Annotated in this window: 43 protein-coding genes (1 of these 43 running past the window's edge); 22 read left to right on the top strand and 21 right to left on the bottom strand. The window is 34.0% G+C overall.

Annotation, left to right across the window (positions count from 1 at the left end):
- The 4 genes in view from M2326_RS10050 to M2326_RS10035 are tightly spaced (at most 48 nt apart) and all read right to left on the bottom strand, a layout consistent with a single transcriptional unit that may run on beyond the window.
- Positions 1-620 carry the start of a lipopolysaccharide biosynthesis protein gene (locus tag M2326_RS10050; protein ID WP_264619434.1) on the bottom strand. Its footprint begins 844 nt before the window's first position, so the window shows 620 of its 1464 coding nt (coding positions 1-620); it begins with the start codon at positions 618-620; its stop codon lies off the left edge, out of view.
- A 37-nt stretch (positions 621-657) separates the two neighbouring features.
- Positions 658-1983 (bottom strand): glycosyltransferase family 4 protein, encoded by a 1326-nt coding sequence (locus M2326_RS10045; RefSeq protein ID WP_264619433.1) that lies wholly within the window; start codon positions 1981-1983, stop codon positions 658-660.
- Position 1984: 1 nt separating this feature from the next.
- On the bottom strand, positions 1985-4426 hold the full coding sequence (locus tag M2326_RS10040; RefSeq protein ID WP_264619432.1) for a YfhO family protein: 2442 nt from the start codon (positions 4424-4426) through the stop codon (positions 1985-1987).
- Positions 4427-4474: 48 nt separating this feature from the next.
- Positions 4475-4756, bottom strand: a complete 282-nt coding sequence (locus M2326_RS10035; protein ID WP_264619431.1) for a DUF4834 family protein — start codon at positions 4754-4756, stop codon at positions 4475-4477.
- 125 nt (positions 4757-4881) lie between these two features.
- Between M2326_RS10035 and M2326_RS10030 the strand changes: the two genes are divergently transcribed.
- Both M2326_RS10030 and M2326_RS10025 read left to right on the top strand, forming a co-directional pair.
- On the top strand, positions 4882-5841 hold the full coding sequence (locus tag M2326_RS10030) for a transporter (RefSeq protein ID WP_264619430.1): 960 nt from the start codon (positions 4882-4884) through the stop codon (positions 5839-5841).
- Between the two features lie 26 nt (positions 5842-5867).
- A complete protein-coding gene (locus M2326_RS10025; RefSeq protein WP_264619429.1) occupies positions 5868-6986 on the top strand; it encodes a GTP cyclohydrolase in 1119 nt (372 codons plus the stop codon).
- A gap of 83 nt (positions 6987-7069) precedes the next feature.
- On the opposite strand, the gene M2326_RS10020 is transcribed toward M2326_RS10025, so the two are convergent.
- Together M2326_RS10020 and M2326_RS10015 are read right to left on the bottom strand one after the other, a co-directional pair.
- Entirely contained in the window at positions 7070-7540 is a 471-nt protein-coding gene (locus tag M2326_RS10020; protein WP_264619428.1) for a hypothetical protein, read from the bottom strand.
- 115 nt (positions 7541-7655) lie between these two features.
- Complete coding sequence (locus tag M2326_RS10015) at positions 7656-8921, bottom strand: aminotransferase class I/II-fold pyridoxal phosphate-dependent enzyme (protein WP_264619427.1); 1266 nt, start codon at positions 8919-8921, stop codon at positions 7656-7658.
- Between the two features lie 605 nt (positions 8922-9526).
- Between M2326_RS10015 and M2326_RS10010 the strand changes: the two genes are divergently transcribed.
- From M2326_RS10010 to M2326_RS10000, 3 genes are all read left to right on the top strand, one after another.
- On the top strand, positions 9527-9886 hold the full coding sequence (locus tag M2326_RS10010) for a DUF1569 domain-containing protein (protein WP_264619426.1): 360 nt from the start codon (positions 9527-9529) through the stop codon (positions 9884-9886).
- A gap of 105 nt (positions 9887-9991) precedes the next feature.
- The gene (locus M2326_RS10005; RefSeq protein ID WP_264619425.1) at positions 9992-11086 is read left to right on the top strand and encodes a DUF695 domain-containing protein; all 1095 of its coding nucleotides are present in this window, start codon (positions 9992-9994) and stop codon (positions 11084-11086) included.
- A 244-nt stretch (positions 11087-11330) separates the two neighbouring features.
- Positions 11331-12071, top strand: coding sequence for a COG4705 family protein (locus M2326_RS10000; protein WP_264619424.1), 741 nt, complete (start codon positions 11331-11333; stop codon positions 12069-12071).
- Between the two features lie 17 nt (positions 12072-12088).
- Here the strand turns inward: M2326_RS10000 and M2326_RS09995 are convergent, their stop codons facing one another.
- Entirely contained in the window at positions 12089-12934 is an 846-nt protein-coding gene (locus tag M2326_RS09995) for an alpha/beta hydrolase family protein (protein WP_264619423.1), read from the bottom strand.
- A 704-nt stretch (positions 12935-13638) separates the two neighbouring features.
- On the opposite strand from M2326_RS09995, the gene M2326_RS09990 reads away from it, so the two are divergent.
- From M2326_RS09990 to M2326_RS09970, 5 genes are all read left to right on the top strand, one after another.
- The gene (locus M2326_RS09990; RefSeq protein WP_264619422.1) at positions 13639-15414 is read left to right on the top strand and encodes an AMP-dependent synthetase/ligase; all 1776 of its coding nucleotides are present in this window, start codon (positions 13639-13641) and stop codon (positions 15412-15414) included.
- Between the two features lie 504 nt (positions 15415-15918).
- Positions 15919-16386, top strand: coding sequence for a MarR family winged helix-turn-helix transcriptional regulator (locus M2326_RS09985; RefSeq protein ID WP_264619421.1), 468 nt, complete (start codon positions 15919-15921; stop codon positions 16384-16386).
- Positions 16370-18760, top strand: a complete 2391-nt coding sequence (locus tag M2326_RS09980; RefSeq protein ID WP_264619420.1) for a 3-hydroxyacyl-CoA dehydrogenase/enoyl-CoA hydratase family protein — start codon at positions 16370-16372, stop codon at positions 18758-18760. Before M2326_RS09985 ends, M2326_RS09980 begins: the two co-directional genes overlap by 17 nt.
- Positions 18761-18864: 104 nt before the next feature.
- Positions 18865-20046, top strand: a complete 1182-nt coding sequence (locus M2326_RS09975; RefSeq protein WP_264619419.1) for an acetyl-CoA C-acyltransferase — start codon at positions 18865-18867, stop codon at positions 20044-20046.
- 118 nt (positions 20047-20164) lie between these two features.
- Complete coding sequence (locus M2326_RS09970) at positions 20165-21955, top strand: acyl-CoA dehydrogenase family protein (protein WP_264619418.1); 1791 nt, start codon at positions 20165-20167, stop codon at positions 21953-21955.
- 148 nt (positions 21956-22103) lie between these two features.
- On the opposite strand, the gene M2326_RS09965 is transcribed toward M2326_RS09970, so the two are convergent.
- The 3 genes from M2326_RS09965 to M2326_RS09955 form a co-directional block, all read right to left on the bottom strand.
- The gene (locus M2326_RS09965; RefSeq protein ID WP_264619417.1) at positions 22104-22961 is read right to left on the bottom strand and encodes a universal stress protein; all 858 of its coding nucleotides are present in this window, start codon (positions 22959-22961) and stop codon (positions 22104-22106) included.
- 1 nt (position 22962) lies between these two features.
- Positions 22963-24594 (bottom strand): BCCT family transporter, encoded by a 1632-nt coding sequence (locus M2326_RS09960; protein WP_264619416.1) that lies wholly within the window; start codon positions 24592-24594, stop codon positions 22963-22965.
- A gap of 70 nt (positions 24595-24664) precedes the next feature.
- Positions 24665-25816 (bottom strand): hypothetical protein, encoded by a 1152-nt coding sequence (locus M2326_RS09955; RefSeq protein WP_264619415.1) that lies wholly within the window; start codon positions 25814-25816, stop codon positions 24665-24667.
- Positions 25817-26466: 650 nt separating this feature from the next.
- Between M2326_RS09955 and M2326_RS09950 the strand changes: the two genes are divergently transcribed.
- On the top strand, positions 26467-26994 hold the full coding sequence (locus M2326_RS09950) for a superoxide dismutase family protein (RefSeq protein ID WP_264619414.1): 528 nt from the start codon (positions 26467-26469) through the stop codon (positions 26992-26994).
- Between the two features lie 123 nt (positions 26995-27117).
- The gene (locus M2326_RS09945; RefSeq protein ID WP_264619413.1) at positions 27118-27684 is read left to right on the top strand and encodes a YdeI/OmpD-associated family protein; all 567 of its coding nucleotides are present in this window, start codon (positions 27118-27120) and stop codon (positions 27682-27684) included.
- Between the two features lie 343 nt (positions 27685-28027).
- Here M2326_RS09945 and ltrA read toward each other — a convergent pair whose 3' ends face one another.
- Positions 28028-29287 carry a group II intron reverse transcriptase/maturase gene (ltrA, locus tag M2326_RS09940; RefSeq protein ID WP_264619412.1) on the bottom strand — a complete coding sequence of 420 codons (1260 nt, stop codon included), beginning with the start codon at positions 29285-29287 and terminating at the stop codon, positions 28028-28030.
- Between the two features lie 992 nt (positions 29288-30279).
- Between ltrA and M2326_RS09935 the strand changes: the two genes are divergently transcribed.
- Entirely contained in the window at positions 30280-31164 is an 885-nt protein-coding gene (locus tag M2326_RS09935; protein ID WP_264619411.1) for a phospholipase A, read from the top strand.
- A 54-nt stretch (positions 31165-31218) separates the two neighbouring features.
- On the opposite strand, the gene M2326_RS09930 is transcribed toward M2326_RS09935, so the two are convergent.
- Together M2326_RS09930 and M2326_RS09925 are read right to left on the bottom strand one after the other, a co-directional pair.
- Positions 31219-32325 carry a Fic family protein gene (locus M2326_RS09930; RefSeq protein ID WP_264619410.1) on the bottom strand — a complete coding sequence of 369 codons (1107 nt, stop codon included), beginning with the start codon at positions 32323-32325 and terminating at the stop codon, positions 31219-31221.
- Positions 32326-32544: 219 nt separating this feature from the next.
- Positions 32545-36825: an NACHT domain-containing protein gene (locus tag M2326_RS09925; protein WP_264619409.1), complete on the bottom strand. Its 4281-nt coding sequence runs from the start codon at positions 36823-36825 to the stop codon at positions 32545-32547.
- Positions 36826-37238: 413 nt separating this feature from the next.
- Here M2326_RS09925 and M2326_RS09920 point away from each other — a divergent pair, with 413 nt between their 5' ends.
- The 4 genes from M2326_RS09920 (at position 37239) to M2326_RS09905 (ending at position 41439) form a co-directional block, all read left to right on the top strand.
- Entirely contained in the window at positions 37239-37805 is a 567-nt protein-coding gene (locus tag M2326_RS09920) for an L-threonylcarbamoyladenylate synthase (RefSeq protein ID WP_264619408.1), read from the top strand.
- A gap of 115 nt (positions 37806-37920) precedes the next feature.
- A complete protein-coding gene (locus M2326_RS09915; protein ID WP_264619407.1) occupies positions 37921-39342 on the top strand; it encodes a CCA tRNA nucleotidyltransferase in 1422 nt (473 codons plus the stop codon).
- A 116-nt stretch (positions 39343-39458) separates the two neighbouring features.
- The gene (locus tag M2326_RS09910; protein ID WP_264619406.1) at positions 39459-40481 is read left to right on the top strand and encodes a COX15/CtaA family protein; all 1023 of its coding nucleotides are present in this window, start codon (positions 39459-39461) and stop codon (positions 40479-40481) included.
- A gap of 187 nt (positions 40482-40668) precedes the next feature.
- Positions 40669-41439, top strand: coding sequence for a CDP-alcohol phosphatidyltransferase family protein (locus M2326_RS09905; RefSeq protein ID WP_264619405.1), 771 nt, complete (start codon positions 40669-40671; stop codon positions 41437-41439).
- Positions 41440-43644: 2205 nt separating this feature from the next.
- Here M2326_RS09905 and M2326_RS09900 read toward each other — a convergent pair.
- From M2326_RS09900 to M2326_RS09865, 8 genes are all read right to left on the bottom strand, one after another.
- A complete protein-coding gene (locus M2326_RS09900; RefSeq protein WP_264619404.1) occupies positions 43645-44247 on the bottom strand; it encodes a thioredoxin family protein in 603 nt (200 codons plus the stop codon).
- Between the two features lie 11 nt (positions 44248-44258).
- The gene (locus tag M2326_RS09895) at positions 44259-44735 is read right to left on the bottom strand and encodes a TlpA family protein disulfide reductase (protein ID WP_264619403.1); all 477 of its coding nucleotides are present in this window, start codon (positions 44733-44735) and stop codon (positions 44259-44261) included.
- Positions 44736-45929: 1194 nt separating this feature from the next.
- The gene (locus M2326_RS09890; RefSeq protein ID WP_264619402.1) at positions 45930-46685 is read right to left on the bottom strand and encodes a LytR/AlgR family response regulator transcription factor; all 756 of its coding nucleotides are present in this window, start codon (positions 46683-46685) and stop codon (positions 45930-45932) included.
- Between the two features lie 51 nt (positions 46686-46736).
- Complete coding sequence (locus M2326_RS09885; RefSeq protein WP_264619401.1) at positions 46737-47087, bottom strand: 2TM domain-containing protein; 351 nt, start codon at positions 47085-47087, stop codon at positions 46737-46739.
- Positions 47088-47106: 19 nt separating this feature from the next.
- A complete protein-coding gene (locus M2326_RS09880) occupies positions 47107-47418 on the bottom strand; it encodes a 2TM domain-containing protein (protein WP_264619400.1) in 312 nt (103 codons plus the stop codon).
- 2 nt (positions 47419-47420) lie between these two features.
- Positions 47421-48764 (bottom strand): histidine kinase, encoded by a 1344-nt coding sequence (locus M2326_RS09875; protein ID WP_264619399.1) that lies wholly within the window; start codon positions 48762-48764, stop codon positions 47421-47423.
- Between the two features lie 669 nt (positions 48765-49433).
- Positions 49434-50129: a YiaD family glycine zipper/OmpA-like lipoprotein gene (locus M2326_RS09870; RefSeq protein ID WP_264619398.1), complete on the bottom strand. Its 696-nt coding sequence runs from the start codon at positions 50127-50129 to the stop codon at positions 49434-49436.
- 18 nt (positions 50130-50147) lie between these two features.
- The gene (locus M2326_RS09865; RefSeq protein ID WP_264619397.1) at positions 50148-50624 is read right to left on the bottom strand and encodes a lipocalin family protein; all 477 of its coding nucleotides are present in this window, start codon (positions 50622-50624) and stop codon (positions 50148-50150) included.
- A gap of 180 nt (positions 50625-50804) precedes the next feature.
- Here M2326_RS09865 and htpG point away from each other — a divergent pair, with 180 nt between their 5' ends.
- From htpG to tnpA, 5 genes are all read left to right on the top strand, one after another.
- Positions 50805-52691 carry a molecular chaperone HtpG gene (gene htpG / locus M2326_RS09860; RefSeq protein ID WP_264619396.1) on the top strand — a complete coding sequence of 629 codons (1887 nt, stop codon included), beginning with the start codon at positions 50805-50807 and terminating at the stop codon, positions 52689-52691.
- Positions 52692-53061: 370 nt separating this feature from the next.
- On the top strand, positions 53062-54525 hold the full coding sequence (locus M2326_RS09855) for a class I SAM-dependent DNA methyltransferase (protein WP_264619395.1): 1464 nt from the start codon (positions 53062-53064) through the stop codon (positions 54523-54525).
- The gene (locus M2326_RS09850) at positions 54522-55430 is read left to right on the top strand and encodes an ORF6N domain-containing protein (RefSeq protein WP_264619394.1); all 909 of its coding nucleotides are present in this window, start codon (positions 54522-54524) and stop codon (positions 55428-55430) included. The genes M2326_RS09855 and M2326_RS09850 overlap by 4 nt, the downstream gene beginning before the upstream one ends.
- Entirely contained in the window at positions 55427-56662 is a 1236-nt protein-coding gene (locus tag M2326_RS09845; RefSeq protein ID WP_264619393.1) for a restriction endonuclease subunit S, read from the top strand. The genes M2326_RS09850 and M2326_RS09845 overlap by 4 nt, the downstream gene beginning before the upstream one ends.
- A gap of 498 nt (positions 56663-57160) precedes the next feature.
- The gene (gene tnpA, locus M2326_RS09840) at positions 57161-57583 is read left to right on the top strand and encodes an IS200/IS605 family transposase (RefSeq protein WP_264619392.1); all 423 of its coding nucleotides are present in this window, start codon (positions 57161-57163) and stop codon (positions 57581-57583) included.
- Positions 57584-57671 lie beyond the last annotated feature (88 nt).

Below are 57671 nucleotides of genomic sequence, written 5' to 3'. Positions count from 1 at the left end.
TGAAAATTAGGATGTTTGATTCGGAATGCATACCACATAGTTATGACCAAGGCAATGAAATAAATCCCTGCAGTCACATATACAAATTCAATTGCCGTAATATATTCATAATAAACGGCTATTGTGGCAAACAAAGAAAATACACGAAGTCCTACTTCTTTAATAAAATTCCCAAAAACAGAGTGCATATGTACTCTTGCCCATGCATAGAAAATCTCAAAATAAGCCATACATATAGCTACAAACGGAATCAACCATATAAACTCTTTGACCACTGTATTTTTCTTGGTTACAAAATAGACAATTGTATCAAAATAGAATAAACCTATTAAACCTATTGGAATACAGAGAAGTATAGGGAATATTACGGTAAAAGACAAGAAACGTTCTCGTTCTTCTTCCGTTTTATACTGAGAATAATATTTGACCAACGTATTTTGCATCCCGATGGCAAACAACGGCATGATGACATTGGCAGCTGATAATACATAATTGGTTACGGCATAGTAGGTGGCACCTAAAAAAATCGGATATAAATACAACGTATTGATAGCTCCTATCCCAAAACCCAAATACGTTATTATGGTATTCTTTAATGACTGATTTAATACTACTCCCATGCTTTATATATGCTTGCCAAGTGGCAATTACGTGCTATTATTGATTCAGAATTGCGACCAATTCTTTCGTTAAGTTTTTTCTTGAATATTTTTGCAAACCAATCCCTTGTGATTGCAGTTTGCCTTCCAAAAACTGATTATAAAAGTTCAAAATTAGTGTTTTTAATTTCTCTTTTTCAGTATATCTCAAAAATACTCCCGTATTGGTTCCTGTTATGATTTCAGCAAAATCAGAATCACGAGGACCTATTGCAATAATTGGGCGATTTGACACCATATATTCAAACAATTTTCCTGGAATGATACTTTTAGTATCTTCAGAATCAATTTCGATAAGTAACAAAACCTGCGACTTTTTTTGGTGGATGATCGCTTGTTCATGCGATACATACCCCAAATTATTCAAATAGTCATTCAATTTATAGTTCGAAATTGTCTCTAATACTTCTTGGCTTACAGCTCCAATTAATTTAATTTCAAGGTTTTTCTGGAAATCAGTAATTTCAGCAACCAACTCTACTAAGGCTTCCCAAAGAATAGCTGGATTTCTTTCCGATAAGAAAGAACCAATATGGGCTAAACTAAATTTTGTATCCAAATCTTGATTCCCAACTGGTTCTGTATCATAACCATTGGTAATGACATCAATAGGACGAGTCGTTATAGCTTGAAATTCGGTTTTGGTTGTCTTACTTGTAACAATAATTCGATCAGCAGAATTCAATACCTGTGATTCTAATTTCTTGTGCTTATTTGCCGCAAATGTAGACAAACGTAAAGATTTATGATAGCCAATAGTAGTCCAAGGATCACGGAAATCTGCAAACCATTTCACTTTTAATTTTTGCTTCAGTGCCATACCAATCAAGTGCAAACTGTGGGGTGGTCCAGAAGTAATTATGATATCAATATTATTATCCTGAATGTATTTTTCTAAATAAGAAATAGAAGGCTTCACCCAATATTTACGCGCATCTGGTATAAACAGATTGCCACGTATCCATAGAAAAACTTTATCCAATATCCCTTGTTTCTTCTTATTGGGAATAATACCCGAACTAATTTTCTTTGTTTTTGTTGTAGAAAAAAAAGCAGCCAATTGGTAGGGCTCAAAAATGGGTTGCTTTAAGATGGTTACCTTTTCTGATACTTCATTAACTAACTTTTGATCCACAATTGGATATGTTGGATTTTCTGGAATATAGACAATTGGTTGTATCCCAAAATCCGGTAAATATTTAACAAATTTTAACCAACGTTGCACACCAGGACCTCCTGCTGGCGGCCAGTAGTAGGTAATAATGAGTACTTTTTTGAAATCCTTATTTTCAGAAATTCCTTTTTCACAAACAGTGTTTTTCATTTTAATTATCCTCTTTGTTCGCAATGATAGAACGCTTTCTTTCAAAATAAACGCCACCCACCAACAATAAGAAAATCAAAGCATAACTGATTAAAGTAATAGTACTTCCGGTTTTGATTACTTGAGGCTCAAATTTGAATTCAATAGTATGCTTACCCGATGGAATCATCATCGCTCTTAGCACATAGTCCACAGGAAAATGATCTGTTAATACACCATCGACATAGGCATTCCAACCTTTTTCATAATAAATCTCAGAAAAAACAGCAAGTCCTTCTTTTGGCGTTTCAGCGGTATATTTTAAATAATTAGGTTTATAAACATTTAACTGAATTGTTCCTGTAGTATCTAAATTACGTTTTAAACGGGCATTTTTAAATTTTGAACCATACTTCTGCATATTGAAAACAGCAGCAGTTTTGGTGTTAAATCCTTCTAACGTTTTCATTTCATCATTGGCTTTATTCACCAATTTCAAGTCATGAACAAACCAAGCATTTCCATATGCATTAGGATTACTTGTTGGAAATTCTTTTCCTTCTTTATCCGTTTGAATCACGTATTTTACGTTCAACATATTCAAGACTTGCATGTTGTTTTTTGAAATTTGATAATCAAATAACTGTTGCATTCTTCTTGGCTTAGCAGCATGATACCCTCCAATTGAATTGTGAAAATAAGAAGTTCTTGCACTCGAAAAATTACCGCTCACCTCAAATACGCGGTAATGTGTTGTATCTTTCAAAATTTCGATATCCGAAGGTGTTTCATGAAAAGGAACGGCAACTTCTCTCCCACTTACAAAATCTTTAGCAGCTACATATCTTTTGTCAACAAAAAATAAGTCAAACACCATGAACAATCCTACTAGAATAATTGCTGTATTTTGAGCCAATTTATTTTTGATCACCAACCAAAATACGCTAGCTACTACTATTATAAAAAATGTAGAACGTAATAAATCTGCACTATATAAACTTCTACGATCAATTTTTAAGGCGTCTACAAAATCAGGCCCATACGATTCCATAAAATAGGCATCGCTACTTCCAGAAAACTGGAAAAACCCCTTACATAAAAATAGTAGTATAACAACGCCTAGTCCTACAGCTGTTGCTTTAACCAAACCTTTTTGTTGTTGTTTTTTATCTAATGTAAAAAAGGATTGTAATCCCATAATTGCTAAAACTGGGAAACACAATTCTAATACAACTTGTATCGAAGAAACGGCTCTAAACTTATTGTATAAAGGTACATAGTCAATACAGAAATCTGTCAACAATGGGAAATTTTTCCCCCACGAAAGAAATAGGGCTACTAAAGCTCCAGAAAAAAAAGCATATTTAATCTTTCTTTCATCAATAAACAAAGCTAAAGCAGCTAGAAAGAAAACCACTACTCCTATATATGCAGGCGCAGCAACGATAGGCTGATCTCCCCAATATGTTGGCATTCCTGAAACGAAATCAGCTGCTTGATTCTCTGGTACTCCTTTGGAAATCATGAACTGATACATATTACTGTCCGTTCCCACGTTTTCATTATTGGAACCACCAAAAAGTCTAGGAGCAATAAGATTAAAACTTTCTGCAATTCCGTAACTATATTCTGTGATGTATTCTCTAGAAAGTGCACTCGAACTGGTATTGGTCGTTCCATCAGGATTGTATGTTAATTCGCTCTTGCCTCTCGTACTAAAATCCGCATATTCTGCCGTAGCCATTAAATTGGTTGCATTGGCCCCAATGGCTAATATCCCAGCAATTAACAAGATACCAAAAGATTGAAACAATGTTTTAGTTTCTTTATTTTTTACAGCCAAATACGTATAATACGCTGAAATAACTAAAGCAAAAATCAGTAAATAATACGTCATCTGAAAGTGATTGGCATTGATTTCCAACGCTGCAGCAAACAAAGTAATCAATCCACCAACAATAAATCGTCGTTGATACACCATGATTAATCCTGCTACTACAAGTGGCATATAGCCAATTGCATGCGCTTTGGCATTGTGTCCAACTCCCAAAATAATAATAAGATAAGTCGAAAAACCAAAAGCAATTGATCCGAAGAAAGCTTTGAGAGGATCAATTTTTAAGACCAAAAGTAAACCGTAGAAACCAAGAAAGTATAAAAACAAATAATCGGCTGGACGAGGTAAAAACCGAATCGCATCATCCAACGCTCCTATATAATCATGTGGATATTTTGCTCCTAATTGGTACGTAGGCATTCCTCCAAAAGCAGAGTCTGTCCAATAGGGTTCGGTATGATCTGAAGCTCTAAAGTCATTTTGCTCTTTGGCCATACCAGTATATTGGGCAATATCCGATTGAAAAATCTGTTTTCCTTGTAGTACCGGGTAGAAGTACACTAAAGAAATAAGTATAAAACCAAAAATGGCAAGAGCGTGCGGATAAAACTTATGTAAAATTTTCAATTGTTGAGCGTATTTATAAGTGGTTAATTCGAAATATTTTAGGCAAATTTAATCTATTTCTTCATAATCAACATAATCACCTACTTTTTTAGTTTCTTTTGGATTTTTGGAGTTAGTAGGTTGGTAGTATATATCATTACTAGACTGCGTTTTATTCCAAGATGTATCTTGTGTTCTTTGTTGCTGTTGATCAAAGTTTGCACCTGCTTTCTCTACTACTTTTTTTAACACTAGAGGCAAAAATAATTTTACCAAAAATTTAAAAACATAGTAAAAAGCTAGTATATAAAATAAGGTTCTAATAAAACCCATAAAAGAAGCTGTTTCCATAATTGATTAATTTTATACAAAATTAGCAAATCCTACGCTCAAAATTAAACTATCAGCCTTAAATTAATGATAAAATATAGTACATTTGAACAGCGCAACACTTGTAAATACTTAAAAACAACCCTATGAACCAGTTGAAAATAGCTCTTTTATTGGCTTTTATAATGGCTCCTTTAACACATTATGGACAATATACAGACGAAATAAACTCCAACAGACCGGGGAAATCCATGTCGGCTTATGCTGTGGGCAAGACTATATTTCAGGTAGAATCTGGAATCTACGGTATTAAGGAAAATCATAGTTTACTTAATTATGAAGCAAAAGGCTTTGGAGTTGACTTAGCCATACGTTATGGTACACTATTGGAACAATTAGAGTTTATTGCCGAATTGCAATATCAAAATGAATCATTTTTACAGGAAACCATTACTACAAATAAATCAGCTCTTAAACAAACCATTTTTGGAGCTAAATATTTGATTTATGACCCCTACAAGGAGTACAAGAAAAAAATAAATATTCACAGCTGGAAAGCGAACCATTCCTTTAATTGGCATCAACTAGTCCCTGCTGTTTCAATCTATGCAGGAGCGAATGTTATTTTTTCTAACAATCCCTATTCTTTTTCACCTGATGGTAGTGTATCTCCTAAAATCATGTTGATCACCCAAAATCAATTTGGAGACGGAAGATGGGTTTTTGTAACCAATACCATTGCAGACTATTTGACAACAGCATATCCTAGTTACGGCTATGTACTTACCTTGACTCGAGGCTTCAATAAACAATGGTCTGGATTTGTTGAAAACCAAGGATACAAAAGCAATTTTTATAGTGATGCTATTGTACGTGGTGGTGCAGCCTATTTGATTAATAGGAACATGCAAGTTGATGCGTCGATAAGCACTAGTTTAAAAACTACTCCTTCCATCCTTTACGGAGGCATTGGTTTTTCCTGGAGATATGATGCCAACTATGAGGATGTCGTTATTAAAGTAGATCGCAAAAGCACAAAAAAATCAAACTACAAGTCAGATAAGAAAGCAACTAGGAAAGCTGCAAAACAAGCTAAAAAAAGATAATTCAAAATAATCTACACATATACTACATGATTACCATACAAGAAGCAAAAACGAAGAAAGAACTAACTGCCTATATTAAATTTCCATTTGAGTTATACAAAGACAATGAATTTTGGGTACCTCCTATCATCGTAGACGAACTAGATACCTTTGACAAAACTCAAAACCCCGCTTTCAATAATGCCGAAGCATACTTTTATGTAGCCCTCCGAGACAACAAAATAGTAGGTCGTATTGCAGCTATTATTAACTGGGAGGAAGTCAACAATCAACAAAAAAAGAAAGTCCGTTTTGGGTGGTTTGACGTCATCAACGATATAGAAGTAACCAAAGTACTGCTCGAAAAAGTATATGAACTAGGACGAAAAAACAATTTAGAGTATGTAGAAGGGCCAATGGGATTCTCGAACTTAGATAAAGTTGGTGTCCAAACTGAAGGTTTTGATCAACTAGGGACTATGATTACTTGGTACAATCACCCGTATTATGCGACTCATTTTGAAAAATTGGGCTACGTAATGGAAAAGGAATATATCGAAAGTAAATTCCCTTTTGAAAACGTAAAACTCGAATATTTTGACAAAGCACAAGAATTAGTCAAAAGAAGATATCAATTGAAGGAGCTAAACTTTACAAAAACCAAAGATGTTTTACCCTACGTTGATAAAATGTTTGATTTATTCAATACATCCTATGCTAGTTTATCGTCTTTTGTTGCTATTACAGATATCCAAAAAGAATATTTTAAGAAAAAATACATTAGTTTTATTAATCCAGAATACATCAAGTTTGTAGAAGACAAAGACCACAATCTCGTAGCTTTTGCTATTGTAATGCCAAGCTTTTCTAAGGCACTGCAAAAAGCAGATGGCAAACTGTTCCCCTTTGGATTTCTGCACTTAATGAATGCAAGAAACAACAGTAAAGACGTTACTTTTTACCTGATCGGGGTACATCCAGATTACCAAAGTAAAGGGGCACATGCCATTATATTCAAAGAATACCACACTACTTTTACAAAAAAAGGCATTAAAAACTGTATCCGTACGCCCGAATTGGCAGATAATCATGCGATACACGCCATATGGAAAAACTTCGATCCAAAAATCACTTGCCGAAGAAAAACATTTAAAAAAGATCTTTAAAAAAATGAATCCATTTTAGAACAAACATAAAAAATCCATTAGCTTAGCTAATGGATTTTCGATTTATAATTTACTTCAAAAAGTTATTCCATACAATCAATTTTATTGTACACTACATTTCCATCAAATTTTATTTTATTTTTATCTTTAAACGCTACCTTACCGTTCATCTCTACAGTATTCCCAAATCCTTCTACTAGCGTATTAGAATCTTTTTTAAGAAAGGCAACCTCCCTTATACTCGTTTTACCTTCGGACTGAAAAGTATAATCAGCAAAAATAGTATCCCCTTTTACATTCCCCAAAATTGTTCCAAAGTTTTTATCTTTTTGAGCGTAGGAATAATCCAACTCCCCCGTGAATTCGTTAATACTATTGATATCTACAGTCAGATTTATAGTATCTTTTTCAATTATCGCTTGGTAACATTCTTTACTAGTAGTTTCCATTGGAGCTGGTAATGGAGCAATCACAACATCCTCTTTTTTATTTTTCATACAAGAGGACAAAGCAGCTATAATTATAACGTTACAAAATAAGATTACAGTTTTCATGGTTATTTTTTTTATGGTTACTATCAATACAAAGTTATCTAGAAACCACAAAAGCCACTCATACAATGAGTGGCTTTTGTTATATAATTCCCATAATGAGAAAGTAAATCTTATATTATTCAGCGTCCAAATCAACTTTAGTTTTACTTGCAATTTCTTTGTAAGTACCGTTTACCAATTTCTCGCGAATCGCTTCAAAAGAAGTTAATGTAAGATCAATATCAGCCAAAGAGTGAGAAGCAGTAGGAATAACACGCAACAAAATAATTCCTTTTGGAATTACAGGATAAATCACAATCGAAAGAAAGATACCGTAGTTCTCTCTCAAATCATTCACCATCACCATTGCTTCAGGAACACTACCTTCTAGATAAACTGGTGTAACACAAGTGTTTGTGTCTCCGATATTAAATCCTTTAGACTTTAATCCATTTTGCAAAGCGTTTACGTTCTCCCAAAGTTTATCTTTCAATTCTGGGTGATTACGCAACAATTCCAAACGCTTCAAAGAACCGATTGTTTGAATCATTGGCAATGCTTTTGCAAACATTTGCGAACGTAAATTGTATTTCAAATAATCTATAATCTCTTTATCAGCAGCAACAAAAGCTCCAATATTTGCCATTGATTTTGCAAAAGTAGAGAAATACACATCGATTTCATCTTGAACTCCTTGCTCTTCACCTGCTCCAGCACCTGTCTTACCAAGAGTACCAAAACCATGTGCATCATCAACTAGTAAACGGAAATTGTATTTCTTTTTCATTTCTACAATTTCTTTCAACTTTCCTTGTTGACCACGCATTCCAAAAACACCTTCAGTAATAAAAAGGATACCTCCACCTGTTTCAGCAGCTATTTTGGTAGCACGTTGCAGGTTTTTCTCCATACTTTCAATGTCATTGTGTTTGTATGTAAAACGTTTACCAGCATGCAAACGAACTCCATCGATAATACAAGCATGACCATCAACATCATATACAATAACATCATTTCTTGTCACCAAAGCATCAATTATAGATACCATACCTTGATAACCAAAATTCAATAAATAAGCTGATTCTTTCATTACAAAAGCAGCTAATTCATTCTCCAATTGTTCATGGTATTTTGTGTGACCGCTCATCATACGAGCACCCATAGGAGCAGCTGCACCATATTCCATAGCTGCATCTGCATCTGCCTTACGCACTTCTGGATGATTCGCTAGCCCTAAATAGTCATTCAAACTCCAATTCAAAACCTCTTTTCCTTGAAACTTCATTCTCGGTCCCAAATCACCTTCTAACTTTGGAAATACAAAGTAACCCTCTGCTTGTGAAGCCCATTTTCCTAAGGGACCTTTATTGTTTTGAATTCTTTCGAATAAATCTTTTACCATAATATCTAGTAATAATTTTAATTTTAAGCGTTTGCAAAAATAATTATTTATATTTTATTAGCACCTTATAACGTCAATTATTTTTCAGGAGCTATTTCCAGCTCTCCGCTCTATCTTTTATTATGGCATTCCGCTACCGCTCCATTCCACAATAAAAGGATGCCGCTACTATCTGGGCTAGGGATTAAGGAGGTCTATAATGAGTGGCTGTAAAAAAATCAAGAGTAAGAATTACAAACCTTAGCAAAGCAAAAACTTGTTACATTTGAACAATAGCACCAATTTGCAACCAAAATAATTTACAAAAACTACAAAATGAACCTAGGAAATAAAAAAACATTGGAATTAAACAACAACAATGATAGCTTCAACTCCTATTTTACCCTTCAAAACAATTAATTTTAGAGAATTTTACAAAACAGCACTCTAATACTGTACCCTATCCAAATGGAATAGAATAATAAGTAAGATATAATGTTCTATTCTACAACACAACAAGTAATAAAATACACATTGAAAAAATCTACACAATGAATCTGCTGTTTTAAACATCCCATCTAGAATAAAAGAGTTAACTCATAGTTCTGAAACTTATTGAAAAAAAAATGAAGTTAGCTCAAATGCTATTGCATTTAAATACTTTTCTCGAAATAGCATTGGGTAGTAATTCTCCAAAAAGACTTTTTATTGGACTGCTCATTAGTAAATTCTTCAAAACGAAATATCTTGCTGACAAGTCTTTTTCTATAAATACTCCAACGCATAAATATTATATATCGACCAATTTATTTGATTTTGAGCAAGAAAAAGCCAAAGCAATTTCGTTAATCACTCTTTTTTTCGAGGGAGACTCAGCAAAATATACTTCCCTAGCTCACTCCTTTTTGGGTTACTTAACACTGGCTGAATGGTCTATAGCACAATGGAAGCATTTTGATCATCACCTAAGACAATTTGAAGTTTAAACAAAAAAACTTCAGCTAGATTTTGTAAGAACAAAAAAGTACTGTAAACTTGTGAATACTTTAAAAAAGTTAATTTTAGTACTGCTTAAAAAACAAAAACACCATATGAGTTTTTTTAAAAATATATTCAACAAAAAAGAAATTTCGATCATAACTGTCAATGATTTCTGGAATTGGTTTACTGCAAATGAAAAAACTTTTTATGCCATTGTAAAAAACGGACAACATACCGAAACCGATTTTTTTGATAAACTTTCACCCAAATTAGAGCAATTAAAAGCAGGTATATATTATGTAGCAGGTATTTCTAAAGAAAATATTGTTGAACTAGTATTTACACCAGACGGCGTGATTAAAAACATTCTATTCATCGAAGAACTTATCAAAGTGGCTCCAAAATTAAAGAACTGGAAGTTTACAGCTTTAAAATCTGAAATTGCGATTGAGAATTTAAGCATTCGTATGGCAGATTTCACTTTTAGCAGCAAAAATCTATCTTTCTACCCTATTGAGCACCAAAACCAACCCGATGAAGTTGATATAGTTATCGTTTATGATGACTACAATGAAGAAGAGCAATCTATTATTGTTAATGGATCTTTTGTCTTTCTTGACAATTATCTAGGCGAATTAAATTCTGTAACCACCATTGATAATGCTGCAGTAGTTGGAAAAGCGCAAGCCGAAAAAGAATTAATTCCTATTGAAAAATTAAAGAGCTACCTAGTTTGGAGAGAAAAAGAATTTATAGAGAAATACAATGGTCTGCGTTACAATACAGAAAACGATAGCTATTCTAGCTTGGAAGCTGAATTATCAAATGGTAATTATTTAATCGCTACTATCAATGCTACCCTATTGGAATGGGATAGTAAAGCATCACATCCATGGATTTTAAATGTGAGAATCAATTATGATGGCAACAGTAATAATGGTATGCCAGATACACCAACTTACGAATTACTTAACATCATGGAAGACGAAATAATGGAAGAGTTAAAAGATTTTGAAGGCTACCTCAACATAGGCCGACAAACAGCCGACAACAACCGTGAAATCTATTTTGCTTGTCAAGACTTTAGAAAACCATCTAAAGTACTGGACGAAATCATTAAAAAATATGACACAAAATTAGCAATTAGTTATGATTTATATAAAGATAAATATTGGCAATCCTTTGAGCGGTTTCGATCCAATTAAAAATTATTAAGTACAAAAAACAAGGAAAACTAGGATTTCCATAATACATTACCTAAATAAATATAGCTATTATTCTAATGTTCCTAAAATCTTTAAATGTTAAATAAAAAATAAAGTAGCTAGAATTTTAAATTATGAAATTTGATTTTCATTAGATTTGATAACCAATTAAGATCAACTCTTTACAGTCCTAAAAGTTGATCAAAACTACTTATTGATTATTAAACAGCAACCAAAACATACAATGGAAAAACTTAATAAAGTAGCTCAAGTAACACTCCTATTTTGGGTTATGAAAATTGTTTCCACTACCCTAGGCGAAACATTAGGTGACTTTATTTCGATGACATTAAATTTGGGTTACGCAGTAGGAATTGCAATTACATTATTCTTTTTTCTTATCCTACTTACTATTCAATTAGTATCCAAAAAATACACTCCTATTATCTATTGGTTCGTAATTATTGGAACAACAACACTAGGAACAGAAATTTCGGATTTCATTGACCGCAGTTTACATCTGGGTTATGCTTGGGGAAGTCTATTACTAGTAACTTGCTTAATCAGTACACTGTTTCTCTGGTATAAAAAATATTCTACTCTCGAAGTATTTCCCATAACAGAGCGAACAAAAGAAACCTATTATTGGATGGCTATTTTATTCTCAAATAGCCTAGGAACTGCCTTTGGTGACTACTTGAGTGACAATATGGGCCTAAGTTACTTGGTTGGAGCAATGATAACCGGTACAATTATCTTGATCGTTATTGCTTTTCATTATTATACAAAAATAAACCACGTTTTATTATTTTGGATAGCATTTGTATTCACAAGACCCTTTGGAGCTACATTCGGTGATTTCCTTACCAAACCACTTTCAAAAGGAGGATTAGACTTAGGTACATTGCCTGCATCATTGGTATCTTTAGCTATAATAGCAGTTCTTATTTACGTCTCCAACAATAAAATAAAGGCTACTTTATAAATAAGTAAAATTACCAATCAATTATAAAAAAAATCTTTAGTTATCTCAACCAACTCTTTGGTATGTATGGGCAATGTCAATCCCAAAAAGGGATGAGAACCACCAAAAACATGATTTGCATCGTTGATAATATGGTTTTCTGCTTTTGTAAAATGTTTTTTCAACGCATTAAATTCTTCCATTTTCACAGCAGGATCATTTGTACCTTGAATAATTAAATACGGTAGCTCTAATTTTGCAGCAGCATTAACCAAACTATAACTATCTTTATTTGTTTCCATATCCTCCAAGACTTCTAAATTTAATGGCATCATTTGGTTTGTTCTTGCATTTTTAATATATTGTACACCCTCCAATTTCCATTTGTCTATAAATTTTGAATTCCAACTGCGATAAAAATCAAATGGACTTGCCCAAGTACAAACTTTCTTTATTGTCGTTTTATGACTTGTTAAATATAATAAAGCAGAAACTCCTCCTTTACTATGACCGATAATGAATATTTTTTCGGTATTTACTATTGGTAAAACGATCGGTACATCATCGATTAAAAACCGTTCTACACTAGCGATATCTTCCTTTTCTTTTTGCAACGTATTGGCGGCAAATTTCTCCAAAGCATCAAAATCAAGAGATGATTCTAACCCCATTCCGTTATGTGAAAAATTAAACTTCACAAATGAAAATCCATTTTCAACAAAATAATCAGCAATAATTTGCCAACATCCCCAGTCCTTAAACCCTTTAAATCCATGGCAAAATATAATAGTCCCATTAGAATTACCCGTATCAGAATAGCTAATATCTAAGGCAAAATCCTGATTTAAAGCACCCTGTAATGTGAATTTTTTATTTAATATCATAACCTAATTTCTCTTTTAATCTGTTTATAAATCTAAAATTACAATAATTTTAATTGAACTACATTCCTTCTTGTTATAAAAATTTCTACAAAATTACTTTGTTTAGTTTCAACTTTAAATACTATAATTTTCAAAAAAAAGAATGAATTAGAAATTTATAAAACTATTATTTTTACTTATATTTTTTTAAGGTCTATTATTTAAGTCCTAAAAAAACACTACATTATTATATTGCCATGATCAACCTACTACTCAATTATATTTCAAAGAATAATATAACTTCAACAATACTGAACTATCAAGAAATATACTTTTCAACTACCACTGTTACATTGATTTGAAAACCTATCATATCTTAACGACGATACATCAAAAAAATTTTATAGTTAAATGCAAGTAGCACAAAGATTTTCAAATTTCATATTTTAAAAAATATTGTTAATTGAGGAATTGAATCGAATAAAGAAGAATATCCTATATTCGAAAAACAGTTTGAGATTGCCAGATATAAGGAGTGATATAAAAAAAATAAAGATGTCGATAACAATTGAACATCCGTACAGTTTTCTATTCTTTAAAATAAAAACAAGTTTTTATTGCAGTTGAAAGAAGTAAAAATCATACCAATGAAATTTACAAAATACTATAACATAATATCCGAAAAATCACTTTTTTTTTATAATTTGCAGTACAATATACTTACTATGATGACCATAACCAGATTATTCGATTTTCCATACTATCAACAAGATCAATTCAAAACTATTCCAGATGCTTTAACAAGCAAAAAAGATGGTAGCTGGATCAAAACATCAACTCAAGAGTACATAGCACAAGCCAATACAGTATCTCGGGCGCTATTGCGTATGGGAATTCAAAAAGACGATAAAATTGCATTAATTTCTTCTAGCAATAGAACAGAGTGGAATATTATGGATATTGGGATACTACAAACTGGTGCACAAAACGTACCTATATATCCAACTATTTCGGAAGAAGATTATGAATATATTCTTAATCATTGTGGTGCGACATATTGCTTTATTTCAGATGCTGGTATATTTGATAAAATTAGCAAAATCAGAAAGAACGTTCCTTTATTAAAAGAAGTGTACTCTTTTGATATATTTTTAAATTGTAAAAACTGGCAAGAAATATTAGATTTGGGAGCAGACAAAAGCAACCAAAAAGAAGTCGAAGCTCGAAAAAATGCAGTTAAGACAGATGATTTAGCAACAATAATTTATACCTCTGGAACAACAGGACGCCCAAAAGGAGTCATGTTATCACATAAAAACATAGTATCAAATGTACTTGACAGTGCTCTTAGAATACCTTTTGAAGCGGGTAAAAGTCGCGGATTAAGTTTCTTACCTATTTGCCATATTTTTGAACGAATGATATTGTACTTATACCAATACTATGGAGTATCAATCTACTTTGGTGAATCAATTGAAAAAATTAGCGATAATATTAAAGAAGTTCAACCTACAGTAATTACAGTAGTTCCAAGGCTTGTAGAAAAGGTCTATGACAAAATATATGCTAAAGGAAATGATCTTACAGGTATTAAACGAAAATTATTTTTCTGGGCAAATGATCTAGGATTGCGTTATGAACCTTATGGAGTAAACGGATGGTGGTATGAATTTCAACTCAAAATTGCTCAAAAACTCATCTTCAGCAAATGGAAAGAAGGCTTGGGTGGGAAAATAGAATTGATGGTATCTGGAAGTGCCGCTTTACAACCAAGGTTATCCCGTGTTTTTGCCGCTGCTCAAATACCCGTGATGGAGGGTTATGGTCTATCTGAGACGTCTCCAGTTATTTCGGTAAACGACTTGAGAAACAAAGGATTTAAAATAGGAACCGTAGGAAAACCAATTCGCAATGTAGAGGTGAAAATTGCTGCCGATGGTGAAATTATTTGTAAAGGTCCAAACATAATGTTGGGATATTATAAAGACGATACTAAAACTGCCGAAGTCATTCTAGACGGTTATTTCCATACAGGAGATATTGGCGAAATTGACTCAGAAGGATTCTTGAAAATAACCGATCGTAAGAAAGAAATGTTCAAAACATCTGGGGGAAAATACATTGCTCCTCAAATCCTTGAAAATGCAATGAAACAATCTCGTTTCATTGATCAGATAATGGTAATTGGAGATGGTCAAAAAATGCCAGCCGCTTTTATTCAACCCAACTTTGAATTCGTAAAAGAATGGGCAGTAATTCATTCTATAGATCTTGGACCTACAAATGAAACCTTGGTAAGCAACCCAAAAATAATTGGCCGTATTAAAGAAGAAATAGACCAAATCAACAGTAAATTTGGAAATTGGGAACAAATCAAACGCTTTGAGCTCACACCTGATGTTTGGTCTGCAGACAGCGGACACCTTACTCCCACTATGAAATTAAGACGTAAAATAATTTTGGAAAAATACAAAGTACTCTATAACAAAATATACAGCTAGGCAGTTTTAATCTTGGACTAATTTAACTATTAGTCCATTTTTTTTTATTTAAAAGTTGAGGATAATACAAAAGTATAATCTCTTACCTCTCGATATGATGTGGAATTCTTTAAATCAAGTAACCTCTAAATTTTTATTTTATAACTACTTTTTTTTACTTCAGACTTTCCTTAGTTATTTTACCTTTTTGCTTGCATACTACCTATTTTATAGAGAAGAAAATATTTGTTTTTCAACTCTCTACTATATCCTTTTTCAGGAATAGAAATACACATCACACTTGTTTAAAAAAACAATCGCAAAACTGACTGTTTTTGATAAAAATTCTTTAACTTAGTACTACTTACTATTCTATTTTGGTTTTCTCATAAAACCAATTTCTATGCTACCTGTACAGGAAGCAGCTTTATTTCAAACCTTTATCATTTTTAACAAAAAAATAATCTTATTTTATTATGCGTGCATAGTATTTTTTTCTTATATTTGAAAGAGTTACTACTGCTTATGAAAGACAAAACTATAGATTATATACTTAGAGCCACTTGGCAAGCTGTATCAAGAATGTACAATGAGGAAGCTTTGAAATACGGAGGTACGATGGCTACTGGTTTTGCTCTATTGAGTATGGATAAAGAAAAAGGCACACCCTCCACTGCACTAGGACCAAAAATGGGAATGGAAGCTACAAGTTTAACTCGTACGTTAAAATCAATGGAAAAAAAAGGGCTCATCGAACGGAAAAAAAACCCCAATGATGGCCGAGGTGTACTTATTTTTCTGACTCCGGAAGGGAAAGATAAAAGAGCTGTTTCTAGAGAAAATGTGATGCAATTTAATGATGCAATAAAGAAACATATACCCGAAGAAAAACTCCAAAATTTTATGGAAGTCGCAGAAATCATAAATGAATTAATTCAAAATAAATCTATTTTTAATCAAACCGAAAAAACTGAAAATGAAACGCACAATTAAAAAAGTTGCAGTAATAGGATCAGGAATAATGGGGTCTGGCATTGCTTGTCATTTTGCCAACATTGGTGTTGAAGTATTGCTTCTTGACATCCTGCCTAGAGAACTTACTGAAAGTGAAACAAAAAATGGACTTACAATAGAGTCACCAATAGTACGCAATCGTGTAGTCAATGAACATCTGGCTAACGCATTGAAATCAAAACCGTCTCCTATTTACAGTCAAAAATTTGCAAATCGAATTACTACTGGAAATACTACCGATGACATGGCCAAAATTGCCAATGTTGACTGGATTATTGAAGTGGTTGTAGAACGATTAGACATTAAGAAATTGGTTTTCGAACAAATTGAAAAATTCAGAAAACCAGGAACTTTGATAACTTCCAATACATCTGGAATTCCGATTCACTTTATGAGTGAAGGAAGGTCTGATGATTTTCAAAAGCATTTCTGTGGAACACATTTTTTTAATCCTGCCCGTTATTTAAAGTTATTCGAAATTATTCCTGGACCACTTACATCTCCTGAAGTTTTAGACTTCTTGACTGTATATGGTGAAAAATTTCTAGGAAAAACTTCTGTGGTAGCCAAAGATACTCCAGCTTTTATTGGAAACAGAATTGGAATCTTCGGAATTCAAAGTTTGTTTCATTTGGTAAAAGAAATGGATCTTACTGTGGAAGAAATTGACAAACTTACTGGTCCTGTAATTGGTCGTCCAAAATCGGCTACTTTTAGAACAGTTGATGTTGTAGGATTAGACACTTTGGTGCATGTTGCCAACGGAATTTACGGGAATTGCCCAGAAGATGAGCAACACGCCTTATTCCAACTGCCAGATTTCATCAATACTATGATGGAAAACAAATGGTTGGGTAGTAAAACTGGACAAGGATTTTATAAAAAAGAAGGAAGAGAGATTCTAACTTTAGACCTCAACACCTTAGAATATAGAGCAGCAAAAAAAGCTTCTTTTGCAACGCTTGAATTAACAAAAACTATTGACAAACCTATCAACCGTTTTAAAGTTCTTGTAAAAGGGAAAGACAAAGCGGGAGAATTTTACCGCAAGAGTTTTTCAGCCCTTTTTGCCTATGTTTCTAATCGTGTCCCTGAAATTTCAAACGAACTTTTCAAAATCGATGATGCTATGAAGGCAGGTTTCGGTTGGGAAAATGGTCCATTTGAGATTTGGGATGCTATTGGTATCACCAAAGGTATTGAAATGATGAAAGCTGAAGGCATTGAACCTGCTCATTGGGTAACAGATATGATTGCTTCAGGGCATACTAGTTTTTATTCTGTAAAAGAAGGAGCAACTTATTTCTACGATCTTCCAAGAAAATCACAAGAAAAAGTACCGGGACAAGATTCGTTTATTATCCTGAACAACATTCGTGAAAGTAAAAAAGTTTGGAGCAATAGTGGTGCAATCATTCAAGATTTGGGTGACGGTATCTTAAATATTGAATTCCAATCAAAGATGAATACTATTGGTGGCGATGTTTTACAAGCTATCAATAAAGGAATTGATCTTGCCGAAAAAGAATACCAAGGATTAGTAATCGGTAACCAAGCAGCTAATTTCTCTGTTGGAGCAAATATCGGAATGATATTTATGATGGCCGTTGAGCAAGAATATGACGAGCTTAATATGGCGATCAAAATGTTCCAAGATACGATGATGCGTGTACGTTACTCAGGTATTCCTGTTATCACAGCACCTCACGGAATGACATTTGGTGGTGGTTGCGAGATGAGTTTACATGCTGATAAAGTAGTTGCCGCAGCCGAAACCTATATGGGATTGGTTGAATTTGGTGTAGGTGTACTTCCTGGTGGAGGTGGATCGAAAGAAATGGCGCTACGTGCTTCGGACTTATTCCACAAAAATGATGTTGAGTTGAATGTATTACAAGAATATTTCTTGACTATTGCAATGGCAAAAGTATCTACTTCAGGTTACGAAGCCTTTGACACTGGCCTATTACAAAAAGGAAAAGATATCATTGTAGTAAACAAAGACCGTCAAATTGCGGAAGCTAAAAAACACGCATTAATAATGGCCGAAGCTGGATACACACAACCTATTCGCAGAACAGATGTTAAAGTTCTAGGAAAACAAGCCTTAGGAATGTTCTTAGTAGGAACAGATCAAATGGCAGCTGGAAGTTACATCTCAGAACACGATAAAAAAATTGCTAATAAGCTTGCCTATGTTATGGCGGGTGGTGACTTATCCGAAGCTACGATGGTAAGCGAACAATATCTTTTGGATTTAGAAAGAGAAGCATTTCTTTCCTTATGTACCGAAAGAAAAACACTAGAGCGCATTCAACATATGTTGAAAACAGGTAAACCATTGCGTAATTAGAATAAATAACAAAATAGAGAAGAGAAAATAGATATTAGAGTGCATTCTTAAATACAACAGTCACTTTTCTTTATTTTTTATTCTTTCATCAAAAAATAAAAAAAATGAAAACAGCATATATAGTAAAAGCATATCGAACTGCAGTTGGGAAAGCTCCAAAAGGTGTATTTCGATTCAAAAGACCAGATGAGTTGGCTGCAGAAACCATTCAATACATGATGAATGAGTTACCCGATTTCGATAAAACTCGTATCGATGATGTCATGGTTGGAAATGCTATGCCTGAGGCAGAGCAAGGATTAAATATTGCTCGTTTGATCTCATTAATGGGGTTAAAAATTGAAGATGTTCCTGGAGTAACCGTCAACAGATATTGTGCTTCTGGAATTGAAACTATCGGAATGGCAACAGCCAAAATACAATCTGGAATGGCCGACTGTATCATTGCTGGTGGAGCAGAAAGTATGAGTTTTATTCCAATGGGAGGTTACAAACCAACTCCAGATTATGCCGTTGCCAAAGCAGGGAACGAAGATTACTATTGGGGAATGGGGTTAACAGCCGAAGCGGTTGCCAAACAATTTAATGTGTCTCGAGAAGATCAAGATCTATTTGCTTTTCATTCACATCAGAAAGCTTTAAAAGCACAAGCCGAAGGGAAATTTGACAAGCAAATTGTTCCAATAACTGTGGAACAAACATTCATTAATACCAATGGTAAAAAAGAAACAAAGTCTTATACGGTAACCAAGGATGAAGGTCCTAGGGAGAATACTTCTGTTGAAGCTTTATCACGTTTAAGACCCGTTTTTGCTACAGATGGTACCGTTACTGCGGGAACCTCTTCACAAATGAGTGATGGTGCAGCCTTTGTTTTAATTATGAGTGAAGAAATGGTAAAAGAGTTAAATCTAGAACCGATCGCTAGAATGGTGAGTTATGCTTCTGCCGGTGTTGAACCAAGAATCATGGGGATTGCACCCGTAAAAGCAATTCCAAAAGCCTTGAAACAAGCAGGTTTACAACAAAAAGATATTGATTTAATTGAATTAAATGAGGCTTTTGCTTCACAATCTTTGGCAGTTATACGCGAATTAGAATTGAACCCTGATATTGTTAATGTCAACGGTGGTGCCATCGCATTGGGTCACCCATTAGGATGCACAGGAGCCAAACTTTCAGTGCAATTATTTGACGAAATGAAACGACGTGGAAGTAAATACGGTATTGTAACCATGTGTGTCGGTACTGGACAAGGATCTGCAGGGATTTATGAGTTGTTATAATTCCTTCACCCCAATTGGGGAATAACCATATGAAAATAGTTTAGCGAAAAAATAATTTTACACCCTACTGACCCCTAGTAGGAGTTTCCCCACCGCGGCGGGGTTAGGGGGATTAACCATGAGCGACGTAACTAGAGGAGGACAATTCCTTGTAAAAGAGACCAAGTGCGAATCAATATTCACACCAGAAGATTTTAATGAAGAACAAATCATGATGCGCGATAGTGTCAAAGAATTTGTTGATAAAGAATTATGGGCACACAAAGCCCGTTTTGAGCAAAAAGATTATGCATATACAGAAGCGTGTATGAAAAAAGCTGGAGACTTAGGTTTCTTGAGTATCGCTGTACCAGAAGCCTATGGTGGAATGGGAATGGGATTTGTAAATACAGTATTAGTTTGTGACCATATCTCCGGAGCAACTGGATCTTTTTCTACTGCTTTTGGAGCCCATACTGGAATAGGTACAATGCCAATCACCCTCTACGGAACCGAAGAACAAAAACAAAAATACGTACCCAAATTGGCTTCTGGAGAATGGTTTGGCGCGTATTGTTTGACGGAGCCTGGAGCTGGATCGGATGCGAATTCTGGAAAAACTAAAGCAGTTTTGTCTGAGGACGGAAAAACATACAAGATTACTGGACAAAAAATGTGGATCTCAAATGCAGGTTTCTGTAGTGTGTTCATCGTTTTTGCTCGTATTGGAGATGACAAAAATATTACTGGTTTTATTGTAGAAAATGATCCTGCAAACGGAATCACAATGAACGAGGAAGAGCACAAATTAGGAATCCGTTCTTCATCTACTCGTCAAGTTTTCTTTACTGATACTGTTGTACCGGTAGAAAATATGTTGTCTGAAAGAGGAAACGGTTTCAAAATCGCAATGAATGCCTTGAACGTAGGACGTATCAAATTGGCTGCCGCTTGTTTGGATGCACAACGTAGAGTAATTACTAGTTCAGTAGAATATGCTAATGAAAGAGTACAATTTAACACTCCAATTGCTAAGTTTGGTGCTATTCGTTACAAATTAGCCGAAATGGCAACTTCTTGCTACGCAGGAGAGAGTGCTACTTATAGAGCGTCAAAAGACATTGAAGACCGTATCGCAGCTCGTGAAGCTGAAGGTGCATCTCATCAAGATGCTGAGTTAAAAGGTGTTGAAGAGTATGCTATCGAATGTTCTATTTTGAAAGTAGCTGTTTCTGAAGATGTTCAGAATTGTGCTGATGAAGGAATTCAAATTTTTGGTGGAATGGGATTCTCTGAGGATACTCCAATGGAATCTGCTTGGCGTGATGCTCGTATTGCTCGTATCTATGAGGGTACAAACGAGATCAACCGTATGCTATCTGTAGGGATGTTAATCAAAAAAGCGATGAAAGGTCATGTTGATCTTTTAGGACCTGCTTCAAAAGTTGGTGAAGAATTAATGGGGATTCCATCTTTCGACACACCTGACTATTCTGAATTGTTTGCAGAAGAAAAAGAAATGGTTGCCAAATTGAAAAAAGTATTCTTAATGGTTGCTGGTAGCGCTGTTCAAAAATACGGACCAGATTTAGATTCTCATCAACAATTATTAATGGCTGCTTCAGATATTTTGATCGAAGTATACATGGCTGAAAGTACTATTTTGAGAACTGAGAAATTGGCTAAAAAAGAAGGTGCAGATAAAGTTGAACAACAAATCGCTATGGCGCAATTGTACTTGTACAAAGCAGTAGACATCATTACTCAAAAAGGAAAAGAAAGTATTATTTCTTTTGCAGAAGGAGACGAACAACGTATGATGTTAATGGGATTGAAACGTTTTACAAAATATACAAACATGCCAAATATTGTGGCATTGAGAAATACAATTGCTAGTAAACTTATTGACGAAAATCAATATTGTTTCTAAACAAGAAAGGTTCTGAATCAAAAAACCGCAATCATTAAGTTGATTGCGGTTTTTTTGTTTTTTATACTTACCAAATTAAAGTAAAATTGTAAACTCTAAAGTTCATCTATCAAGAGAACTTAAAAAACATTTCGTCTCTAAACCAATTTTATTTTACAATCCACAAAGGGATGTTCAAATCTTGATTAAAGAGTTCATCTGTGACGCTACCAACCAATAATGATGAGAAAGTATTCCTCCCCTTGTCACCAACAATAATAAGATCAACCTTTGCAGATTCCGCTTTGGTACGTAATTTTTCAGCAATCCCAGTATCTCTACCTGGAATTATCTCTGTAGTCAATTCTCCTTTGTATCCTATCTTTTTAATAAATTTCTCATGTTTTCCCTTTAAATGATTCTCAATTTTTGAATCAAGATGTTCCTTTGGAATATAAATTGAAAATTGTAATGGAACATTGTAAACGTGAACCGACTTTACGGTAGCTTTTGTAGTTTTCTGTAAATTTTCGGCTACTTCAAATACTTTATTAGAAGCGCTTGAAAAATCTGTACCCGCCCAAATAGCACTAATAACAGGTTTTGAATTCATAGGAATGGATAGAATATTACACTTAAGCATATGAAGTAGCTTTCCGCTAACAACCCCAGTTCCTTTAATTTTATTTTTATTACCTACTATAGCAAGTTGAATTTCATACTTATTAACAATATAATCTATAAGTGATTCCGAATAGGGATCTTCTGAAATAAGTACCTCCCAGTCTGTTGAAGAGGTAAATCTCTCTTCTACTTTTTCATTTAATTCATCTCCAATTATTTCATCTAGATTGATACCTTTTAATTGCTCTTCAAACAATTCTGATATTTCATATTTCTTGATATTATGTACAAAGTAAACTTTATTCACCTTTAAAGTTTCTGCTATAAAGGATGCATACTCAATTAAAGTAGTGTCAATATTTGAAAGGTCTAAGGCGACCAATATGTTTTTTATTTCAGCCATTTTATGATTGTTTATTTTTATTTAATTGACTTGTATGTTGTTTTTTAACGATCTCTGAAACTATTTCTTCGTAATTTTCAAGCTCTTTTTGAGAATGTCGTTTTTCTAATTTTCTAAGGTCTTCGCTTAAACCTTTATAAAGTGAAAAGCACATCACGATTAAAATAATAGCAAAAGGCAGGCCCGTGACTATCGTGGCCGTTTGAAGTGCCTGCAACCCTCCTCCTAATAATAGTACGGCAGCAACACCACCTTCAGAAAGGGCCCAAAAAATTCTTTGGCCCACAGGAGCATCTATTTTACCTCCAGAAGTTAAATTATCAACTACCAATGACCCAGAATCTGAGGAGGTAATAAAGAAACCTGCAATTAATATTATAGCAATAATATTCAGATAAAAAGAGAAAGGATAATCTTCTAAAAACACAAACAAAGCAGTAGCTACATTATCATTTACTGCTTTTACGATAGTCTCATCTCCAAGTAGTGCTTGATGTAATGCGGTACTTCCAAAAGCTGTTATCCAGAAAAAAGTAACAAGAGAAGGTACTAATAAAACACCTAAAATAAACTCACGTACGGTACGACCTTTGGAAATACGAGCAATAAACATCCCTACAAAAGGAGACCATGCAATCCACCATCCCCAGTAAAAAATGGTCCAAGCATTTTGCCAATTTGAACCCGTATAACTTTCTGTCCAAGTTGCTATTTCAAGAAAACCAGATAAATAATTCCCAGTATTTTGCACAAAAGATTTAAAAATAAAAATGGTTGGTCCTAGAATCAAAACAATCAATAGAAACAAAACGGCTATTATCATGTTCCATTCACTTAATACTCGTACCCCTTTGTCTACTCCCAAAACAACCGAAACGGTAGCAATTAATGTAACACCAATAATTAAGACAATTTGAGTTTGCACACCGCTATCGATTCCAAAAAGATGGTGTAAACCTGCTGCAATTTGTTGTACGCCCATACCTAATGAGGTTGCAAGACCAAATAATGTAGCCAACACTGCAAAAATATCAATTGCATCACCGATCCTCCCATAAATCCTATCTCCTAAATAAGGATAAAAAATGGATCTAATGGTTAACGGTAAGCCTCTAGAATACGTAAAATAGGCCAAAGACAAACCTACCAAAGCATAAACAGCCCAAGCGTGAAAACCCCAATGCAAGAAGGTGAATTTCATAGCTTCCTTGGCTGCTTCGGCGGTTCCGCCTTCTGCCATTGGTGGACTAAGAAAATGAAAAATAGGTTCTGATATACTCCAAAATAACAATCCGATTCCCATTCCCGCACTAAAAAGCATAGCAAACCAAGATAGAGTCTTGAATTCAGGTTTTGCATTTTGACCTCCGATTCGTAAGTGTCCAAATTTACTGAACGCTAAATAAATCATGAATATTAGAAAAATATTCACACTTAATATAAAGAACCAACCCGCCTTATTGGCTACTAATTCTTGGGTTGCTGTGAAAAATTTTTCTGCCCCATCTTTAAACATCAACGTTAGTGTAATGATTAGAATGATAGTAATCGCTGATGTAAAAAACACCGGGCCATTAACCTCCAACCCAAAAATGGATTTCCTCTCATCACTTCTTATAATTTTCTTAGCCATAGATCCTTTTATTTATTATTATAATTTAAATTTCTTATTCTTCTAAATCCTTCTACTTTGTGTTCAAAGTCTAAAAATAGTAACCAATATTAATGTTAAACCTAGCTTCCCATTTGGCATCAGGATTCCCTTTTGCAAAATCATCTACAAAATTCCCACCAAGCCAGGAATGATTGTACCCCGCGGCATAATCAACATAGGTATACACATTTCCTGCTGAGATTAAAACTCCAGTAACATTCATATACGAATCGGTAAATCCAGCTGTTTTTTTCTGCATAAAACCAAAATCATTATAAAATTGCAAGTTGGTTATAGGTCCATATTCTACGGGAACATTCCTAGAAATCCCCAAGGTGTACATATTAAAATCGGCAGCAACTTCATAAGGTGCTCCATATGCAGACATGGTTACAACATCGTCGGATTCTCCAATAGCATTTTCAGGATTATTTGTTGCAGCGATAAATTGTGCTTTTACATTCCATTTTCCTTTGGTTAGTTCATAGTGAGCAGCAAAAGCAGCATGATTTCCAACTTCTTCTGTGTCTAGATTGTAAAGCCCACCATATTCTACTGAAACACCCAATCTACTTGCTGACTTTTCGCCAAATTTGTAGATGACTTTTCCGTTAAATTGATTCACTTCTTTATTTCTCCCCGTGACATCGTAAGAATAGCGACTTGTCGAATTTTCTGAATTGTTTCCAAATCTTAATTCCTCTGCATTTTTGAAAAAAGCCAATTGATATTCAAATTTCTCACTATTGTGCATGTACTTTATTCCCATATCATGATCGTCTTCCAGACCTACATAATACGTTAAGTTAAAAAACCAATTGTGAGAGTTGTATTGCTGAATACCAAAAGGAACCTGGGTTAAACCAACCTGAATTTGATCTTGTTCGTTTAAATTGTATCCTAGCCAACCCTGCTTTAGCATTCCACCACCAAAACCTTCAGAATACAGTCTGTACTCGGCATTCATCAGTATTCCTTTGTATGCCCCTTTGGCATTTATTCTAAACACATCATATCCAAAATCTCCCCCTCGCTTTTTCTGACCATCCTTCCATGAAGATAAATTATAGTTGAAACGCAAAGCACCTCCAATACTTAGTTCTGGCTTATCCTGAGCGGCTAATGGAAGTACCATAAGTAAAACTAGGAGCATTAAGCACTTCTTTTTTGTGCATTGTAATCGAGTAATTTTTTCTAACATCAATCTTTTTTAAATTAAACTTTTAATAAATAAAGGATACCTAAAAAAAAGTTATTCAGGTGATCCAGCAATAGGTTTGATTATCTTATTGTCCTGCCTTTTTTTTATAACTAAATACTGTAAAATAGCAATGTTCATCCTATAGCAAAAAGCTAGAGAAAGGCATTCAAAAAACTTAAATGAGTAAATGATTTATAATCAATGTCAACCTGTTTGAAAAAAAACAGTCTTAAAGAAGCAAAATAATGGATTGCAAATTTAGACAAAAAAGAGGGTTTTATTGTCCAAAACGTGATTTTACGAGCTATTTCTTAGAATATCACAATGATAAAAACCTTCTATTATTTTATTCGCACTTATTTTATTAAATGACAAAAAGATAAAAGATTTAGAATTACTAAAAACATCTTAATTAGTCCAAAATCGACCATATAATTTTTCCATTATTGATAATTTACACCTAAAAATTAGTTATAATTCACTTTTTGAGAACAAAATTAGATAATCCCCCTTTTCAACTTTTATTACAAATACCAATAGAAACAAATGCGAGATGACCTGCAAATTATGTAAAATTATAAAGTAATTATCAATCTGGGAGTACTCCTTTTATTTGTAATTTTATCCCTAAACAATCAAAACTTACAATTATGAAAAAATTAATTATCACCTCTCTATTTATTTTAGCTATTGTGATAGGCTGCAAAACCAATACTAATTCGAACAATACTAAAAAACTAACGTTAAAGTTTGAAGCCAAAAGTGGTAGTAATGTTGCAGGAACAGCCACATTTGTAGAAAAGGATGGGGAAGTTACCTTAGAAGCACATTTCACGGGACTAACGCCTGGAATACATGCGATTCATATTCATGAAAAATCGGATTGTTCTGCTGCGGATGGAACATCTACCGGAGGACACTGGAACCCGACTTTCAAAAATCATGGAAAATGGGGTGTTGGGCAATATCACAAAGGCGATATCGGTAATTTCATTGCTGATAAAAACGGAAATGGTTCTATTAAATTCACTACCGATGAGTGGAATATAGGTTCTGGTGATCCAACCAAAGATATTTTGAACCACGGTATTATTGTACATCAAGGAGCAGATGATTTCACTACCCAACCAACAGGAAATGCAGGTGGTCGCGTAGCATGTACAGGAATTATTAAATAGTTAGTTTTTCTAATTTTTCAATTTGAGCTTGACTAAATTTAACTGTCATTAGTTCTTCGACTAATTCAGACTGATATCTTTAATTGATTATATTTGATAATCCAATTCAATATTTTAAACATTTTGAAAGAACCCTTAGACTTCTATTTTAAAAATACTATCGAATGGCGTGAGTGGTTGCATACCCATCATGCCATTTCGACTGGTGTAAATATCATTTTGTATAAAGTAAGTAGTCCGCAGGAAAGTATGCGCTGGGAGGAAGCAGTTAAAGTAGCACTTTGCTACGGTTGGATTGACTCCACAGCTAAAAGAATTGACGATATCAAGCGCCGTCAAAAATTCACGCCTCGAAAACCCAAAAGCGTTTGGAGTAAAGTCAACAAGACTCACCTGATTCAACTCGAAAAAGACAATCTTATTCATGAAAGTGGCTACGAAACCATACAAAGAGCCAAAGAAAATGGATCTTGGGAATCATTAGATACAGTAGAGGCTTTTATTATTCCACCCGATTTGGAAAAGGCATTTACAGATAACATTGTTGCTTACTCTAATTACCAAGCTTTTAGTCCATCCTATCGAAAAGGGTATCTCTACTGGTTAAACCAAGCCAAACGGGAATCAACGAGAACCACTCGAATTTTAGCAATTATTGAATCATGTGAATTAAACAAAAAATCGAGGTAATTTTTTGACAACTAATTTCAATAGAATTTAGCCTCAACAGCAAAATATGGCAATATCACAAAGAATGTATTTATTTCAAGGAAAAGATTTTCATTTATAACATTTACATTTTATAATTCGTATTCCTACTGCTTTTGTAGTGTTTTTTTAGAATGCATTTCTGATTAAGATCATTATCAGTCTTCAATGCAATATCATTAGAATATATTATTTAGTTGAACCCAATTATTTAGTGTACAGGTTTTTCTTAAAAATGATGTCAAGTAGGCAAAGATATTTCAACCCAAGCCTCTCACAGAACCGTACGTGAAACTCTCGCTTCATACGGCTCTTGTCATACAAATCATATCGTTTTAAAAAGTTGCCAATGGTAAAACATTGATGGGTAATTGGTTCTTATTTCCCTCAACCATCGGTATGCTTTAGTATAGCTCCTTTTCATCGATTTAAACTTATTCCGTACCCATTTCGCCAAACGATTTTCTAGATTTCTAAACAGTTTCTGTAGCGTCCAAACTTTAAAATAGCCATAGTAACGTGCTATTCCTATTGTCTGTAAGTGTAGCTTATTGGCTATATCCTGTATAACTATATTACTTTGCTTATGAAATTTTAGGTCTATCCACTTTTGGATTATCCTTGTTTTTGATTTCTGACTTATTTCACAATCAAATCCCAAAAACAACCTACCCTCTTTTGTGGCTTTTGTTCGTGGCTTGAATGTGAAACCTAGAAAATCAAATTTCTTCGGATACTTCTTTTGCCTAACTCTATTATAGGCTTGGCAGTGGACTATTTTGGTCTTTTGCTCACTCAATCGCAATTTACATTGTTCTAGTCTGGTTTTTATAGCATTTAGAACTTCTAAACTTTGAGATTCGCTGTAACAATGTACTATCACATCGTCAGCGTATCTCACAAATGTTAAGTTTGGGTAGGTTTGCTCCAGCCATCTATCTAAAACATAATGTAAAAACAGGTTTGCCAATAGCGGACTTATTACGCCTCCTTGGGGTGTGCCTTGTTCGTTTTTGTAAACCAATGTGCCGTCTTGTGTTTGCACTGGGCTTTCCAACCATCGCACAATGTACATCTTAACCCATTTCTCACTAACGTGTTTGTCTATTGCTTTGAGCAAAAGTTCATGATTTACTTCGTCAAAAAATGCTTTGATGTCCATATCAACAACCCAAGAATAATGTCTTACGTTTTCTCTGACCTTTTCTAGTGCATTGTGTGCGCTTTTATTGGGTCTGTAACCGTACGAATTTTTGCTAAATATAGCTTCCATTCTAGGTTCGAGATAGGTTTTTACTACTTCTTGAGCAATGCGGTCGCTAATTGTTGGAATACCCAACTTGCGCTGACCTCCGTCTGATTTTGGGATAATAACCTCCTTGACTGCCTGCGGATAGTAACTGCCCGAACTCATTCTGTTCCAAATTTTATACAGATTGTTTAATAAGTTTTCTTGAAATTTTTTCAAGCTTTCTGCATCAACTCCTGCGCTGCCTTTGTTAGAATTGACTTTGCGGTAGGCTTCCTTGACCATCTTTTTGGTTATTGGAATTGTTTTTGATTCTGTCGTAAATAAATTAGTCATCCTTAAATTTTGTGTTTAAGTTGTCAAAATACCAACAACTGTATGACTGCTGTTCTTCGCTCCACCTCCATTACAGTGGCTTCATCACTACTACAACAACATCCGCCATCCTTACCAACCTTGATACTGTAAGCCTTGTGGGTACTGCCCACTTGTGCCGTTCTCTTGTCATTTGATAAGGACTTCCTGAGTTTCGTATAAGAGCCTAAATAAGAGTCATGCCTTCTTTATTGCGTTTGCCTTATAGCCAGTAAGCAAGTAACCGCTATAATTATAACCTATGCTCAGAAAAACAGGCTTTTGACAAAAGGTTCCGATATCTCACAACTTCATCTAAGGTTCACTCACGTTCATCTCTCTTATTCGCACCTGACTGTTTTAAACAGCCTTTTCCCCTTTCCGTTCAATACCTATCCTTTACTTTCAAAGCACCGAGGGGCGGTTTGCAACCTCCGCTTGCACAGCGATTGCGGAAGACCTACTTCCATCTCTTATACAACATTGAATAACACTCGTAGTCGTTATTCATTCACAGCACACTCCGAGCGATCCTGCATTTTGATTAAGTAGATTCAAAATCATTATTTTTTTTTCGAAAAATTAAATCCTTATAAGCAATGCTTACTTATTGCTTCTTATTGGTTTATAGCTTTCTTAAAAATTTCAAAAAATCATATTTACCAATTGCAGTAGTCTAAATTTCCTTTTTTATGATTGTTTCAAAAAATCATAATAGCCTATTGATAGCTCAAAATTTGCACCCCTAAACTACGGCTAAGTATTGCATTTTTTCTTAATACGCCATAAGACCTCCTTAAATTGAACGATTGAGATCACACTTCTTAACTCTTAGCATTATCTCCTGCGCTATATTGTAGTATTAGACATAATTCATTTGGTAAAACATGTTAATTATGTAACCAATACCAAAATTTGTAACACATAAAAGCCTATACTGTAGCCTATTTTTGCATCATTCTAAATCCCCAAGCATGCCGCAAATATACCAAGCGATTCTATTTTTATTATTGATTACCTCTATTTCTAATGCACAAATTGATCCGAATAAGGTTATTATTCGTAAAACCCTATCTGAAGCTTGGGAATTGGATAGCATTGACAAGCAGGGAACTTTTAGATTAATGTCTTATCGCCCAATTTATTTTACTGCTGCGCGATGGTCAAGTAGGCGAAATACAAAACCCTTTAACGAAAGTGGTGAATTTCAATCCAAGGATAAAAACATTTTTAATAATATTGAAACTAAATTCCAAATTAGTTTTAAAACCAAACTTATACAAGGATTACTTTTTGGAACCGGAGATCTTTGGGTTGGCTACACCCAGAAAGCACACTGGCAGGTGTACAACAAGACCTTGAGTAGAGCTTTTCGTGAAGTCAATTACGAGCCAGAAGTGATGTTAAATTTCCCGACTAGAATTCCGTTATTTAAGGGGCAGATTCGAACGGTTGGTTTGACTTTAAATCATCAATCCAACGGAAAAGACGTTCCGACCTCTAGAAGTTGGAACAGAATCATCCTGAATATTGGGTACGAATATAAAAATTGGAACATCAACTTCAGACCATGGTACCGCATGCCTGATGACGAAGACGAAAACCCAGGCATCACGAGGTCTGTGGGTGATGCAGAATTAGAAGTTGCAACTCATTTTGGTAAACATGAATTTTATACCATTATCAATCACTCTTTTAGCACGCTGGAAAAGGGAAATATCCAACTTAATTATGTCTTTCCTATACATGGACACCTACGTGGACATGCACAAGTTTTTCAAGGTTATGGCGAAACCTTAATTGACTATAATATTCAGCAAACAACTATTGGTATTGGAGTTTCGTTTGCCAATTGGTAGGGACAATTTAAATGGTAATTCCATTATCCAAACCACACATTTAAATATTTTCAATTAAAACCCTCGCATTTTATAGCTTGTACTCCTACTTCCTTTATCTTCCTTGTATAAAATGTCTTTAAAGATTAAATCATTGATGTCTCTTAAAGCGGTATCATCGGAACATTTGGTGATTTTAGCCCACTTTTTTGTGGTCAAATTACCTTCAAAATCATTCCAAAGTAGCTGAATCATTTTTAGTTGACGGTCATTCAAAATCGTCTTTTGATGTGTCTTCCAAAATTCAGCCTTTTGTAAACTTCGGCTAATCACTGTTTCTGAGTGAATTATTGCTTTTTTCAAAATTTTAATAAACCATAGTAACCAATTAGTGCAATCTAAATTCCCTTTTTGAGTTGCCTCTAATAGATCAAAATAGCTTTTTCTATTACTTAAAACCTGAGACGATAAGCTATAACAGCGCATCGTATTATTTTCTGACTTTGCCAAAAGACTTTCTGAAATTGAACGCGCTATTCGACCATTTCCATCATCAAAGGGATGAATTGTCAAAAACCATAAATGTGCAACTGCAGCTTTTATCACTAAATCTTGACCCGTATCTTCAGCAAGCCATTTCATAAAGTCCTCCATTAAGGTAGGAACTAAAGCAGCAGCTGGAGCTTCAAAATGTATATTTTCGTTCCCAATTCCACCTGAAACTACTTGCATTGGTCCTCGTTTATCTTGCCGCCAACCCCCTACTGTTATGGGATACAAACCACTATTGCCCGTTGGGAACAAAGCAGCGTGCCAATTCAAAATTCGTTCTGTAGTTAGTTCGTCCTTGTAATTTTGGAAAGCATCCAACAATAACGCCACAAAGCCGTCAATATTTTGATTTGTAGGTTGGTTGTCATAAAATGGATCACCGATCTGTTTTGCGATGGAGGAACGTACCGCTGCTGGTTTATAAATTTCTCCCTCTATTTCTCCCGAAGAAAGTACTTCTGTTTCCAATAGTAATAGATTGGACTCATATTGCGTACTAAAACCCAATGACTCCATTTTGCCCAAAATGCGTCCTTGCAAAAAACGTACTTCGCTTAAAGGAGTCAATAATTGCTCATTATCCCAATAAAACTGAGGGAAATCTGGTCGTTGGTGGATGTATTTTGTCATTGTCCTTAAATTATGCGGTAAATATACAATTATTTACCGCATAATTTGCAGAGAATATTGAGTTATTCACCGCAGGATTGATTAGGTTATACTTAGAATTAGCTTATGTTTTGGTACTTTTCGTCATTGCGACGAAGGAAGCAATCACGAAAAGATTTTAAAAACTTGATTAGTTAGCAGCCTCAGTATTTTTATCATGTACATCCTAATTATTTCACCTCATTTCTTGCTTTCTGTATATTCAATAACATCATTAAACACTTGCCTATCTGAAATTTTATGATCCTCATAGAATTTGCGACTATCATCAAAATTTTTAAATCTCACATTCCTCTCCCCCCAAACACTCCACAATAATTTATAGTTATTTTCAGCCAAAAACCTATCTAGTAGGTCTTTTCTTAAATATGTAAACTTATGATTATTGTCGATGCTTTTAGTGTACTGTAGGTTTTGAGAAGCTAAATTACCATCATCATCATAAAGATTAAATGTTTGTGGTCTATCAGTAAGCTTTAAAAAAAATGCTAATTCTTTTGATACTATAGTCTCGTGACTAGCTTGATTTAGTACGCTTTGACTATATATCCAGCTATAATCCATAACAGGCAGTAATACATCATAGTCATCAGAAGTTAGTTCGTCAATTTCAATAAATTTAGGGTATGATAACTCTATCACTCCTTCAATTACTATTGGAGTAGGATAATATCCTTCCTCTCCTTTCTGCACTGTAACTTTTTTTCTACTTGTTTCAAAACTTATTGAAAAGACATTTTCATCAGTTGAATTTTTAATACTATATAATTCTCCTGCAAAAGCATAATCATTTGATCCAGAATCCGGCAAAAACCGCCCTCCTAAATCTTTATTTTTTAGATGTACTTTAAATTTATCATAATCATCTTCTTTAACTAAAACACCTCTTATAAATGCAAAAATTTCTCTATTTGCCTTTTTATCTTTTTGACTGATTACCCCATCCAAACAAACCCAATTTCCTTTTTTCTTATTTAAACATGAAACTTCAAGGTATTCCTTAATTAATGGTTTACCCCCATTTAAACACCATTCAACTAATGATAAATTTCTGTCTCCTAAATAATCGTTAAATACATATTTCTGGCTTTTTGAATTAAGTGGAAAAGTCGGATCAATGTCAGCGTTCGGAAATCTAAATTTATTCCAATCATTTTTAAGTAGACCATCATCACTTCTTAAACCAGCCATTTCGAAATATGCAATCCAGGAATACTTTTTCCCATATCTTTCAACATCAACTTGATCAGATCTTGACCTATAACTTTCTGACCTAATGTCACCATCAATTTTGTTAAACTGTTCTTCATTCCAACCTAAATCATATATCCTCCAATAAATTTGCTTTCTAACTTTAATCTTCTCAGGAGGATTAGAATACGAATGTCCATCTTTTACAATGCTACCAATAGTATAGTTACTAAAATCCATACTAATTGGCTCTGAATAAATCCCTCCACCTATAGTATAATCAAATTCACCTGGCTTTCGATTACCACCAAACTTAAAAGGCGCAACGGTAAGATTTATATCTTTGGTGGAAAATAAATTAGAATGATGTAATAACACAATTTCTACAATTTTTGAGGCATAATCTCTTGCAATAATGTGCGTACTTGAATACGGGGCACCTTTTTTAAAAATTAATTCAAATAAACTAATGCCTATAGCGGGAAGAGTCTTTTCTCTAAAATTTATGTCTATGTTATGTTTTGCTAGTACAATTCCATATAAAGCTGCTAAAGTTCTTTCCCAAATGTAAGGATCGTTAACTGATAAAGAATACTTTACTAACTCTAAGAATTGATCTAAATACTTTCTACCATAATAATACAAAGCTCTAGTCGACAAATCTCTAAATTCTCTATTCGTTGTCGATAAAAACCACATAGTTTTTTTTGCTACTAAATGAATTTTATCTGTTTGATAATCCATTTTAGAATTACATGCCTTTGTAAATCTGTTTAAAAAATTACGATACTCTTTGTCATAGTTACCATAATTAATTCTTATATATTCTGTCCAACTTAAATCTCTATCCGATACTTTCATTTCGAACAATAAATCGGAGAGCAAAATTAAATTTAACGGACTTTGAAAGTCTAATTCAGAGGTTTTAAAAAGATTATAAATTAACTTGTGTTTATTATTATTTGTGAAATTTTCTTTAACAATTTGAATAACAATATCTTTATTTTCAATAATTGTCTCCCTATTAATTTCAAAAATAGATTTTAACATATATTCATCCATTATCTCATTTGCACCGTAAGTATAAAATTTGAAGCCAAATTTTTTAATAGCCAAAACGCAAAAACATCTTAGAATATCATTAAATAATGGATGATAAGTTTCTCTAATTAGAAGTTTATTTTTAAATTCGTCACTTTTGACTTTCTTAATCAACTCTTCCGTACTTTCAATAGATTCCAATAATTTTTTTGCAATTAAATACCCACTTAGCAAATCATAGGTAAAAGTAATTACCTCTACATTATGCCAATCTCTGAAAATTAAAAGATCTTCTTTTTCGAAAATTAATAGCTCCTCTTGGGTGAGTACATATGCAATAGCATAATCCAAGCAAATTTCTCTTGAATTGTTGTCCCATAAACTTTTAGAAAGTTTACCTAGAATATTTTTTACATAAGTTTTATAAAGCCTACTGTCCAACCTTAACTTCTCAAGAATACTACCACTACATTTTTTTAAATATTCCTCAAAAACATCAAATAGATCTTCATTTTGAAATGAAACAGTTCTTCCTTGTTTTGTTTGGCAGAATAACTTTAAAAACAAAGGTTCTTCAAAAGCTTTTATCGCAGTTGAGGAGTTCTCCAATGTTATTTTATAATGATTAAAATACTTATTAATTGCTTCATTAATATTTTCATTAGAAAAACCATATATTTCAACTAACCTATGATTATTTTCATTTATATAATTGAAATAATCAGTAGGAAACAATTGCTCCTTATACGAAGTTCTAAAAGTTGTAATTAATAAAACATTTGGGAATGAAGTATTAATTTCATTTATTAATTCTTCTAAACTATCTCCCCAGATGGTTTTCCAATTAATAGCTTCATTAAGTCCATCAATTAACAATATAGCTTTAGTATTGTGAACTCTTCCGCATATATTTAACGCACCTAAAAAATCAGTAATACTCCATGATGCAGGTAAATCTAAAATACTTCTTAACTGCTCTTTTAAATGTAAATTAGTTGTAAAATTTTTACCAAAGACAAAAATTCCAGGTTTTCCTTTTTCTATTTGTTTTTTTATTATGTTTACTGATATATGAGTCTTACCCTTAGAGGCATTCCCACCTATATGCATTTCGTTACTTTTAAGCAAACTACATTCATCAAAAACATTTAAAAAATAATCATAATTCCGTATTGTAAAATATGGTCCTAATAAAGTATTTCTGCATTCTTTAATTTTATATTTTTGTCCTTTATCTTCTTCATTCTCTTCATTGTCCCAGTGGACGGATTTTAATTTTTTAATATCTTTATAATTGGTATATAAATCAAAAAACTCTCTAAAATGAATTTTATAGACTTGAATCTTGATCTGAAGTACTTCTGATAATCTATAATTATTTTCTAATAAAAACAATTTAATTTCTTTAAGTAGCTCAACACCATCATTAATAATAGAATGATAACTATTTAAGCCTAAAAAAAGGTTTATTTCATCATAAATTTCCTTAAACTCATATTCATTTTTCCGCTCAGTAATTTTCTTTACACCAATATTAAATTCTTTTTGAAATTGCAATAAATCAATCTTAATTTCAGCCTTTTTAATTAAATCTACTAACTCTACACCGCCTAGATGTCGTGAAACAAAATCATCTACTTCACCTTTGGTATGTAAATTATCCAAATACTTTGTTCGAATAACATTTGAACTATAAACCAAATCAAATTTGCCTTTGAACCATTCATCATCTAAAATTTTCTCAGTAAAGAAAAATTTATAGATACTAGGATGTTTTCTTAAGTAATTCAAAATTGTACTATCTCCCCAGTGCTCCAAAAAAACAGAATCACTTTGAGGTACAATCTCACTTCCTTTATATTGAAGGCTAGGAATAGAATCAAACCATTTTTTTTCTTGATTGGTCAATGAGTTTTGAGAACATAAAATCCACTTTTTTAATTTATTTCCATGTTTTCTGTAAGCAGTAGCTATAGATTTTTTTATTTGTTCTTGCCTTCCTCCTTCACTAAACCTTCCAAAAAACTTGCATTGCCAACCCCAAATATCTCCATTTGGAAGAAGCAAATAAAATTCAACACCATCACCACCTCCACTGTCATCAATACGAACAAAATCACCTTTTGAATTAAACTCCTCCATACAAATTTGAAAACATAACTCTTCAAAACATTTATTTTGAGTTGATTTGTATGGTTTTAAATTACTCCAATTGATTAGATCCATCATTTTATCATTAATTTTTAACTAAACTTATTATTAATTATTTTGACTTATAAAACATCGAAAACCTCATTAATTATTATCTTGAATAAATTTAGAATCCCAAATTTAGCCAAAAAATACCCCATACGAAAGACAAAACACATAGATGTTATCAATAATATCTTACACTTATATACTTCAATTATCCCCCAACCTCCCCCAACTCCCCGCATTAGGGATCGCAGCGGCATCCTTTTTTGGGGCTTTTTCTGCCCCAAAAAAGATATAGCGAAGAGCCCGACCGAAGGGAATGCCCAAATAATTATTCTGACTAGTCGAACATTCTATAAAATGTCGTTAAAAACCATTTTTAAACCTGCTTGGATGCCCGCTAAATGATAACAAATAAATATCTTTGCACCACTTAAAATGTAAAGATGGATATCAATCAGGAAATACTGAATGCTTACGAGGTGATTAAGGAGGGCGGAATTATTCTATACCCTACCGATACGGTTTGGGGAATTGGCTGTGATGCTTCGAATCCTGAGGCAGTGGCGAAGATTTACAAACTGAAACAAAGGGCCGAAACGCAGTCGATGATTTGCTTGATGAATGGCGACAAGATGTTGTACAATGTCTTTAAGGAGATTCCGGAAGTGGCTTGGCAGATTATGGATTTGTCTGAGAACCCAACGACTTTGATTTTGGATAATCCGAGAAATGTGGCTGCAAACATTATTGCGACTGATAAAACACTCGGAATTAGACTGGTTAAGGAACCGTTTTGTTTTAAGTTAATGGAGCGCATGAAGAAGCCTTTGGTTTCGACTTCGGCCAATATATCGGGCCAACCTACTCCTAAAAGTTTCAAGGAAATTAGTCCTGCGATTGTTAGTGGTGTGGACTATGTGGTGAACTGGAACAGGGAGCTTGTATGTGGTAAACCCTCTACGATCATTAAGTTGGGAAATGACCACCAAGTGAAGATTATTAGAAAGTAAAAAAAGTTTAAGCGCTTGATTGTTAAAGCGTTTAATCCTAAACACAAAATGTTTAAAAGTTTAAGGTTTTAAAGTGGTTTAAGGCGACTTGGAATTTTAAATCTGAAATAACAATATGAATTATACCAAAGCATTAGAGAATCCTATATTTAAAATTGTGGCGCAAGCAAGTGCCGAACTGCAAATTGACAGCTATGTGATTGGCGGGTTTGTGCGTGACTACTTACTGGCGAGACCGTTGAAGAAAGATATTGATATTGTTGCCGTAGGTAGCGGTATTGAACTGGCATTGAAGGTGTCGCAACTACTGCCAAACAAGCCCAAAGTGCAGGTTTTTAAAAATTACGGAACAGCGATGTTGCGTTATAAGGATACCGATATTGAGTTTGTGGGCGCTCGCAAAGAGAGCTACCAAACGGAAAGCCGTAACCCTAAAGTAGAAATTGGGACGTTGCAAGACGACCAAGACCGCAGGGATTTTACGATTAATGCGTTGGCTTTTTCGTTGAACGAAAGCAATTATGGGGATTTAATTGACCCTTTTGGCGGCGTGGCAGCTTTGGAGGCTAAGTCCATCAAAACACCTTTGAACCCTGATATCACCTACTCTGACGATCCTTTGCGCATGATGCGTGCCATCAGATTTGCAACCCAATTGGGGTTTGAAATTGAAGCTGAGTCCTTGGAAGCGATTTCGAGAAATAAAGACCGCATCAATATTATCTCTGGTGAGCGTATTGTGGATGAGTTGAATAAAATCCTTTCGACTCCCAAGCCTTCTATTGGCTTTTTGCTGCTATACAAAACAGGTTTACTAGACATTATTTTGCCCGAATTGACGGCTTTGAATAATGTGGAAGAAATTGAAGGTCAGACGCATAAAAACAACTTTTACCATTCGCTTGAAGTAGTAGATAATATTTGCCCAAACACAAATGATGTGTGGTTGCGATGGTCGGCTTTGCTACACGATATTGGTAAAGCACCAACGAAGAAATTCAACAAAAAACAAGGTTGGACTTTTCATGGTCATGAATTTTTGGGTGGAAAAATGGTTAAGCGAATCTTTGAGCGTTTGCACATGCCACTAAACCAAAAAATGAAATTTGTACAGAAAATGGTAGTGATGAGCTCACGCCCTATCGTGCTCTCGCAAGATTTGGTTACCGATTCGGCAGTACGCCGTTTGGTGTTTGATGCTGGTGATGAAGTGGAAGATTTGATGACGCTTTGCGAAGCAGATATCACGACCAAAAACCCTGGGAAATTCAAGAAATACCACAATAATTTTGTGATTGTACGTCAGAAAATTGTGGAAGTAGAGGAAAAAGATTCTGTTCGAAATTTTCAACCGCCAATTACAGGAGAACAAATTATGGAAATTTTTGATTTGAAGCCATCGAGAGAAATTGGAACGCTGAAAGAAGCGGTTAAAGAAGCCATTTTGGAAGGTGAGATTCCGAATGAATACCAAGCTGCTTATGATTTTGTGTTAATAAGGGCACAAAAAATGGGCTTAAAGGCAATAAAACAATAGTTTTTTACGCTATTTACATTAGACTAATAAATGTTTACATAAAACTTACTAGGACTAAATTAAGATTCATTTCACTATATAACCTTAATTTTTTATTGGTATAAATATATAATTAAATGAACAAGGCAGATAAATCAGTTATTTACTGGTTACTAACAGGATGTTTTCTTTTATTTTTGATGGTTACCGTGGGCGGCATCACTCGTTTGACCAACTCCGGTTTATCAATGACAGACTGGCATTTGGTCACCGATACCTTCCCTCCCATGACGGAGGCAAAATGGAATGTTGCTTTTGAGGAATATAAAAAGTTCCCAGAATACCAAAAAATTAATATTCATAATGATTTCCAATTGTCTGATTATAAATTTATTTATTTTTGGGAATGGTTTCACCGCTTTATTGGTCGTATTATTGGATTGGTATTTTTAGCACCTTTTGTTTACTTTTTAATCAAAAAGAAATTAGACCGTGCGACTGTCAAAAAGTGTTTTGTATTACTCTTCATGGGTGCTTTTCAAGGTTTTTTAGGCTGGTTCATGGTTCGAAGTGGACTGATTGATAATCCTGATGTAAGCCATTTTAGACTTTCACTACACCTTACCTTTGCTTTTATTACTTTTGCCTATACGTTGTGGGTAGCGCTAGATTTAATTTATCCACATCGCAATCCTCCCCAAGTAGGATTGCAAAAAATAGCGCGTTATGCTTTGGTTATTTTACTTATACAAATCATCTATGGTGGTTTTGTAGCGGGATTAAATGCCGGTTTGATTCATAACCACTGGCCATTAATGAGTGATGGACAATTTATCCACGATAGTGTTTTTATTGAGCAACCTAACTTATTATTAAACCTAACTGAAGGAAAAAGTGGTGTTCAATTTGTACACCGTACACTTGCCTATCTAGTTGTCTTTATGATTGGTTTCTTGTTTGTTAAAAGTAAGAGGAGCATGTTGCTACAAGATCAAAAAAGAGGAATTAATGCTTTGATTTTCTTGGTTTTGGTGCAATTTGCATTGGGCGTATTTACCTTATTATTAGCTGTTCCGCTTTGGTTGGGATTAGCACATCAAATCAATGCTTTCTTTTTGTTAGCAACGATGACGTTTACTTTGCATAGACTTTCTAAATAATATTAGGGGTTATGAGTTAAAGATTAAAAGTTTAGGGATAAACGGATAGAATTGTGGTTTAGCAGTTTGCATCTACTTTTACGTTACACCCTAGCACTAAAACACCTAATTTTACTTATATTTATAACTAATTGTATAAATTTACACCAGACTATATTGTCGCATTTATTTTTGTTTCTAAACATTAATGTCAAAACTTTCTGCTAAAGACCAATTTATCGATTTGTCTGATTACGGACGTCCTTTTGGTCGATTATTGGCTAATTCCTTAAAAAACACTCGCTTTACCCCAATTGATGTTACCTTATTATTTGGTCTGTCAGGACTAACGGCTATTTACTGCATTGTTGAAGGCCATTTGTATTGGGCTGCTTTTTTTATTGTACTAAAATCAATGATTGATGCCGCAGATGGAGAGCTGGCCCGCCTCAAGAAAACTCCTTCCTACACGGGTAGATACCTCGATAGTGTCTTTGATATCCTACTGAATTTTATGTTTTTTTCTGCTATTTGCTATGTTTCGAATACCCCATTTTGGGTTACGATTATCGCATTTGCCGCGCTGCAATTACAAGGAACTCTATACAATTACTATTATGTTATTTTGCGTCATAAGTCTGCTGGAGCCGACGCCACAAGTATGATATTCGAACGACATACACCAACCGCTTTACCAGGTGAAAAGCAACGAAATGTTAACTTGATGTTCCGAATATATACCTATGTATATGGCGCCTTTGATGCTGTGATCTATGCCTTAGACCCGAAAGCGTATCTTGTTTCAACTTTTCCGAATTGGTTTATGACTGTACTATCTTTGTACGGTTTGGGCTTTCAACTGCTATTGATTGCTGTTATGCTTCCGCTGGGATATGTTGAATGGATCCTTCCCTTTTTTATTGGTTATTCTTTATTATTGGCTGTTTTAATTCCGATTCGCCGTATGTATATTGAGTAGGTATTTTATTAGCAATGTATCGATGGTACGCGGATGAGACGGATTAAAACTGAATTTCTCCTTTTGCTGGTATGCCTTGTGTATGTGACGTGATACTGGTACGCGGATATAACGGATTCGCTATCGCGAAAGCACGGATGAAAACTGATTTTCTTATCTCTTTAACGGTTCATGTACTTTATGTACATGGCGTGGTATTGGTACGCGGATATAACGGATTCGCTATCACGAAAGCACAGATTTAAACTAATGTTTCCTTTTGACTATCTTGTAAATAGAGTGAACAGCTTGTGTGTATAATACGTTATTAGGTTAAAGATGTAACGGTTTCGCTATCGCGAAAGCATGGATAAAAAGTAATTTTCTTACCTCTTTAACTGTTCATGTGCTTTATGTACATGGCGTGGCATTGGTACGCTGATATAACGGATTCGCTATTGCGAAAACACAGATAAAAACTGATTTCTTCTTTTGATTATTTTGTAAATAGAGAGAACAGTTTGTGTGTATAATACAATATTAGGATACGGATGTAACGGTTAAGCTATCGCTAAACCTCGGATAAAAACTGATTTAATCCTTTGCTGCTAAGCCTTTGTATATGACGTGCTATTGGTACGCGGATGTGAACGATTCGCTATCGCGAAAGCACAGATAAAAACTGATTTTTATATCTCTTTAATGGTACATATGCTTTATGTACATGACGTGGTATTGGTACGCGGATATAACGGATTCGCTATCACGAAAGCACGGATTTAAACTAATGTTTCCTTTTGACTATCTTGTAAATAGAGTGAACAGCTTGTGTGTATAATACGCTATTAGGTTAAAGATGTAACGGTTTCGCTATCGCTAAACCTCGGATAAAAACTGATTTTCCGATCTCTATAGCGGTGTAAATGTTTTATATAAATGGCGTGGTATTGGTACGCGGATATAACGGATTCACTATCGCGAAAGCACAGATTTAAACTAATGTTTCCTTTTGACTATCTTGTAAATAGAGTGAACAGTTTGTGTGTATATTATGCTGTTAGGATACGGATGTTACGGTTTCGCTATCGCGAAACCATGGATGAAAACTGATTTTTCCTTTTGCTTATCTTGTAAATAGAGAGAACAGTTTTTATGTGTAACAAGCTATTAGGAAACGGACGTAACGGATACGCTATCGCGAAGCCTAGGACAAAAACTGATTTAATCCTTTGCTGCTGTGCCTTTGTATATGACGTATTGCTGGAACGCGGATATATAGGATTTGCTATCGTGAAAGCACAGATAAAAACTGATTTTTCCTTTTGACTATCTTGTAAATACAGAGAACAGTTTATGTGTATAATACACTATTGGGATACAGATGTAAGGGTTACGCTATCGCGAAACCTCGGATAAAAACTGATTTACTCTCTTGACTATCTAACAAATAATGCGTACAGTTCATGTATGTGACATGCTACTGCTACAGGTTTGAAAACAGATTTCTCATTACCTATTTCTTATAAAGTAAGCGAATATCTTGTATCTAAGACTTCCAATTAGGACATGAATTTAACGAATTCACTGCATTGAAAGCACGGTTAAATATGGATTTTTTAGTTCTAATAAGTTTATATGAGCAATGATTTTATATCTATGACGTATTAAAAGAACACTAAAATCATAGAATCGCTAACTTGAGAAGACCGATTAAAAGGGCCTAATTCAACGCTTTTGTTGCAAACCTATTAACAAAACTGTATTGAAAACCCCTTAAATTAACTCTTATAAAGCAGTATAAAGCACCAATTATCTAATAAATCTTCCATATTTAGCTTGTCTAATCGTCCGAAATAAAGTAAATCTAGCGTATAAACTACTTCAAAAAACCGTTCTTAAAGCCTAATTTATCTATAATTCGAACGAATATAGTATGCCTTTTCGACAAATTTCGGACTCGGATAAGCTTGATTTCTTTTCGAAATATAAGAAAACAGCGGACTGATTTAATCAACTTATTGCCAGCCATAATGTAAAAATACAGTCTCAAAACCTAAGATAAAAACTAATTATTTTTGAATTATTTTGATGATTACTTACTATTTTCACGCATAAAAAACGGCACTTTGAGGCATAGAAAAGAGCAAAAAATCTACAACTTTTTGCTCTTTTTTGTTGTTTACTGATTGTAAAAATAAGATAAAATGAATGCCTTTCAATTTACTATTACCTCATCACTTTGATTGAACAGCCTATTGCTTTAGTAGTTTCTGGTGAAGGACTTTGTCCTTTTTCTAAAGCTGCGATGGCATTTTCCAAGTATTTTTCTTTCACTTCTTTGGCGCTATCTACGTTATCATCGATGGCTCCAATGTATTTTACGACTCTGTTTTTGTCCAATAAAAAGACGTGCGGTGTCTTAGTCGCTCCGTATTGAGGATAGATTTTTTGTCCCTCATCTAGCATATATGGGAAAGCAAATCCTTTCTCTTTGGCTCTAACTTTCATTAATTCGTAGCTATCTTCGGGCTGCGCTTCAGGATTATTTGGGTTAATCGCTAACACAATATAGCCTTTGGATTTGTATTTTTTAGCCAAAGAATTGATACGATCTTCATACTTTTTAGCAAACGGACAATGGTTACAAGTGAACACAACAATAAAGCCTTTTGCGCTTTTATAGTCGGCCATACTATACATTTTACCATCAACAGATTTGAGATTAAAGTCGGTTGCGGTATCCCCAATTTTATAACCCGTTGGAGGAAATGGATTGGCCAAGCCAATAAAAAAAGTAAAAACAAACAAGAAGGAAGAGATGATTTTCATAGTGTAGTAGTTTAATTTATATTCGAATTTATGTATTGATTTAGTTCCTTAAAAGTAGCGAAATCACGCTCAACAAACACCCTTTTTTCACCTTGTATAATCAGTGTAGCGGGGATAGATCCAGACCAGTTTCGGTCTACTTTTTCGAGCCAATTATTATAGTTTTTATCAGTCAAAACCACGACTTCAGATTGCACCTTTTTACGCTTCAAAAACGGAATTAATCGGGACTGAATCTGGTCCTTAAAATCCAAACTTACAAGGACTACTTTCACCGCTTTATCCTCTGTATTCAGTTGCTCAAAATAGGGCAATTCTTTAACGCATGGAGCACACCAGGTCGCCCAAAAATTGACTACATAAGTGGTGTTTTTATTACTCAATATTTCGTTTTCCAAAGCTTGATAATTATCAAAAACGACTGGATTTTGTGCCTTAATTTGGAAAGAAAAAAGCATACATACAAACAAGAATAATGAGTATTTCATAACGACCAACGATTAATTAATTTGAGATAACAATTTACAATCTATATCTCATTTTATCATTTCAGTTAACAAAACATTATCATGAAAAAGCAAATTACAATTGAGTAGCAGTAGGTAATAAATAGATCATTTTTACCTTCAAAATTACCGCTTTAAAACTGATGACAAACTTAAAAAAAAGGTGGATTTCAGCATGACAGGGACTTCATATTTTAATTAAAGTATTACTTTATATAAAATGCAAATTACAGCATACTGAAATTAAATTTTAGTACAATTTAAAATCTGAAATTTTGCGAGTTAAAAAAATTGCACTTCCAAAAAAGGAGATTTAGTTACTAAAAATAAATTATCAAATTTAAAATAAAAAACTTACAATTAAGCAATATAGACAAAAACTATACAATAATATTAAATAGTTATTTACCAACTAATTATAAACTATTAAATAAACCATAAATTTAATTAAAAACACAAGGAAGTAAGATGCGTTTACTCTTGCAATCTTTGACAAAATTAAGCTATTTAAGCTATGTATTAGTCATAAATTGTGTTTGTTTTCAAAAACAAAATTAGAATATCTCAAATTAACAATAAGAACCAAAATCAAAGTTAGATATTAAAAAATAACTTATATACTACCCTAGTAACCTAGAGAAGTCTCTTCATTTTTTACCTTATAAAAAATGCTAATCGAGCGATATTTCAAAGGCTTTTGTCATCGTTTTTTTAGCTCAAATACAAGCCTGAGCTCACCAATTTTCTATAAAAAATAAAGACCGAACACTAGTTTATCTTGAAAGCAAATCCCGCATAAATATCCGTTTTAATCACTTCTAAAGGCTTCTTTTTCGAATAAAGCATAATTATAGAATGAAGGAATGACCCGCCTTAATTATGCGCATAAAACCATTATTAACTCGCTACAAACACTTACTCCTACGAGTCACAAATCCACCTCCTACTCATACCTAATACGCATACAAATCACAGATCAAAAACAGACCAAAGCAAGCCTAAATTTATTCATAGCAAACAGACAAAAACGAAGCAATTATTTCGAGAATAAAACAGTCAAAAACCCGAACAGTTTGAACCAAAAAAAAAGCCTGAAATCAAATTGATTTCAGGCTTTTTTTTCTGCATTATTTTCGATAAAAAAGAAGTTGGTTTTAGATCAAATTTTAGTTTACATTATTGAATCCAATTTTTGAAATCTGAGACCTTTTCTCTGGAGACAATCACCTCATCTTCTTTGTAACTTGGAAGGACAATTTTGAGTCTCGAATTGGAGTAGACCACAATCTCTTTTATGGCCGAAATCGGAATTATAAATTTACGACTGATGCGATAAAAAGTGGTGGGATCCAATTTCTGTTCGAGTTGATCCAAGGTGCCATCGATCAAATAATCTCGATTTTCAAAAGTGTGCAAATAGGTCGCTTTGTTCTCGCTGTAAAAACATTCAATTTCGTCAATAGCGATCACTTTTAGATGTTGGCCAATTTTGATGGTGAATCTTTTTTGATATTCTTTTTCCACCGAGCCACTCAACATTTTTTTTATCGTCTCAAAATCCAATTCCACTTTTTCATTTTTAGGATGACGTTCCCTGAATTTTAAAACTGCCATTTCCAAATCCTCTTCGTCGATAGGTTTCAAAAGATAATCGATGCTGTTCAATTTGAAAGCGCGCAAAGCAAATTCATCATAAGCAGTTGTAAAAATGATAGCACTTTTAATTTCGACCTTTTCAAAAATTTCGAATGACAAACCATCCGACAATTGAATGTCTAAAAAAATCAGATCTGGATGTTCATTTTGAGAAAACCAATTGACAGCCTCTTCGACCGAATGAAGCATCACCCCTACTTCGATATTTAATTTTTCTAATTTTCGTTGCAACAATCTAGCTGCCGGTTTTTCGTCTTCAATAATTATTGTTTTCAAGATAAAATTTTTAATGGTTTACTACTTGCGCTTTAGTCTCTTTCGAAAAAGCTATTCCCACTTATTGCTTTTTTCTTCGCTCATGAATTCGTTCATTTTTTTCTCTTCCCAATCCGAACCAAAAAAATAGTTCTTCCCAAAGACAGACCAGCCATGTACAAGGATTCCGATACCCCAAAATAGCGCCGTACTCCAAGTTTCCCATTTCCATAACATTTCAAATTCAAAACCGCTACTTTTTACAATTGAGATCAAAATAAAGGCATTTACCAGCGCATAAACCAACAAATGAATATAGAACCCTTTTATTCTTTTTACGCGCTTGTATGCAGCGTTATATCGTGCTTGATCACTGTTAGGATCCAAATCGTAATTATCAACTATTCTTTTATCTCTGCTCATGATTTCTTGCTTTTAAAAATTATTGCCATTGATCTCTTTTCTGATTCTGATTTTCCTTCTCCATGAATTCTTTGATTTTTCGTTCTTCCCAATCATATCCAAAAACCGAAATGAGATCAAAAACTTTGCAGGCATGAAATAGAACGCCAATTCCCCACCCCAACAAAGGCCAATAAAACCAGTAATGGCCTGGTGAAGTTATAACGTTGAGAATAAACAACCCGCTATTTACCACTACGTATGAGGTTAAATTACCGTAAAAGCCTTTGATGTCCTCAACTTTTTTTCTCGCTCTGTAATAGCGCTCTTCTTCTTGATTACTGTATTCCATGATTATATCTTATGTTTTTTAGTCGCTTCTTTTCTCAAAATCTCTTGTATTTTACGTTCTTCCCAATCGCTTCGGTAACCAAAGACTTTGATTCCGTGCATGAGAAGTCCAAATCCCCAACCACCGGCAGAAAACCAAAACCATTGGAATTGCGGCGAAAATGTCAAATTAATAAAAACCAAAAACGGAATGACGATGCAATATGAAATCAAATTCCCGTAAAATCCCTTTAATTCTTCCACTCGTTTTTTGGCACGATAATAAGCGTTATTTTCATTTTGCAAAACTGTTGTTTGAATTATCGAAATTTGTTTGGTCAAAATTGGTAAACGGACTTTGAAATGGTGTTCTGTTTTTTCGATCAAAACTTTTCGATCAGTGATAATTGCGTAGCGGTTGATGATATTTTGTAATCCTACCCCTTCCCTATTTTGCAAAACCTCTTTCTTTTGAAGATCATTTTGAACTACTAAAAATCCGTTTTCGATAAAAATTCGAATTTTCAATGGTTTTTGGGTGCTCACCACATTGTGCTTGACTGCATTTTCTAACAAAAGCTGCAAAGCAAGCGGTACCACTTTTGCTTCTGGATCTGGATTTTCAATTGTCATCTCGTATTCCAAACTGTCCTCAAAACGCATTTTGAGCAAACTCATATAGGTTTTGGCAAAGGCAAGCTCCTCTTCAATAGACACCAATTCCTTGTCTTTTTGCTCTAAAACATAACGGTAAATCTTAGACAATGAAGTTGTAAAACGCTGTGCATTTTCAGGATTTTCTTCAATCAATGAACTCAATACATTCAGACTATTAAAAAGGAAATGAGGATCGATTTGATTTTTTAAACTTTCGAATTTAGCCGAAGCTGTTCCTGCAATAATCTTCTGTTCTTTTACCTTATCTTCATTGTATGCTTTGTAGAAATATAGCGAGTAAATCCCGAGGAAAACAATAAAGGAAGTTACTGCAGCAACAATGTAATTTGAAATCGTTTCTGATTCGAAAAATGTTAAAAAACTCCTGTTTTCTATAATTACATCTTCAAAAATTCGAAGTAAAAAAATCACGAACAAAGATAAAAGCAAAGAACTACCCAAACTTATAACCAATCTTTTGAGCGTATAACTTTTATCTTTAAAAGATGATTGTAGTTTCATAAAAAGAATAGCATTACTATAATATAAAACCATCCCATACAACATGGTGTACAAAAAATTCACCTTCAAATTATTATCGAATGTTATCGTTCCGCCATTCAAAACCGGAATAGTTACCAAGACAATAAATATTAAAAACGAAATAAGAAGTGCTCTTGGGAGTTCTTTAAATAGTCTACTTGGATTCATTTTTTATTTTATTAGTGCTGTTATATTTGTTCCAGATTTTGAGTGCTTAAAACAGCAGTACATACAACGAATGTAAATACATGTGTTAAGTGTTGCTGTTTTTTTGGATGCTGCTATGCTACAAGAAGCTAATCCTAAAACATTTCTATTTCAAAAGTACTATTATTGTTGTCTCAAATAAATTTAATACTACTGAACTGTTGAAATTTCATGATGAATTGTAACAACTATAATTTTGATTTATATTTACAACTAAATACAATAATCTCCCAAGGCATTTTGCATGAGGGGTAGTAGCGGCATCCTTTTTTGGGGCTTTTTTTGCCCCAAAAAAGATATAGCGGATAACCCGACCGTAGGGCATGCCCAAATATAAAAGTAAAGAAGGATGACTGAAAAAGATAAAATGATTGTGGGTGATAGTGCTTATATAAAATACCGACGTAGAGCCAAAAATTTTAACGCAATTTAATAATTAATTATCTATAGACTATTATAGTTTTTTTTACCTGAAGGTGTATCCAAAATCACAAGGGTAAGAAATTAAAAGGAGTGGGTATAAAACAAAAAAAAACACTTACAGAAATACAACTGCAAGTGTTTTAGTCAACTTTTATAAAATTATAATCTGTGCCGAAAAATAGCACTAGTAAAAAAAACTAAAATTAATTAGTTTCCTGTTTCTTTTTGTGCGTCTTGCAACATTTTTTCATTTGCAGTAATAGCAAATTCTACACGACGATTTTTACTTCTTCCTTCTGGCGTTGCATTGTCTGCGATTGGATCAACAATCCCTAGTCCAGTAACTGTAAATCTAGCCGCTTTCATTCCTTTTGAAGCCAAATAGTCTTTTACAGCTGCTGCTCTCTCTCCTGAAAGTTTCAGGTTGTATTCAGCTGCACCAGTGTTATCAGTGTAACCAAAAATAGTAATATTTGTATCTGCATACTCTTGAAAAACTGGGATTAACTTATCCAAGTTTGCTTTTGCAGCAGCAGTCAAAGTAGACTTATTTGTATCAAAACGTACAGCATTTTCATTCAATACTAATTTAATACCCTCACCTACTCTTTCAACTTCAGCACCTGGAAGAGCTTGATCAATTTGACGTGCTTGTTTGTCCATTTTGTTACCGATAACTCCACCAGCAACACCACCAACAACACCACCAAGTACAGCACCCATAGCACTATTTCCTCCCTTACCAAGATTGTTTCCAAGAACTCCACCTAAGATCGCTCCAGCGACAGCTCCTATTCCAGCACCTCTTTGTGTTTTGTTAGTGTTTTTTACGGATTCACAACTTGTAAAAATTGAACTTACTGACATTAATAATGCCAATGTAATTACAGAAATATTCTTCATATTATTTTTTCTTAAAAATTAGTTAGTTTTTTGAAATTGATAAACAACATCTGTCATTTTCCCACCTACATTGATTTTATCAATCAATTGAAAAGAAGACTCCGTTTGATTGGCAACAGCCAATACATAACCATCTCTTACTTTTTTTGCTTTTTCACCTGCGTTCAAAACTTTCAAGACAAATTGTCCATCTTGATTTACAAACCAAGTAATAGGAGAGCTAAACGCTGCACAATTGGCACTCGTTAAATCCATTGTACCTTTATTATTGTTCGAAATAAATTTCCATGCACTCCCTTCAAAACATTTTGAGTCTGCCAATTGAAAAGAATTTACTTTGATATATTCTGATCCTGGATAGCTTACAGAGCTTATTACCCAGTTTCCTTTCATAGCAACTTCTGATTTCTTATCCAACTTAGTATTGGTTACTGAACTCGTTTTACAGGCAAACATCACTAATGACATTGCACATAATAAAATAATTTTTTTCATTTAATTTACACTTTATTGTTAAACTGGTACAAATATACAATCATAGCAATAAAATATAGTTTCAAAATTTAATTATTTTCTTCCAAAATTCAATTACGCCATTTTGTCACCCACATTACAATTGGTATTTTATTTGAGAGAAATTGAGTAACAATACAAACACACCTAAAATTATAAAATATGACAACAGGAAAAATTAATGTTTCAGTAGAAAACATCTTCCCATTAATCAAGAAGTTTCTTTACAGTGATCACGAGATTTTCTTACGTGAATTAATTTCAAATGGTACAGATGCAACTTCAAAATTAAAACACCTTATTAGTATTGGCGAAACCAATGTTGATTATGGTAACCCAATTATTGAAGTAAAAATTGATAAAGAAGGCAAAAAACTACACATTATTGATCAAGGTTTGGGTATGACTGCTGGCGAAGTAGAAAAATACATCAACCAATTGGCCTTTTCTGGTGCTGAAGAATTTTTGGAAAAATACAAAGATTCTGCAAAAGATTCTGGTATCATCGGACACTTTGGTTTAGGATTTTATTCTGCCTTTATGGTCGCTTCAAAAGTAGAGATCATTACCAAATCATACAAAGACGAGCCAGCTGCACACTGGATTTGTGACGGAAGCCCTGAATTCTCATTAGAGCCAGCTGACAAAACAACACGTGGTACAGAAATCGTTTTGCATATTGCTGAAGATTCCCTTGACTTTTTGGAAGAAGGAAAAATCAGAGATCTATTGAACAAGTACAACAAGTTTATGCCAATTCCAATTAAATTTGGAACAACGACAGAAACACTACCAAAACCAGAAGATGCTCCAGAAGATTTTGTTGCTGAGACTGTAGAGGTAGACAATATCATCAACAATACAAATCCTGCTTGGACCAAAGCGCCTGCGGATTTAACAGATGAAGATTACAAAAAATTCTACCATGAATTGTACCCAATGCAGTTCGAGGAGCCATTGTTCCACATTCATTTAAATGTTGATTACCCATTTAACCTTACTGGTATTTTGTATTTCCCAAAATTAAGTGGAGATATGCAAATGCAGAAAGACAAAATTCAATTGTACCAAAACCAAGTATACGTTACAGACAACGTAGAAGGAATTGTACCTGAATTTTTGATGATGTTAAAAGGTGTGGTAGATTCACCAGATATTCCTTTGAACGTTTCTCGTTCAAGCCTACAAGCAGATGGTGCGGTTAAGAAAATTTCGAACTACATCACCCGTAAAGTAGCTGATAAACTAAAATCTCTTTTCAATGAAAACCGTGAGGAATTCGAAAAGAAATGGAACGATATCAAAATCGTTTTGGAGTACGGAATGCTTTCTGAAGACAAATTCTACGAAAAAGCAGGTGCATTTGTTTTATACCCAACAGTAGACGACAAATACTATACGCTTGAAGAGTTGAAAGAGGCGATCAAAGAGAAACAAACTGACAAAGACGGAAAAACCGTTGTATTGTACGCTGGAAACAAAGAGCAACAACACTCTTATATCGAAACTGCAAAAGCAAAAGGATACGAAGTATTGTTATTAGACTCTCCGATTATCTCGCATTTGATTCAAAAAATCGAAGGTGACAATCAAAACCTAACTTTTGTTCGTGTCGATTCTGACCATATTGATAACTTAATCAAGAAAGACGAAACGGCTATTTCAAAATTATCTGACGAAGAGCAAACAAGTTTAAAAACAGTTCTAGAAGCTATTGTTCCTAAACAAAACTATACCGTTCAACTACAAGCCTTAGACAGTCAGTCGGCGCCATTTATCATCACGCAACCAGAATTCATGCGTAGAATGAAAGAAATGAGTCAATCAGGTGGTGGCGGAATGTTCGGAATGGGTAATATGCCAGAAATGTACAACCTTGTGGTGAATACAAACTCTGAATTGGCTACCAACATTTTGAACAATACAGACAAAACGGCCCAAGAAAGCTTAGTAAAACAAGCACTAGACTTAGCCAAATTATCTCAAAACCTTTTAAAAGGAGAAGCTTTGACTGCTTTTGTAAAAAGAAGTTTTGAATTGATTAAATAATTCCTTTCCCTCCCCTGTGAAGGAGCGGAGAAAGAATGTTGTATAGAGACCCGTAAATGAAAATTTGCGGGTCTTTTTTTTTGGAGCAAACCGAATGATTTTCATAAGAACTGCCCTCCCGCTTTCCACTGTATCTTTTTATCTGGAACTAGTATCATTACCATGTTACTAGTTCCAGATAAAAAGGATGCCGTTTCAATCGGGGCTAACTAGAATGTTTTGTATTTCAAATTTCGATTAAAAAACTAATAAAGCGTAATTAATAGCCCCAATTGAACTACTACATTTTTTATCCAATACAAAAGGACTACAAAAAATAAAAAACACTATTTTAGCACACGCTTATAAAAGCATTAGAAAAACAAAATACATGTTCGAACAAACATTCAAAAATATAGACGACCTGCTTTACAAAGATTCAGGAGCAGACAGTGAATTAGATTATATAGGACAAACTTCTTGGGTGATGTTTTTGCGTTACTTAGATGAACTAGAACAAGATAAGTCTGATCAAGCCGAATTAAAAGGCGAAGAATATACCTTTATACTAGAAGAACAATACCGTTGGCCAAATTGGGCAATGCCTAAAGATGCTGAAGGAAAACTAGACCATCACAGCGCTATGACTGGACCCGATTTGGTGCAGTTTGTTGATGGAAAACTATTTCCTTATTTGGCCAAATTTAAGCAAGAAGCAGAGTCCGCCAATACGATTGAATATAAAATTGGGGAAATCTTCTCAGAATTAAAAAACAAAATTCAATCGGGCTACAACTTGCGTGAAATTTTGGAATATGCAGACAGTCTTCCGTTTCGTGCCTCCAATGATAAGCATGAGCTGAGCCACTTGTACGAAACCAAGATTAAAAACATGGGTAATGCAGGTCGTAATGGTGGACAATATTACACGCCAAGACCTTTAATTCGTGCGATGATTACTGTGGTGAACCCACAAATTGGCGAAAAAATATATGATGGTGCAGCAGGTTCGTGTGGTTTCTTGGTGGAAGCATACGATTATTTGTACCAACGCATGGAAAAAACCACCGACAACCTCAAAACACTACAAGAAGAAACGCTGTACGGAAAAGAGAAAAAGAACTTGGCTTATGTGATTGGGATTATGAACATGATTTTGCATGGTATTGAAGCACCCAACATTATACACACCAATACACTAGGCGAAAACATACGTGACATACAAGAAAAAAACCGTTATCATGTTATTTTGGCTAACCCACCGTTTGGAGGAAAAGAACGACCAGAAGTACAACAAAACTTTGACATTAAAACAGGAGAAACCGCTTTCTTGTTTATGCAACATTTTATAAAGAGTTTAAAAACAGGTGGTCGTGCCGCTATTGTTATTAAAAATACGGTATTGAGTAATACCGACAATGCCTCGGTAGCTTTGCGTAAGTTATTGCTAGAAGGTTCTAATTTGCACACTATTCTCGATTTGCCAGGAGGAACGTTTACAGGTGCAGGAGTTAAAACGGTTGTCTTATTTTTCCAAAAAGGAGAACCAACTAAAAACATTTGGTACTACCAATTGAACCCAGGACGCAACATGGGGAAAACCAATCCTTTGAACGATAAGGACATGGAAGCTTTTGTCACCCTGAGCGCAGTCGAAGGTCAAAAACCAGAAACCGAACAATCTTGGAATTTAAAAGTAGCCGATATTGACGAAACGACCTTTGACCTAAGCGTAAAAAACCCAAACACTCCCGAAGAAGCTGCTCTAAGAAGCCCAGAAGAAATACTTGACGAAATGGTGTATCTTGACAAAGAAACCAAATCTATTTTGAATGCTATTAAAGAATTGATATGAGTGATAAAATAGAAATAACTACTATTTTAATCGAGAATAGAATTTTTACTTGTAGAGCGCAACAAGTAATGTTAGATTTTCATTTAGCGGAATTATATCTGGTAGAAACAAAAAGGATAAACGAGCAAGTAAAAAGAAATAATGCACGTTTTCCAAGCTTTTTTATGTTTCAAGTTTCGGAAAGCGAATGGGAAGATTTGCAGTCGCAAATTGCGACCGCTGAAAATAAAAATAATTTGCAGTCGCAAAATGCGACCGCAAAAAGAAGAACATTGCCTTATGTATTTACAGAACAAGGTGTAAGTATGCTTTCGGCAGTTTTAAATAGCGAAATAGCTATACAAGTAAGCATACAAATTATGAACGCTTTTGTTGATATGCGTAAAACAATTGGTAATAATTTAACGTTATTACAACTTTCTCATAACTTTACCCAACACAAACTAGAAACCGACCATAAATTTGAACAAGTTTTTAAAGCACTCGAAGCACCAAGTATAAACGACAACCAAGGCATTTTTTTTGACGGACAAACCTACGATGCCTACGATTTTGCCAACCGCTTGATTAAAAAAGCTAAAAACAGTATCGTGCTAATAGATAATTATATTGATGATAGCGTGATTACTCAATTAACCAAAAAAAACAAAAACGTAGCCGTAACTTTATTGAGCAAAACCATCTCAAAAACACTGCAACTCGATATTGACAAAGCCAACAGCCAATACCCAACTTTTAAAACTGTTACTTTTGCCAAAGCACATGACCGTTTTTTAATTATCGATAGCAACGAAGTATATCATCTAGGAGCTTCACTAAAAGATTTGGGTAAAAAATGGTTTGCTTTTTCTAAAATGGAAGTGGATTCAGTTACTATTATTAATGAAATTAAAGAGCTGATATGAGAGAAGGTTGGGGAATAAAAACATTTGATGAAATAATTTCATCTTCATTAATTGGTATTGTAAGGAATAACAAAGAGCAATCTGTAGAGTTTGCATACAGGTACTTTAAAATGAATAATATAAGAAATGATAATGGAATAAATGAAGGTTCATTTTCTTTTGTTAATGCAACAGATGAAGAAGTTAAAAAGTATAGTTTAGAGCAAAATGATTTCCTTTTTAATACAAGAAATAGTTTTGAATTAGTTGGAAAAACTTGTCTATATAAATCTAAAGATAAAGAAGTTACCTTATTTAATAATAATATTTTAAGAGTAAGATTCAAAAACTATCTTATACCTCAATTTGTAGCATATGCTTTTTCTACTTCTACTATTTTAGAAAGGTTAGAAAAAATGAAGAGTGGTACTACAAGTGTAGTTGGTATATATTACAAATCATTAAAGAATCTTCCTTTACCAATCCCACCACTACAAGAACAACAACAAATTGTAGCGATTCTAGACCAAGCCTTCGAAGCCATAGACCAAGCCAAAGCCAATATTGAAAAAAACATTATTAATGCTAAAGAATTGTTTCAATCTAAATTGAATGACATCTTTAGTCAAAAAGGTGATGGTTGGGAGGAGAAGAGTTTGAATACTATCTGTGAAGTTAAAGATGGCACACATGATTCACCAAAGTACATTGACAAAGAACTTGGAATACCTTTTGTAACACAAAAAAATATTCTTGATGATGGAATATCATTCGAAAATACGAAATTCATCAGTTTAGAAAACCATAATGATTTTTACAAGAGATCCAATGTTGCTTATAATGACATTCTATTTTCTATGATTGGTGCAAATAGAGGAATGGCATGTGTTGTAGATGACAAAAGAGTATTTAGCATCAAAAATGTTGGTTTAATTAAGTCAAACGAAAATTACAGACCAAAATTTCTTCTTTACTTTTTCAAAAGTTCAATAGCTCAAAAATTTATAGCTGAAAATTCAAGCGGAAGCGCACAAGGATTTGTTAGCTTGGGAAAATTGAGAACTTTTCCGATTCCATTCACACACATTGAAAATCAAAAAAAAATAGAATCAATAGTCGAATCTTTAAATGATTCTGTAAATTCTACAATATCAAATTACAAACAAAAACTAAACAATTTAGAAGACCTAAAAAAATCGATACTCCAAAAAGCGTTTGCAGGAGAGTTGACTAGTCCTGAAAGGACGAAGTAAGTTAAGGAGGGACGTAGTCCTTCCGTATAGTAAGAAGGAACATAGTCCTTCCTCAGTAAGTCACAAGAATAAAAACCCTGAAAGGGTGTGATAACCAGAACGCATACTAGTTATACCGCCCTTTCAGGGCTTTGATGATGAGTAGTTTTGGGTGGTAAGGGCTATGCCATAGTTTTGGGTTCATAGGGCTGTGCCCTATGTTAGTAAATGTCGCCCTTTCAGGGCTTGTATGAGGAGTAGTTTTGGGTGCATAGGTCTATGCCTTATGTGTTTAAATGTCGCCCTTTCAGGGCTTTGATGAGGAGTAGTTTTGGGTGCATAGGGCAATGCCCTATGTGTTTAAATGTCGCCCTTTCAGGGCTTAAGATACATTTCATATACTAGGCAGGACTTCGTCCTACCTTATGGAATAACATCCCTTTGGGATTATTATTAGCTAATCCCATAGGGATGAAATAAATTAGGGTTGGATGTAAACCTTCCCGCTATAAAAAAAATATGGGGCAATCATTAGTACAAAATTATGTGCATATCGTGTTCAGTACCAAGTACCGTGAAGCACTCATAAAACCTCCTTATGAGGAAGAACTTCATGCGTACTTGGGAGGAGTTTGTAAAGAGCTAGAATGCCCCGTACTCATTGTTGGCGGCTACACCGATCACATTCATATTTTGTGCATGTTGTCTAAAAAAATGGCCTTAATGACTTTGGTACAAAAAGTAAAAGCCAATTCATCAAAATGGATGAAAACGAAAGATAAGAGTTTGGCAAATTTCTTTTGGCAAGATGGTTATGGAGCATTTTCAGTTAATCCGAGTCAGGTAGATGTGGTGATAAACTATATTAAAAATCAGCACGAACACCATAGTAAAAAAGATTTTAAAGAGGAATATAGAGGAATTTTAAAAAAATATAATTGAGGTAAGCAGTTAAATTCATATCTTTAAAGTATTGAAAAACATAGAAATAATGGAAATTTTTAAAGGTCAAAATCTCATAGAGTTCTCT

It is taken from the genome of Flavobacterium psychraerolatum (assembly GCF_025960985.1).
Classification (GTDB): Bacteria; Bacteroidota; Bacteroidia; order Flavobacteriales; family Flavobacteriaceae; genus Flavobacterium.
The sequence above is the reverse complement of the archived record's forward strand: the minus strand, read 5'-3'. Positions and strand labels throughout refer to the sequence as shown.

Bases quoted from the DNA above. Each gene is read 5' to 3' on its own strand.
- M2326_RS10045 (WP_264619433.1), bottom strand. From the start codon at position 1,983: ATGAAAAACACTGTTTGTGAAAAAGGAATTTCTGAAAATAAGGATTTC.
- M2326_RS10035 (WP_264619431.1), bottom strand. From the start codon at position 4,756: ATGGAAACAGCTTCTTTTATGGGTTTTATTAGAACCTTATTTTATATA.
- M2326_RS10030 (WP_264619430.1), top strand. From the start codon at position 4,882: ATGAACCAGTTGAAAATAGCTCTTTTATTGGCTTTTATAATGGCTCCT.
- M2326_RS10025 (WP_264619429.1), top strand. From the start codon at position 5,868: ATGATTACCATACAAGAAGCAAAAACGAAGAAAGAACTAACTGCCTAT.
- M2326_RS10020 (WP_264619428.1), bottom strand. From the start codon at position 7,540: ATGAAAACTGTAATCTTATTTTGTAACGTTATAATTATAGCTGCTTTG.
- M2326_RS10015 (WP_264619427.1), bottom strand. From the start codon at position 8,921: ATGGTAAAAGATTTATTCGAAAGAATTCAAAACAATAAAGGTCCCTTA.
- M2326_RS10010 (WP_264619426.1), top strand. From the start codon at position 9,527: ATGAAGTTAGCTCAAATGCTATTGCATTTAAATACTTTTCTCGAAATA.
- M2326_RS10005 (WP_264619425.1), top strand. From the start codon at position 9,992: ATGAGTTTTTTTAAAAATATATTCAACAAAAAAGAAATTTCGATCATA.
- M2326_RS10000 (WP_264619424.1), top strand. From the start codon at position 11,331: ATGGAAAAACTTAATAAAGTAGCTCAAGTAACACTCCTATTTTGGGTT.
- M2326_RS09995 (WP_264619423.1), bottom strand. From the start codon at position 12,934: ATGATATTAAATAAAAAATTCACATTACAGGGTGCTTTAAATCAGGAT.
- M2326_RS09990 (WP_264619422.1), top strand. From the start codon at position 13,639: ATGATGACCATAACCAGATTATTCGATTTTCCATACTATCAACAAGAT.
- M2326_RS09985 (WP_264619421.1), top strand. From the start codon at position 15,919: ATGAAAGACAAAACTATAGATTATATACTTAGAGCCACTTGGCAAGCT.
- M2326_RS09980 (WP_264619420.1), top strand. From the start codon at position 16,370: ATGAAACGCACAATTAAAAAAGTTGCAGTAATAGGATCAGGAATAATG.
- M2326_RS09975 (WP_264619419.1), top strand. From the start codon at position 18,865: ATGAAAACAGCATATATAGTAAAAGCATATCGAACTGCAGTTGGGAAA.
- M2326_RS09970 (WP_264619418.1), top strand. From the start codon at position 20,165: ATGAGCGACGTAACTAGAGGAGGACAATTCCTTGTAAAAGAGACCAAG.
- M2326_RS09965 (WP_264619417.1), bottom strand. From the start codon at position 22,961: ATGGCTGAAATAAAAAACATATTGGTCGCCTTAGACCTTTCAAATATT.
- M2326_RS09960 (WP_264619416.1), bottom strand. From the start codon at position 24,594: ATGGCTAAGAAAATTATAAGAAGTGATGAGAGGAAATCCATTTTTGGG.
- M2326_RS09955 (WP_264619415.1), bottom strand. From the start codon at position 25,816: ATGTTAGAAAAAATTACTCGATTACAATGCACAAAAAAGAAGTGCTTA.
- M2326_RS09950 (WP_264619414.1), top strand. From the start codon at position 26,467: ATGAAAAAATTAATTATCACCTCTCTATTTATTTTAGCTATTGTGATA.
- ltrA (WP_264619412.1), bottom strand. From the start codon at position 29,287: ATGACTAATTTATTTACGACAGAATCAAAAACAATTCCAATAACCAAA.
- M2326_RS09935 (WP_264619411.1), top strand. From the start codon at position 30,280: ATGCCGCAAATATACCAAGCGATTCTATTTTTATTATTGATTACCTCT.
- M2326_RS09930 (WP_264619410.1), bottom strand. From the start codon at position 32,325: ATGACAAAATACATCCACCAACGACCAGATTTCCCTCAGTTTTATTGG.
- M2326_RS09925 (WP_264619409.1), bottom strand. From the start codon at position 36,825: ATGATGGATCTAATCAATTGGAGTAATTTAAAACCATACAAATCAACT.
- M2326_RS09920 (WP_264619408.1), top strand. From the start codon at position 37,239: ATGGATATCAATCAGGAAATACTGAATGCTTACGAGGTGATTAAGGAG.
- M2326_RS09915 (WP_264619407.1), top strand. From the start codon at position 37,921: ATGAATTATACCAAAGCATTAGAGAATCCTATATTTAAAATTGTGGCG.
- M2326_RS09910 (WP_264619406.1), top strand. From the start codon at position 39,459: ATGAACAAGGCAGATAAATCAGTTATTTACTGGTTACTAACAGGATGT.
- M2326_RS09905 (WP_264619405.1), top strand. From the start codon at position 40,669: ATGTCAAAACTTTCTGCTAAAGACCAATTTATCGATTTGTCTGATTAC.
- M2326_RS09900 (WP_264619404.1), bottom strand. From the start codon at position 44,247: ATGAAAATCATCTCTTCCTTCTTGTTTGTTTTTACTTTTTTTATTGGC.
- M2326_RS09895 (WP_264619403.1), bottom strand. From the start codon at position 44,735: ATGAAATACTCATTATTCTTGTTTGTATGTATGCTTTTTTCTTTCCAA.
- M2326_RS09885 (WP_264619401.1), bottom strand. From the start codon at position 47,087: ATGAGCAGAGATAAAAGAATAGTTGATAATTACGATTTGGATCCTAAC.
- M2326_RS09880 (WP_264619400.1), bottom strand. From the start codon at position 47,418: ATGGAATACAGTAATCAAGAAGAAGAGCGCTATTACAGAGCGAGAAAA.
- M2326_RS09875 (WP_264619399.1), bottom strand. From the start codon at position 48,764: ATGAATCCAAGTAGACTATTTAAAGAACTCCCAAGAGCACTTCTTATT.
- M2326_RS09870 (WP_264619398.1), bottom strand. From the start codon at position 50,129: ATGAAGAATATTTCTGTAATTACATTGGCATTATTAATGTCAGTAAGT.
- M2326_RS09865 (WP_264619397.1), bottom strand. From the start codon at position 50,624: ATGAAAAAAATTATTTTATTATGTGCAATGTCATTAGTGATGTTTGCC.
- htpG (WP_264619396.1), top strand. From the start codon at position 50,805: ATGACAACAGGAAAAATTAATGTTTCAGTAGAAAACATCTTCCCATTA.
- M2326_RS09855 (WP_264619395.1), top strand. From the start codon at position 53,062: ATGTTCGAACAAACATTCAAAAATATAGACGACCTGCTTTACAAAGAT.
- M2326_RS09850 (WP_264619394.1), top strand. From the start codon at position 54,522: ATGAGTGATAAAATAGAAATAACTACTATTTTAATCGAGAATAGAATT.
- M2326_RS09845 (WP_264619393.1), top strand. From the start codon at position 55,427: ATGAGAGAAGGTTGGGGAATAAAAACATTTGATGAAATAATTTCATCT.
- tnpA (WP_264619392.1), top strand. From the start codon at position 57,161: ATGGGGCAATCATTAGTACAAAATTATGTGCATATCGTGTTCAGTACC.